This window comes from Gemmata palustris (genome assembly GCF_017939745.1).
Lineage (GTDB): Bacteria > Planctomycetota > Planctomycetia > Gemmatales > Gemmataceae > Gemmata > Gemmata palustris.
Genome location: NZ_JAGKQQ010000002.1, coordinates 862,682 through 905,837, shown reverse-complemented (window position 1 = coordinate 905,837; position 43,156 = coordinate 862,682). Strand labels below are relative to the sequence as shown.

At 65.4% G+C, this 43,156-nt stretch carries 34 protein-coding genes (1 of these 34 only partly in view); 23 read left to right on the top strand and 11 right to left on the bottom strand.

Annotated features, from left to right (window positions below):
• The first annotated feature begins 49 nt into the window (after positions 1-49).
• Both J8F10_RS41055 and J8F10_RS38130 read left to right on the top strand, forming a co-directional pair.
• A complete protein-coding gene (locus J8F10_RS41055; protein WP_390891159.1) occupies positions 50-274 on the top strand; it encodes an IS3 family transposase in 225 nt (74 codons plus the stop codon).
• A 347-nt stretch (positions 275-621) separates the two neighbouring features.
• Positions 622-972, top strand: a complete 351-nt coding sequence (locus J8F10_RS38130; protein ID WP_210663715.1) for a DUF3467 domain-containing protein — start codon at positions 622-624, stop codon at positions 970-972.
• 276 nt (positions 973-1,248) lie between these two features.
• Here J8F10_RS38130 and J8F10_RS38125 read toward each other — a convergent pair whose 3' ends face one another.
• Positions 1,249-3,060: an alkaline phosphatase family protein gene (locus J8F10_RS38125; RefSeq protein WP_210663713.1), complete on the bottom strand. Its 1,812-nt coding sequence runs from the start codon at positions 3,058-3,060 to the stop codon at positions 1,249-1,251.
• A 225-nt stretch (positions 3,061-3,285) separates the two neighbouring features.
• The gene (locus J8F10_RS38120; protein ID WP_210663711.1) at positions 3,286-5,304 is read right to left on the bottom strand and encodes a prolyl oligopeptidase family serine peptidase; all 2,019 of its coding nucleotides are present in this window, start codon (positions 5,302-5,304) and stop codon (positions 3,286-3,288) included.
• 266 nt (positions 5,305-5,570) lie between these two features.
• Between J8F10_RS38120 and efp the strand changes: the two genes are divergently transcribed.
• From efp to J8F10_RS38100, 4 genes are all read left to right on the top strand, one after another.
• On the top strand, positions 5,571-6,146 hold the full coding sequence (gene efp / locus J8F10_RS38115; protein WP_210663709.1) for an elongation factor P: 576 nt from the start codon (positions 5,571-5,573) through the stop codon (positions 6,144-6,146).
• A gap of 162 nt (positions 6,147-6,308) precedes the next feature.
• Positions 6,309-7,142, top strand: a complete 834-nt coding sequence (locus J8F10_RS38110) for a phytanoyl-CoA dioxygenase family protein (protein WP_210663707.1) — start codon at positions 6,309-6,311, stop codon at positions 7,140-7,142.
• A gap of 1 nt (position 7,143) precedes the next feature.
• On the top strand, positions 7,144-7,473 hold the full coding sequence (locus tag J8F10_RS38105; protein WP_210663705.1) for a hypothetical protein: 330 nt from the start codon (positions 7,144-7,146) through the stop codon (positions 7,471-7,473).
• A gap of 55 nt (positions 7,474-7,528) precedes the next feature.
• Positions 7,529-8,086 (top strand): GNAT family N-acetyltransferase, encoded by a 558-nt coding sequence (locus J8F10_RS38100; RefSeq protein WP_210663703.1) that lies wholly within the window; start codon positions 7,529-7,531, stop codon positions 8,084-8,086.
• Positions 8,087-8,093: 7 nt separating this feature from the next.
• Here J8F10_RS38100 and J8F10_RS38095 read toward each other — a convergent pair whose 3' ends face one another.
• The gene (locus J8F10_RS38095) at positions 8,094-8,558 is read right to left on the bottom strand and encodes a DUF1003 domain-containing protein (RefSeq protein WP_210663700.1); all 465 of its coding nucleotides are present in this window, start codon (positions 8,556-8,558) and stop codon (positions 8,094-8,096) included.
• Between the two features lie 162 nt (positions 8,559-8,720).
• Between J8F10_RS38095 and J8F10_RS38090 the strand changes: the two genes are divergently transcribed.
• The 3 genes from J8F10_RS38090 to J8F10_RS38080 all read left to right on the top strand — a co-directional run bounded on the left by J8F10_RS38090 (position 8,721) and on the right by J8F10_RS38080 (position 13,782).
• The gene (locus tag J8F10_RS38090; protein ID WP_210663698.1) at positions 8,721-9,140 is read left to right on the top strand and encodes an arsenate reductase ArsC; all 420 of its coding nucleotides are present in this window, start codon (positions 8,721-8,723) and stop codon (positions 9,138-9,140) included.
• Between the two features lie 44 nt (positions 9,141-9,184).
• Positions 9,185-10,108 (top strand): ribokinase, encoded by a 924-nt coding sequence (rbsK, locus tag J8F10_RS38085; RefSeq protein ID WP_210663696.1) that lies wholly within the window; start codon positions 9,185-9,187, stop codon positions 10,106-10,108.
• An 86-nt stretch (positions 10,109-10,194) separates the two neighbouring features.
• A complete protein-coding gene (locus J8F10_RS38080) occupies positions 10,195-13,782 on the top strand; it encodes a sigma-70 family RNA polymerase sigma factor (protein ID WP_210663694.1) in 3,588 nt (1,195 codons plus the stop codon).
• Between the two features lie 101 nt (positions 13,783-13,883).
• Here J8F10_RS38080 and J8F10_RS38075 read toward each other — a convergent pair whose 3' ends face one another.
• The 3 genes from J8F10_RS38075 to J8F10_RS38065 all read right to left on the bottom strand — a co-directional run bounded on the left by J8F10_RS38075 (position 13,884) and on the right by J8F10_RS38065 (position 17,862).
• Entirely contained in the window at positions 13,884-14,198 is a 315-nt protein-coding gene (locus J8F10_RS38075) for a hypothetical protein (protein WP_210663692.1), read from the bottom strand.
• Between the two features lie 380 nt (positions 14,199-14,578).
• Entirely contained in the window at positions 14,579-15,997 is a 1,419-nt protein-coding gene (locus J8F10_RS38070; protein WP_210663689.1) for a Gfo/Idh/MocA family protein, read from the bottom strand.
• Between the two features lie 173 nt (positions 15,998-16,170).
• The gene (locus tag J8F10_RS38065) at positions 16,171-17,862 is read right to left on the bottom strand and encodes an RNA polymerase sigma factor (protein ID WP_210663687.1); all 1,692 of its coding nucleotides are present in this window, start codon (positions 17,860-17,862) and stop codon (positions 16,171-16,173) included.
• 297 nt (positions 17,863-18,159) lie between these two features.
• Here J8F10_RS38065 and J8F10_RS38060 point away from each other — a divergent pair, with 297 nt between their 5' ends.
• Together J8F10_RS38060 and J8F10_RS38055 are read left to right on the top strand one after the other, a co-directional pair.
• Entirely contained in the window at positions 18,160-18,816 is a 657-nt protein-coding gene (locus J8F10_RS38060; protein WP_210663685.1) for a MarC family protein, read from the top strand.
• A gap of 327 nt (positions 18,817-19,143) precedes the next feature.
• The gene (locus J8F10_RS38055; protein ID WP_210663683.1) at positions 19,144-21,744 is read left to right on the top strand and encodes a VIT and vWA domain-containing protein; all 2,601 of its coding nucleotides are present in this window, start codon (positions 19,144-19,146) and stop codon (positions 21,742-21,744) included.
• Positions 21,745-22,037: 293 nt separating this feature from the next.
• Here J8F10_RS38055 and J8F10_RS38050 read toward each other — a convergent pair whose 3' ends face one another.
• Positions 22,038-22,592: a 3'-5' exonuclease gene (locus J8F10_RS38050; protein WP_210663681.1), complete on the bottom strand. Its 555-nt coding sequence runs from the start codon at positions 22,590-22,592 to the stop codon at positions 22,038-22,040.
• 201 nt (positions 22,593-22,793) lie between these two features.
• Between J8F10_RS38050 and J8F10_RS38045 the strand changes: the two genes are divergently transcribed.
• Together J8F10_RS38045 and J8F10_RS38040 are read left to right on the top strand one after the other, a co-directional pair.
• Positions 22,794-24,314, top strand: a complete 1,521-nt coding sequence (locus J8F10_RS38045) for a hypothetical protein (protein ID WP_210663679.1) — start codon at positions 22,794-22,796, stop codon at positions 24,312-24,314.
• A gap of 140 nt (positions 24,315-24,454) precedes the next feature.
• Positions 24,455-24,958 (top strand): cupin domain-containing protein, encoded by a 504-nt coding sequence (locus J8F10_RS38040; protein WP_210663677.1) that lies wholly within the window; start codon positions 24,455-24,457, stop codon positions 24,956-24,958.
• 11 nt (positions 24,959-24,969) lie between these two features.
• On the opposite strand, the gene J8F10_RS38035 is transcribed toward J8F10_RS38040, so the two are convergent.
• Positions 24,970-26,355 carry a c-type cytochrome gene (locus J8F10_RS38035; RefSeq protein WP_210663674.1) on the bottom strand — a complete coding sequence of 462 codons (1,386 nt, stop codon included), beginning with the start codon at positions 26,353-26,355 and terminating at the stop codon, positions 24,970-24,972.
• 240 nt (positions 26,356-26,595) lie between these two features.
• On the opposite strand from J8F10_RS38035, the gene J8F10_RS38030 reads away from it, so the two are divergent.
• The 7 genes from J8F10_RS38030 (at position 26,596) to J8F10_RS38000 (ending at position 35,011) form a co-directional block, all read left to right on the top strand.
• Positions 26,596-27,009 carry a hypothetical protein gene (locus J8F10_RS38030; RefSeq protein ID WP_210663673.1) on the top strand — a complete coding sequence of 138 codons (414 nt, stop codon included), beginning with the start codon at positions 26,596-26,598 and terminating at the stop codon, positions 27,007-27,009.
• 236 nt (positions 27,010-27,245) lie between these two features.
• Positions 27,246-28,175, top strand: coding sequence for an NAD-dependent epimerase/dehydratase family protein (locus tag J8F10_RS38025; RefSeq protein ID WP_210663671.1), 930 nt, complete (start codon positions 27,246-27,248; stop codon positions 28,173-28,175).
• A 180-nt stretch (positions 28,176-28,355) separates the two neighbouring features.
• Positions 28,356-29,699, top strand: a complete 1,344-nt coding sequence (locus J8F10_RS38020; protein WP_210663669.1) for a phenylacetate--CoA ligase family protein — start codon at positions 28,356-28,358, stop codon at positions 29,697-29,699.
• Complete coding sequence (locus tag J8F10_RS38015; RefSeq protein WP_261363269.1) at positions 29,696-30,805, top strand: glycosyltransferase family 2 protein; 1,110 nt, start codon at positions 29,696-29,698, stop codon at positions 30,803-30,805. Before J8F10_RS38020 ends, J8F10_RS38015 begins: the two co-directional genes overlap by 4 nt.
• Before the next feature lie 348 nt (positions 30,806-31,153).
• A complete protein-coding gene (locus tag J8F10_RS38010; protein WP_210663665.1) occupies positions 31,154-31,615 on the top strand; it encodes a hypothetical protein in 462 nt (153 codons plus the stop codon).
• Positions 31,616-31,688: 73 nt separating this feature from the next.
• The gene (locus tag J8F10_RS38005; protein ID WP_210663663.1) at positions 31,689-32,735 is read left to right on the top strand and encodes a DUF1559 family PulG-like putative transporter; all 1,047 of its coding nucleotides are present in this window, start codon (positions 31,689-31,691) and stop codon (positions 32,733-32,735) included.
• A gap of 335 nt (positions 32,736-33,070) precedes the next feature.
• Positions 33,071-35,011 carry a hypothetical protein gene (locus J8F10_RS38000; protein ID WP_210663661.1) on the top strand — a complete coding sequence of 647 codons (1,941 nt, stop codon included), beginning with the start codon at positions 33,071-33,073 and terminating at the stop codon, positions 35,009-35,011.
• A gap of 124 nt (positions 35,012-35,135) precedes the next feature.
• On the opposite strand, the gene J8F10_RS37995 is transcribed toward J8F10_RS38000, so the two are convergent.
• Together J8F10_RS37995 and J8F10_RS37990 are read right to left on the bottom strand one after the other, a co-directional pair.
• Positions 35,136-37,517 (bottom strand): DUF255 domain-containing protein, encoded by a 2,382-nt coding sequence (locus tag J8F10_RS37995; RefSeq protein ID WP_210663659.1) that lies wholly within the window; start codon positions 37,515-37,517, stop codon positions 35,136-35,138.
• Between the two features lie 116 nt (positions 37,518-37,633).
• On the bottom strand, positions 37,634-38,002 hold the full coding sequence (locus J8F10_RS37990) for a gamma-glutamylcyclotransferase family protein (RefSeq protein ID WP_210663657.1): 369 nt from the start codon (positions 38,000-38,002) through the stop codon (positions 37,634-37,636).
• Positions 38,003-38,268: 266 nt separating this feature from the next.
• Between J8F10_RS37990 and J8F10_RS37985 the strand changes: the two genes are divergently transcribed.
• From J8F10_RS37985 to J8F10_RS37975, 3 genes are all read left to right on the top strand, one after another.
• Positions 38,269-38,748 carry a chemotaxis protein CheW gene (locus J8F10_RS37985; RefSeq protein WP_210663655.1) on the top strand — a complete coding sequence of 160 codons (480 nt, stop codon included), beginning with the start codon at positions 38,269-38,271 and terminating at the stop codon, positions 38,746-38,748.
• 271 nt (positions 38,749-39,019) lie between these two features.
• Complete coding sequence (locus J8F10_RS37980; protein ID WP_210663653.1) at positions 39,020-41,056, top strand: methyl-accepting chemotaxis protein; 2,037 nt, start codon at positions 39,020-39,022, stop codon at positions 41,054-41,056.
• 328 nt (positions 41,057-41,384) lie between these two features.
• Positions 41,385-42,812 (top strand): N,N-dimethylformamidase beta subunit family domain-containing protein, encoded by a 1,428-nt coding sequence (locus J8F10_RS37975; protein ID WP_210663651.1) that lies wholly within the window; start codon positions 41,385-41,387, stop codon positions 42,810-42,812.
• Positions 42,813-42,864: 52 nt separating this feature from the next.
• On the opposite strand, the gene J8F10_RS37970 is transcribed toward J8F10_RS37975, so the two are convergent.
• Positions 42,865-43,156, bottom strand: partial view of a flagellar hook-basal body protein gene (locus J8F10_RS37970; protein ID WP_210663649.1) — the final stretch only. Its footprint extends 491 nt past the window's final position; the window shows 292 of its 783 coding nt (coding positions 492-783); its start codon lies beyond the right edge, outside the window; the stop codon is at positions 42,865-42,867.

The window sequence follows — 43,156 nt, the reverse complement described above, 5'->3', positions numbered from 1 at the left end:
CGCGGCATCGAGAACTTAGGAGCCGGTCCACGACGAGGATCATCCGCACGTGCGCGGGTGGGCGAGCATCTTTGACTACGCCGAGGCGCTCTACAACAACAACCGACACTTATCGCTGGGGTTCTTATCCCCGGTCGAGTACGAACGGGCGCACGAACAGACCCACCGTTTACTTCGGTTCCATTTTTCTTGGGGAAGATCAGTTCCAGCGAGACATCATCGGCAACCCGTTTCGCGCTACTGTGCGCTCCCGCTTGGCACACTTCCACAGTAGTCGCGCTGGCGATGTGCGAGTCTCGCGAGTTCGGCGCAATGCCGATCCGCGCCGACGCGCTTTAGGACGCCGGGTGCGACGACACGGACCCCTCGACCACTGCCGTGGTGCCGGTCCGCACGTGCGCGGAGGGGCGGAAAGACGTGGGGCTGCGAACGCTAATCGCCTGTCACATTCCGCGCTCGTCAGGTATCAATCCACTCGCGCGCCGAATTATCGCGCCCCCGATTATCGCGGCGTTTTTCGTCGGTATACACGAGTGGTCGGTTTGTCCTATACTGTGCCAATCCGCGATTGCACGTGACGGCGGCGCGGAGCGCACACCAACCTCTCGAGGAGTCGCCAAAATGTCCGAGGAAGTGAAGCCGGCACCCGCACAAAACGCGCAGCAGCAACAGGTGCAGATCCCGGTGGACGTGACGAACCGGGAAACGGTGTACGCGAACTTCGTTCAGGCCCACTTGAACGCGGACGAGGTGTACCTGGAACTGGGCACGTTCTCCCAGGTGGTGACGCCGGCCGGTCCCGACCCGATCACGCTGACCCACCGGGTCATCATGAACTTCGTGACCGCGAAGCGCCTGGCCGACTTGCTGAAGCGGGCAGTGGCCCAGCACGAGCAGATGTTCGGCGTGGTCGAACTCGACCCGAACCGCCGGCTCCGCGTGCCACAGCAACAGCGCCCGAACGGGATGTGATTCGAGCGCTCGTGAACGTGAAAAGGCCGCGGCCCGGGCTCACTGAGTCCGGGCCGCCGCCTTTTCACGTTGCAGAATGTAGTCCGCCCGCTCGCGAGTGGGGCTTGGCCTGGAACCGTGTGGTAGGTGCCCCGACTTGTGGAGCCAACCGCTCGCGGAGCGAGCGGACTACACTTCTATGCGCGTTGCTTGGCTGTGCGATTGGCGTCTTGGCTCGTGGAGTCAACCGCTCGTGGACCACACTTCTGCGAGCGGATTGCACTCCCGGCCCCATCATCACTTCTTCGCCGGGAGCGCTTCGGGGGGCAGTACGGCCGCGTGCTTCGGGGCGGGAACGCCCAGCGCCCACGCGAGCGTCGGCGCGACTGATAGCGACGACACCTTCTCCGCGCGCTTGCCGAGTGGGGGAACGCCCGCCCCGTACACCAGGAACGGGATGTGTGCGTCGTAGGGGTGCGGGCTGCCGTGGCCCGTTCCGGTCGTGTACTTCGAGATCTGTACACCGGCCTTGGGAATGATGATGACGTCGCCGCACCGGTCCGGGTGGTACGCGAGCACAACGGGCTTCTTGAACGGTTGCTCCGGCGGGAACTTCCCGTCTTCGAGCTCCTTGCGCGTGAACGCCGTCTCAACGTACCCGCGCCCGGCTGCGAAGTCGCGTGCGCGCTCGGCGACGTCCTCGATCTTCAGTTTCCGGGCTTCGATGGTCTTGTAATTCAAGTAGAGCCACGGCCACACGTCGTCGTCGAAGACCTCGAGCCACTTCGTCTTGACGTCGGACTTGCCGTACATCTCGGTGAGTGCCGATTCGAGCCCGGCGGCCAACTCCTCGGTCGTCGCGCGCTGCGCGGCCGGGTACTTGGCCTTCGTGGACGGGAGTTCCGGGAGCGGGCACACGCCGTGGTCGGCCGTGACGACCACCGTGTACTTCCCTTTACCAACTTCTGCGTCGAGGAAGGCGAGGAACTCGCCGACGAGTTTGTCGGCCCGCAGCGTCACGTCCATCACCTCCTGCGAGTCCGGGCCGTACTGGTGCCCGATGATGTCGTTCGAGGAGAAACTGACGCACAGCAGATCGGGCACCGCCCCGCGCCCGAGTTTCTCCGCGGTGACGGCCTTTTTCACCAGGCCGAACAGCATCTCGTTGCCGGCGGGCGAGCACTCCAGGGCGGAGTAGTAGGGCTTCGCGGGCGCTGAGAGCTTGCCCTTAAACGGGTGCGGGAACGTGAGCCCCTGGCCGTTGTAGCCGGCCCCCTCACCCAGAGCGTCGTCCGGGCCGCTGAACTTCGCGTAGTCGAGATCGGGCCGCAGCCGGTCCCACTTCTGCTCGAACCACGCATCGGCGGGCTTCGCGGCATTGAACTCGGTGACCCACGGGTGCGGGGCGTCGCGGTAGAACGCGCCGGTGTGGAACTGGCCGTCGCGCGTGTCGAAGCAGTACGCGCCGGTCGGCTTCTGACCGCCCATCAGCACCGCGGTGCGGTCCTTGATGGAGAGCGAGAACACGCGCCCCTTGCCCTTCGTGGTCTCGTTGAGCGAGTCGGCCACCGTTTGTGCGAGCAGGCGCTCGGGCGAGTAGCCGGTGGCCGCCCCGCGCCCGGGCTTGCCCAGGTTCTCGGGCACCGGCGGAACGAGGCCGTACACGCGCTTCGGCTGGCAGCAGTACATTTGCGTGCCGGTTTTACGATCGAACCACTCGTTCTCGATGATCCCGTGAACGCTCGGCGGCGCGCCCGTCGAGAGCGAGGCGTGCCCGGGGCCGGTGGACGTGCAGGAGTAGGGGATGTGGCACTCACTGAACCACATCCCGTCCTTTTTGATGCGCTCGAATCCGCCGGGGCCGTAGAGCTCGGCCCAGCGCGAGATGTAGTCGCCGCGCATCTGGTCGAACACGACGAGCACGACGAGTTTGGGGCGCTCGGTCGCGGCCCCGGGATCGCCGCCGGGCTGCGTGCCGGGATCGACCGGTGCGGGTTCGGGGCGCGCTTGGCGCTTGGGTTCGGGCGGGCGCAGCAGGAAGTACCCGCCGACCCCCGCGACGGTCGCGAACACGAGCAAAGCACCAAGAATGACCGAGATACGCGGCATGTGAACTCCGGGCGAAAGCGAAGAACCTATCCCCGTCACTCGAAGAGAAGGGGAGAACGCCATCGGCTGTTTTAAGCCCCTCTCCGTTTAGGGGAGGGGTTGGGGAGGGGTTAGATGAAGAACCTAACCCCCCACCCCCCTTCCCTAAAAAGGAAGGGGGAGAAGATCGAGACAGTGACGGTTCGTGCGTTTGCCCCCGGTCCTTCTCTTCGACGGGCTAAGCGGTTACTTCCCGTCGTTTTCGAGCAGTTCCCACTTCTCGCCGAAGAACCCGGCGCGTGCGACCTTACCCGGGTAGCGCGAGTTCGGCGGGGTGGTGACGTCGATCACCGCGTAGTCCGGGAGCTTCGACACCTGGCGGGCGTTGTTGAGGTAGTCGTACTCGCGGAACGTGAACCCGCTGTTGAGGACGACGTACTTCTTCGGGTTCAGTGGGTTCGGGTAGATCAGCACCGGGACGTGGGTGCCGGCGTCGTAAGTGTCCTTGCCGACCACCACGCCCTTATCGGTCCACTTGATGGGCAACTTGTCCGCGATCTTCGCGAGCACCGCGTTGCTCGACGGGTCGCCCCACAGGACGAGGTTGCTGTTCGCGATGTCGGCGTCCTTGATCTCGGTGTCGCTCTTCACCGGCGCGTCGCCGCGGAACTGCTTCTGCCAGTGCTCGACCGCGTGCTTCATTTCCTTCGCCGCCCACGCGCCGACCTTTTCGTTCGCTGCTTTCCCGGTGGGCTTGACCATCACGAACGAGTCCATGAATGCGTCGTCGATCGGCCCCTGGAGGCCGGAGACTTTCTTCAACTCGTCGGGCAGGTTGCCCGGCACGGCCCAGCGCCCGACGACTTTGACGAACTGTTTGACCCGCGGCTTGTCGGTCAGGATGCCTTTTTCGGTCAGGATCGTTTTGCCGTCGATCTTCACCACGATGTCGCGCTCGTGGGTCGTGATGTTGAACGCGGTGACGCCGCTCGTGGTCAGCTCGTAGGTACCTTCCGCGGTCTTGCCCGTTACGTTGGCTTCGGACCAGTGCTTTTCCAATCCGGTGATTTCGACCCACCCACACTGGTTGTACCGGAGGGTGTATGTGGTGAACTTGATCTCCTTCGGCACAGCGGGTTTGCCCTTTTCCACGAACGCATCGATCTGCTTGTTGACCTCGGCCTTGGCGCCTTTTTCGTAGCTGTGGCCGGTCTTCGGGCCGATGACGTGCGTGAGTTCCAGGCCCACCTTCTTCATCTCCCGCGCCATCACGTCGGCCGCTTGCTTCTGCGAGTCGACTTCGCCGCTGTACGCAACCGTCGGCAGGTTGAAGATGTTCACCGCGGTATCGGTGGCGTTGTACATGTGCCACAGCTTCTGCTCGTACCACGTCGGTTCGAGCTTCTCCTGCTGGAACACTTTGAGGAACTCCGGCGTTTCGCTGAAGCCCGCGCCGGGCGCGTTCGCGGCCCATAGCGTCGGGTAGTGAACCGCGTACTGCCAGCACGCGGCCCCGCCCATGCTGAACCCGCGCGCCACCAGCCGCGAATCGTCGATGCGGTAGTGCTTTTTGGCGTGTTCCAGGCACTCGAAAGTATCGATCTCCCCCGCAAACTTGTTCGCGTTGCTGAAGCGCCCGAACGGGTGAAGGATGAGGGCACCGGGGGCCGGGATGATGCCGCCCGTGCCGGGCGAACCGGCCATGAACCCCGCTTCGACGACGTTCTCGAACCGGCCGTGCCACCAGAAATCGAGCCGGTGCTTGGTCTTCGCGGTGAAGTCGTAGTCCTTCGGGACGATGAGCCAGTACGGTTGCGCGCTCCCATCGATCTTCGATGTGTACGCGCGGAGCACGCTCCCGGTCTGCGTCGCCCACGGCGCCTGGCCGCTCTTGAGTTGTTTCGCGCGCTCGAGGCCCGCCGCGAGCGCCTTCTTCACGTTCGTTGCCGGCTTCGCGCCCTTGCCGTCGTAAATCTCCTTGTACTCGAGCGCCCACCGCACCGCCTTCTCGTACACCTGCACGTCCGGCAGCAGGTCGTGCTTCCCGATGTCCTTGATGAGCTGCTGGAGTTCGGCCAGTCCCTTTTTGATCTCGTCCGCGTCGGCATCGGGGATGGCGTTCCCGACCGGCGGGACCGGCCGCACGCTGTCGGCGATGTTGTCTTTGGGGCCATCGGCACGGGACGCGCTCGCCGGCAGCATGGCGAGGCTAACGGTGGCCGCTGCGAACAGGGCAGCGGTGAGGGCGCGTGGCAGCGCGAACATGGGAGCACCTCCGGGGTGTCGGTTGGTTACGGCAGTGTAAGCCGGCGGGTGTGCGGAGTCAGCCCCTGAAAGGTCCGCGTTCGGCGTTTCGCTCCCGGCGCGTTCAGCGCGCGAGCGGCCGGGGGCATTTCGCCGTCACGAAACACCGGACCCGGGGCCGGCGCTCCCCTTCTCCGCCCGGCGCGAGTCTGCTAGAACGACGGTTGAGCGTTTCACACACCGGGACCGTCCATAAGGAAGTGGAGTCCCTTAACTGGAGGTTTCCAGTGGCGTCTACGAAGATGATCGACATCCGGCGGGGCATGGTGCTGAACATGGGCGGCACCCTCTTTTACTGCCTGGACCGCGACCTGAACACGCCCGGGAACTGGCGCGCGATTCTGTACCTCAAGCTCAAGAACATGACCACGGGGTCGATCACCGACGAGCGCGTCCACCCGGACGACAAGGTCGACGTGGTGTACCTCGACACCAAGGACTACTCGTACTCCTACAAGGACGGCGAGGACTTCGTGTTCGTCGACAAGGAGACGTTCGAGCCGGTCACGCTGTCGGGCGACATGGTCGGCGACATGATGAAGTACCTGCGCGAGAACGACGACGTGAAGATCACGTTCTACGACAGCAAGGCGCTGTCGATGGAACTGCCGCAGACGGTGACGCTGAAGGTGATCGAGACGGAGCCGGGCATCAAGGGCGCGACCGCCGCCGCGCAGACGAAAGCGGCCACGCTGGAAACGGGCCTGGTGATCCAGGTGCCGTCGTTCATCACGCAGGGCGAGCTGATCGAGGTGCAGACCGAAGACGGCAAGTACCTCCGCCGCTCGAAGGAAGGCAAGTAGCACACCGCGGTCGGTCGGGTGGGTCGAGCCGGCTCTACGGCGACGGCCCACCACCCCACATCTGCACCCGCACACACCACTTCACATCGTGTGACGGTACCCACGAGACGCGACGCGCGCGGGAGAGTAAAATCCCCGCATCTCTCCTCACCGAGCCGCGCGATGAACTCACCGAACACGTTTCAGACGATTCCCGGGCAGGACGATTTACAGCAGGTCGAGCGCGATTTGTCGTTCCACCCGTGTACCAACACGAACCCCAAAGTTCTCACGCGCGAACAGATCGACCACTTCAACCGTGCCGGCTACATCCTGCCACTGCGCATCTTCACCGAAAGCGAAGTCGCGGAGCTGCGAACGTACTTCGATAACCTGCTCGCGAAGTACGTGTCGGAAGGCAAGGACAGTTACTCGATCAGCTCGGCGCACCTGCGCCACGGGCGGGTGTGGGACGTGCTCACGAACCCGCGGATCGTCGCGATCGTGTCGGACCTGCTCGGTGAGAGTGTGGTCGCGTGGGGCTCGCACTTCTTCTGCAAAATGCCCCGGGACGGCAAAACGGTGAGCTGGCACCAGGACGCGAGCTACTGGCCGCTCACGCCGAGCAAAGCCGTCACGGTGTGGCTCGCCATTGACGACGCGGACCGCGGGAACGCCTGCATGAAGTACATCTCGGGAACACAGGGATTGGGCCACCTCACGTACCAGTTGAGCGAAACGGACGAGAGCAACATTCTGAACCAGACCGTGCCCGAAGTGGAGAAGTACGGCGCCCCGGTGTTCGTGGAACTGAAGGCCGGCGAAGCCTCGCTCCACTCCGACCTGTTGCTCCACGGGTCCGACGCGAACACCAGCGACCGCCGGCGCTGCGGGCTGACGCTCCGGTACACGCCCGGCGACGTTCACGCGCACATGGGGTGGCACGAGAAGGGCGTGGTCGTTCGCGGTGAAACTCCGGCGCACTGGAACAACCGCGCCCGGCCGAACGAGGAGTAACGTGGACGGTCCCGCACTCCCGGACGAATCGAACGTGTTTGGTTCGCTGCACACGTCCCGGTCGCCGGAGTTCGTGGCGCGGGCGTTCGCGCGTTCCGGGTGGGACGTGCGGAAGTGCTCGTGGACCGATTACGAGATCACGTGCGAGTTCGCGGAACTGGTGATCGAACGGTCTGCGGTGGAACCGGAGTACGTGCTGATTCATGGCTCCGTCGCGGACGTTCGTGCTAATTTACCGCGCGTCACCGAACCACTCGCCGCGGCGGGCATCCCTTACTCTTTGGAGTGCTACAACGCGGAACGCGATCTGATTCACCACGCTCGTGGATGAAACTAATGGAGCGCCATCGATGGAGATTAGGGCACCAGTTCTTACGGGGCGATGGGTGCGCCTGGAACCGCTCGCGGAGGAGCACCGCGCGGGCCTGCGTGCCGCGGCCGTCGACGACCGGATCTGGGAGCACATGACCGTGTGCGGCAGCGGGGCGGGGTTCGATGGGGTGTTTGACGACGCCCTCGCCCTGCGCGACGCCGGCAAGCGCGTGCCGTTCGCCGTGCGGTTACTTTCCACCGGCGACCTCGTCGGCTGTACGAGCTACCTGGACCCGGTTCCGCAACACAAGCGAGTCGAGATCGGGTGGACGTGGTACCGCCCCGATCAGTGGGCCAGCGCGGTGAACCCGGAGTGCAAGTTCCTCCTCCTCGCACACGCATTCGACACACTCGGACTAAACCGCGTGCAGCTCCTTACCGACCTCCGGAACACGCGCTCGCAGGCCGCGATCGCCAAGCTTGGTGCCACGCGCGAGGGCGTGTTGCGCGCGCACATGATTACACACGGCGGGCGCGTCCGCGACAGCGTGCTGTTTTCGATCACCGCGCCCGACTGGTCGCGCGTGAAGGACGGGTTACTCGCGCGCCTCGCCGCGTTCGAGAAGGGGTAGTCGGGCGCTATTTTTCGGGCTTCGCGAGCTGCCCCCGCAACTCGCGCACTTCTTGCTGTAATTGGCGCAGGAGCACGCTCTGGGCTTCCAGGTGCTCCAGCACCACGCGGATCTCTTCCTCGGCCTTCAGGTTGATCTCGTAATCGTTCTGGGCGCGCACGCGGTCCATCGTGGCGACGCGGTTCTGGCTCATCATAATCATCGGCGCGGTGTACGCGGCCTGGAGCGAGAGGAACAAGTTCATCAGGATGAACGGGTACGGGTCCCAGTGCTCCAGCCACGCGACCACGTTCAGTGCCCCCCAGACTAGAAGGAGCGCCGACTGGGTGCCGATGAACCACCACGACCCGACCACACCGGCCACGCGGTCGGCGGCCCACTCGCCCCACGTGAGGCCATCGGTGACGACCTCGTTCACGTTGCGCACGGGCGGGTGGTCGTGCTCGTAGGGCTCGGGGAATTGCGGCTGCATGATTGGCGCGTGGGGTTAGTGTTCGTGGGGCGCAGACACTTTACCGAAGGCGGTCGGCGCAATGAAGGGCAAGCCCGTGCCCTGCTTGATGTGCTACAGCGGTCCTACAATCTGCGCATTCTCGCCGTGAGGAACGGCCCGGTGCCGGAACGGAGCCCGCTCGTGAGTGACCGCAAGATTCGCGTGCTGTTCGTGTGCGTGGAGAACAGCAACCGCAGCCAGATGGCACAGGCGTTCGCCGTGATGTACGGCGGAGATGCGGTCGAGGCGCTGTCCGCGGGGAGCCGGCCGAGTGGCAAGGTGAACCCGAAGGCGGTCGCGGCGATGGCCGAGTTCGGGTACGACCTGACCGCGCACGCCTCGAAGGGGTTGGGCGACTTCAACGGCACCGAGATCGATGCGGCCGTGACGATGGGGTGCGGCGATGCGTGCCCGCTCGTGAAGGCGAAATACCGGTACGACTGGCAGATCCCCGACCCGCGCGAGATGCCGCCCGAAGAGTTCCGCAAGGTCCGTGACCTCATCGGTGGAAAAGTGCGTGCGCTGTTGGGGGAGTTGGGTGTAGACTCGCGCATAGTGTAACCACTCCCGGCCCCAACCGCGGGCGCCCCGCGCGGATTTTCGCCATGTCCCCTCCCAAGATTTGTGTTGTCGGTTCCGCGAACCTGGACCTGAACACGTACACGAACCGGCTCCCCGTCCCGGGAGAAACGCTCCACGCCCACCGGTTCACGATGGGGTACGGGGGCAAGGGCGCGAATCAGGCGGTGATGGCCGCGCGCCTCGGGGCGGACGTCGCACTCGTCGCGCGCGTCGGGAACGATCTGTTCGGCCGCGACATGCTCGCGCACCTCCGCACCGAGAGCATCGGTACCCGACACGTCACGTCAACAGACGGCGTTCCCACCGGTACGGCCGTCATCACGATCGACGACGCGGGGCGCAACACGATCGCGGTGACGCCCGGAGCCAACGGGCTGCTCGCCCCGGCCGATGTGGACGCGGCCCGCGGCGCGATCGAATCGGCTCGCGTGCTCGTGTGCCAGCAGGAAGTTCCGACCGAGGCGAACTCGGCCGCGATGCGAATTGCGGCCGAGTTCGGCGTGCCGGTCGTGTTCAACCCCGCTCCGGCGAGCACGGTGATACCCGCTGAAGTGTACCGGCTCTCGACGGTGTTCTGTCCCAACGAACACGAGGCCGCGGTTCTCACGGGCAAGCCCGTCGGGACGCGGGAAGAAGCCGAGATCGCGGCACGGGAACTGATGGCTCGCGGCGCACAAAACGTCATTGTGACACTCGGTGCCCGCGGGTGCGTGGTCGTGACGGCCCGTGATGTCACCGCGCTCCCGGCGCCGGCGGTCGAGGCGGTGGACACCACCGGTGCGGGTGACGCCTTCATCGGCAGCCTCGCGTTCTTCCTGGCGCGGGGCGATGATTTGGTGACCGCTGCTCAACGCGCGAACCGGATCGCGGCGCTCAGCGTGCAATCCCCGGGAACGCAAACGAGTTTCCCGCGTGCAGTCGATTTGCCCACCGATCTTATGGAATGACGATTCGCCGAACCGCGCGTTCTTGCGCCACATTGGGGGCGGCGGGGCATTATCCTGGGAATCGTTCGCTGATCCCGGGGGGATACATGTCTCAAATTGAGTTCCGGCAGGCCGCTGTGCGACTGCTGCGTGCGGACTTGCAACCGCCTCAACTCACCGACGCGGAACTTCTTGCGCGGTTCGCGGCCACACGCGACGAGTGTGCGTTCGCGGAGTTGGTCGCGCGACACGGTGCGCTGGTTCGTGGCACCGTGCGCCGATGCTTGCGCGACCCGCACACTGTGGAAGATGTGTGCCAGGCGACGTTCCTCGTTCTCGCGGGGAAGGCCGCGACGGTTCAATGGGGGCGCACTGTTGGGCCGTGGTTGCACGCGACCGCGGTGCGGCTCGCCCGTAAAGCGCTCCGGCGCACGCACGCGACCGCGGTGCGGCTCGCCCGTAAAGCGCTCCGGCGCACGCACGCGACCGGGGGCGCGGTACCCGAGGGAATCACTTCGCGGGCGAATGATCCCGTGACCGCGGTCGCGTGGGACGAAGTGTGCCGCACGCTCGATGACGAGTTGGCCGCACTGCCCGACGCACTGCGCGGGCCGCTCGTGCTCTGTTACCTCCAGGGGCGGACCCGCGACGAAGCGGCCCACGCGCTCGGGTGCTCGCTCGCGATGTTGAAACGCCGACTGGAGCGCGGGCGGAACTTGCTCCGCGACCGGCTCGCGCGGCGCGGGATCTCGCTTCCCGCAGTGGGTTTCGGGTTGCTCGCGTGTGACCTCGCGAGCACCGCGGCGACCATCGACGCGGTGACCCGGGCCGCGGTCACGTTTGCCACACACGGAACCGCCCCGCCCGCGATCGCGGTGCTACTCGGAGCATCACGCGGGCTCCAATTCAAGACGGCCACATTTGTTGCGATCGCGGTCGGATTGGTCGTGTGCGGAGTCGCGCTCTCGGCGTTCAGAAATCCCGCGGCCGAGAGTGCCGATGTGCCCAGTGCTCCACCCGCGGTAGCACTCGGGGCAGATGATAAACTCCGCGCGGAGGGGCCGGGCGAAGCCCTTCCACCCGCAGCGCTGATGCGCCTCGGGAGCACTCGGTTGAGAGCGGGGGGCCGCGTCGAGCGGATGGCGTTCTCGCCGGACGGGGCGAAACTCGCGTCGTGGAGCGGCGATTCCCACACCAACGATTCATTGACCATCTGGGACGCGAGGTCGGGGCGGGTGCTGCGCCGGATCGATTTGCCCGGCGCGCGGGTCGATCAGCTCGTGTGGCTCGCTGACGGGCGCGGAATCGCGCTGATTCGTGGCAGTTATGACGACCCGGTTCCGTTGATTTGGGAGTTCACTGACGAAAAGGCCGAGAAGCCAAAACTCGCGACGCGGGAAACTAGGGTTGGTTTTGCGGCCGTCCCCGCGAACCAGCCCCCGAAGGACAACGAGCACGACTCTTGTTACACCATCACCCCGGACGGGAAGACCGTAGCAATCGGCCGCGCCGGGGAACTCGATCGTGACCGCGAAGTTCGGCTCTGTGAGTTGAAAACCGGCGTGAAGGTGGACGCGCTCAAGCCCCTCCGGGCGGCCGCTACGCACCCCGGACCGTGCGGTGAACTGTACTTCACCCCGGACGCGAAGACGCTCGTTGTCTTCACGCGCCCCAAGCACCTCGGCAACAACAAGTTCGAGGCCGAGGTGCTGGTGTCTGTTTGGGACGTTGTCACTGGCGATTCCAAATCGCAGTTCAAAGCTCCGCGCCCGGCAGCTAACGGCAACCAGTCTGCTGTTGCCCTGTCGAATACCACGCTCGCCATCGGTTCGAAGGACGGCAGTTCCAGTTTGTGGGCGCTGCCCACAGGTAAGGGGCAGAAGCTCGCGACCGAGCACAAAGGGCGATGGCGCCTCGGCGTTTTCTCTGCGGCATTTACTTCCGATGGTAAGACGCTCGTTACTGGAGGAGAGGATGAAGCTGCGAAGGTCTGGGACGTCGGAACGGGCAAGCTCTTGCGCACCCTTGCCGGGAACCACACCTGGGTCGAAGTGCTGTCTGTGGCACCGGGCGGCAAGACCCTCGCGTCCGCGGGGCAGAACGGGCTGATCCGATTGTGGGACGTCGCGACCGGGGCTGATGCGTGCCCACAGGCCGGGCACAAAGACGCCGTTTCCGGTGTCGCCTTTGGCCCGGACGGGAAGACCGCGATCACCGGCAGTTGGGACAACACGCTCCGTTGGTGGGACACCACGACGGGGGCGGACCGGCGCTCGATTTCCGTTCGTGGAGGTGTTTGGGGATTTTCTCTCAGCCCGGACGGGAAGACCGTACTGGTTTCGACCGACGACGGAAAGCTCCGAACGTGGGACACCGCGACCGGGCTGGAGAGCACGCCCACGAACCTGCCCGGTGACGTGAAATTCGGTCCGCTTTCCTTCACGCCCGACGGAAAGTACCTGGTCACTTCGTCCGGGCCGAAAGTCACAATCTGGGAGTGGCCCGGGATGAATCTCGCGCGAACGATCGAGCTCCCAAAGCCAAAGGAGATCGTTCCCGAAGACCCGAAGGTTCGTCGCGAGAGTGAGTGCCAAGTTGCTTCCGTTTCGCCCGACGGGAAGTGGCTCGTAACCGTCTCCGCGTGCCACTGGTTGCGGGGACCGGAACGAGGTGACGCCGCTTCGGACGGGGTGGTTGATTTGTGGGACTTCGCCACCGGTAAACGAATTCGTCGGCTGGTGGTGTCTCAGGGCGTGTACCGCTCGGGAGGGTTCACGGCCGACGGTCTGTTCCTGCTGACCGGTGCCGGAGGAACGATTCAGCTCGCGGACGGGCGCGACGGGGAATCGTTCACGGGCGAAATTAACCTGATTGACCCGATCGCCGGGCGCTGGGTACGGGGATTCGACGGCCCGCCGGTACCGAAGACGGTGTCGTTTCGGTACGTGGGTGGCTCGGTGTTCGCGCCGGACGGTCGAACACTCTACGTTTCTTACAACACGGGCGAGATCGTCGCGTTCGAGGTCGCGACGGGCCACCCGCGGCGCACGCTGACCGGGCACCAGGGTTACGTCCCGGTTCTGACTGTCCGCGCGGACGGGTACCAGCTACTTTCGGGCGGTAGGGATGGTATCGCGATGGTGTGGGGCGCAACACTGGCTGGTGCCGCTCCCAAACGCCCCCAACCCCTCGCTGAAGCCGGCGCGGAGAAGCTCTGGGACGTTGCGGGGCGGTCCGATGCGGGCGCGGCGTTCACCGCGCTGTGTGAACTCGCCGCGTCACCCGAGCGCGCGATGGACGTTCTCCGCAAGCACGTGAAGCCCGCGCCCGCGGCCCCGAGTGACGCGGTTCTGGATCGCATTTTCACCGACCTCGGCAGCGAAGAATTCGCCACGCGCGAGAGCGGGGTAAAGGAACTGGCCGAGTACGGCGAATTGGCCGTGCCGGGTGTGCGAAAGCGACTCGAGGGCAAGCCGACGGCGGCGGCCCGGTCGCGTGCGCTCGCGTTCCTCAAAGAGTTCGAGAAGGGGACACTCTCCGCACCCCGCCTCCGTCAAATTCGGGCGGTGGAGTTACTGGAGGGACTGGGTACGCCCGCGGCGCGGAAGTTCCTGACCGAACTCGCTGCGGGGGCGCCCGGCGCGCCTCTCACGCGCGATGCCGCGGCCGCACTGACCCGGCTCGGCAAGCCGTAGTCGCCCAGACGTGTGATTGGGTCGGGGAAGAACACCACGAGCCGGGGCGTCACGCGGACGCCCCGGCTCGTGGTGTATTGAGGGGACGCGGTCCCCGTTCGTTACCGCGCCTTGCGCTCTTTGGGCGCGGGGGCGGTCGGTACGGGGGCCTTCGGCCTCATTTGGTACTCGTACTCGCCGTACTCGGCGGCAAACTTGCCTTTTTCGGTGAGCGCGTAGGTCGCGTCGAACGGGGCGGTCGCGTCCCCGGTCAGGCGCTCGAGGAGGCCGTCTTCGACCAGTTCGGTCAGGAACGAGCCGTCCTTGGTTTTCCGGTTCGGGACCAGGCGCAGGGTGCGCCCGACGGGCGGTTTCTTGCTCCGCTTGACGGTCCGGAGCACTTGCCAATCGAAGTGAGACGTGGGTCGGACGGGCACGGGACGTTCTCCAAGCGAGTCGGATGAGGAAGAAAAGAAAGCGCGGCAGCTCGGGTGGGGACGACTGGCGAATTTATCCGGACGCGATATGAATAGCAAGTATTCGCTTGTCCATAATTCTTACCTGTCGCGGCGGGGCACGTTTCCAAACTCGCTCGTGAGTCCCGCGGGGCGATCAATGCGGGACGCGCCGGTGTTGCCGAAGGGCGAGCGGAAAATTTCGATCTCCTCTTCCGTCTACTCTAGTTCGCTTTGTTCCTCGTGTTGTGGAAATCTAGGACCAAAGAGGCTCCCGGCGGGCGGATTGTGCCGTTTGTGCCGCGCTCGCCGGGGATCGCGATTTGCCGGTTCGGATGGGCGCCGCGGGCGCCCGCTCCCGATCAGCCCCGGGTCAGGAAGTCCCAGCCCTTGCGGTACTCCTTGCTGACGAACTTCGTGGCCGCGTCCGAGTTCGTGAACCGCAGCTTGGCCGCGTCCCACTCGAGCTTCGTGCCCGCGAACCGGACCGCGATGTTGCCCAGCAGCATCGTTTCCGTGAGCTGGGCCGCGTAGTCGAAGTTCGAGGACGCCAGCGCCGGCTTGCCGGCCCGGATCGCGTCCGCCCACTCCTTCTTCATCTGCAGGTCCTCGCCCTTTTCGACCCCCTCCGGGGTCGTCTCCGGCTTCGTGATCTGCAGCCCCTCGAAGTCCTTCTCCGGGGTGAGCCGGAACCGCGCCCCGTAGTCGTTCGGGCTGAACAGCACGCCCTTGTCGCCGACCAGGATCGACCCGCTGTCGGAGAGCTTCTCGCCCTTCTTCAAGAGCTTCGCGAGTAACTCCTCGGGCGGGAGCACGAGCTTCCCGTCGCGCTTGCCCTCGTACCAGTGGAGGGTGCAGGCCGGGGCGCCCCCGCGGGCCGCGAACAGGTACTGGATGTGTGCCCACGCCGGGTACGTTTCGGGGTTGATCTCGCCCGCCTCGGCGGTCACGGCGGTGGGGGCGCCGAGGTTCAGGGCGCGGAACGCCATGTTCGTGGTGTGGCACGCCATGTCGCCCAGCGCGCCGGTGCCGAAGTCCCAGTACCCGCGCCAGTCGTGCGGGTGGTACGCGGGGCGCGGGGAGAAGGCCATCGAGTAGGGGCGCATCGGGGCCGGCCCGATCCACTCCTCCCAGTGAACGTGCTTGGGCAGCGGCGCCTCTTTCGGCCGGGCGACGATGTCCGGGGACTGCTTCCAGTAGTGCGCCGGGCGGTTCGTCCAGACGTGGGCCTCGCGGATCGCGCCGAGGGTGCCGGCGTGGACCAGTTCCACGGCCCGGCGCAGCCCGTTGAGCGCGGACCCCTGGTTGCCCATCTGGGTACACACCTTCTGCTTCGCGGCGACCTCGCGCATCAGGCGCGCCTCGAAGACCGTGTGCGTGAGCGGCTTCTGGCAGTACACGTGCTTGCCGGCCCGCATCGCGAGCACCGCGGCCGGGGCGTGGGAGTGGTCCGCGGTCGAAACGGTGACGGCGTCAATGTCCTTGGCCATTTCCTCGATCAGCTTGCGGTAGTCGAAGTACTTCTTCGCGCTCGGCCACATCGCGGCGCGGCTGTTCAGGCGCTCGTCGTCGATGTCGCAGAGCGCGACGACTTCCATGAACTTGCCGGCCTGTTCGATGTCGCCCGACCCCTTACCGCCGACGCCGATCCCGGCGACGCGGAGCTTCTCGTTGGCGCCGAACGCGCGCCGGACGGAGTACGTGGGACCGGTGAACAGGTAGCCGAGGGTGCCGGCGGTTCCGATCTGAAGCGCGCGGCGACGAGTTACTTTTGGGGGCACGTTGCGGACTCCATTAACAGGCAGGGAAAGGGCGGGCGCCACTGAGGGTAGCCGCCCGGCGGGGAGGTGTCCACAGTGCGGTTCCGCGTTCGTGGGGGAAGTGCGGGCACCCAACGAAACGACCCGCGGCACCGGGCCGCGGGTCGAGTCGGGATCGGTGGGCCCTGATCGAGTTACTTGGGCGGGTTAGCCGGGACGGGAGCGGGGAGGGGAACCGCAGGGGCCGCGGGCAGAGCGACGCCCGGTAAGATCCGCACGGGGGCCGGGGCGACCATGACGCCGCCCGCACCGGCGCGCACGACCGCGGTGCTCGTACCCATCCACGGGCGGTTGATCGTGTACTTGATCGGCTCGCCCGTCAGTTTCTTCCACGATTCCTTCTGCTCGTCGGTCAGGATCGCCAGAGCCCGCTTCATCCCTTCGGCCCGCCCTTCCTTGGCGATCGAATCGACGTCGAACGAGGAGACCGCGACAAAGTTCCCGAGCCCGACCTGGACCGGCTTCTGGAACGCCTGCTGGATCTCGTCCGCGGTCTGTTGGACGTTCGCGGCGAACTGTTCCTTCTGCTTCGGGGTCAGGTCGAGCGCCTTCGCGACGGGGGCGGAGGTGAACGCCTCGTGCCCGCGGGACTGGAGGTCGATCTCGCGGAGCCGGGCGCGCTGGGCGACCGTGAGCATCTTCGTGACGGCTTCCGCCGTGGCCTTGCGCATCTCCTTTTCGCCGGCCTCTTGTGCGTCCTTGAACATCTGGTTGATGGCCTCACCGTTCACGTTCCCGCCGTTCGCGTTCACCTTGATTTGCATCATCGCTTCCTGGGTCTTCTTGCGCGACGTCAGGGTTCCGGCTTCGACTGTGTCCATGACGCGGTCGAGTTGGTCGATGTCGCACTTGATGTCCTTGAGCACCTTGCGGTTCAGGAGCAACTGGCCGTCCACGTCGGCGAGGGCCTCGTTGAGCGCCTTTTCGTCGAGCGCGGGCGCGGCGGGCGCCTTGGGAACCGGGGCCGCCGCGTGGGTCGGGTCCGCGACCAGGCCGGTCAGCGCGAACGTGGCGCCGAGGGTGACGATGGCGGCGACGGTGACCGTTTGCAGTTTTTTCAGGAACATGCTCTTCAATACTCCTGTCGCGAGTTGGGCAACATTGGGGGACACGGCGGCGGCTGACATCGGGGCCAGTGCGACCGGCACGGTCGCGCGGACCAGGGCCTCGGCGAGGGCGCCCTGGCGTTCGGTCAGGATGACGGCGAGGGCGGCGGTGGAGAGCGCGACGCCGCGGCGCTTCAGGCGCTCGGCGAGCATGCGCCGGCCGCGCGTGAGGCGCGAGGACAGGGTGCCTTCGGAGCACCCGAGCGTGACCGCGACCGCGGAGCGCAAGCGCCCCTCCAGGTCGCACAGGATGATCGGGAGCCGGTAGCGGTCCGGGAGCGCGGCGAGCTCCTGATCGAGGAGTGGTTCGGCATCGGCGCGGGTCGTTTCGGGCGTCATGTCTTCGGCGCTCCGTGCGGGAACCCGCTTCTCGACTTCGGCGCGCCGGGCGGCGCGGTGCCGCGCCTTCAGCGCGGTTTTTTGGGCCACCCCGTGCAACCACGCCGCGAGGCGGTTCCGCGGCGACACCGAAGTGGCCTTGTACGCGAGCACCAGGAACGTGGCTTGGAAGGCGTCTTCCGCGTCGTGGGTGTTTCGCAGCACCCGGCGGCACACGGCGAGCACCATCGGCCCGTGCCGGCGCACGAGCACTTCAAACGCGGCGGCGTCGCGCGCGGTGACGAACCGGTCGAGGAGGTCGGCGTCGCTCGTGGCGCTTTGCACCGCGAGCGCGGTCGTCCGCAACCGGGGGATCACACCGGCCAGCGATCCGAGTGCCATTCGCGCTCCTTGGCGGAGGTGGGTTCGGGAGACCGGACCGCCCGGTTCCGCCGCGTTTACCAATGTCTTTCCGCGCCGCGGCGAAAACCGTGCATGAAAACTGTAACAGTCGCGTTCCGGGACCGAAACAGCGATCGGCCCCGGTTCGCCCGGAGCCGCGTGTGCGAATAGAACGGTGAGAGTCTTTTGAGCGGCGCAAGTGATATTGAGCCACACGGGAAACCGTGTCGGTAATCGCCCCGACGTGCCCGGGGCACGAGTGCCTGATTTTCGCGCTACGGGAAGGACGAAGTGCCTATGGCCGCGGCGGCTGTTCTGCTGTTCCTCGTCATGGACCCGCTCGGGAACATTCCGTTTTTCCTCGCCGCGCTCAAGCACGTGGACCCGGCGCGCCAGAGTCGCGTGATCTTCCGTGAATTGGTGATCGCGTTCCTGGTCATGGTCGGGTTTCTCTTCACCGGTCAGTTCCTGATCGCCGCGATGCGAATCTCCGAACCGGCGCTGTCTATTTCTGGCGGCGTGATCCTGTTCCTGATCGCGATCAAGATGGTGTTCCCAACCCCGGCCAACAGCCTGCACGAAGAAGTGGACGGCGAGCCGTTCATTGTGCCGCTGGCGATCCCCTATGTTGCGGGACCATCGGTGCTCGCGGTCGAACTGCTCCTAATGAGCCGCGAACCGAACCGGTGGGCGGAGTGGCTCGGCGCGGTTACGATCGCGTGGTTCGGGGTGGCGGTGATTGTGTTCCTCGGCGCGCGGTTGCGGTCGTACCTGGGCCAAAAGGGGCTGACCGCACTGGAGCGCCTCATGGGGATGGTGCTGGTCGCGATCGCGGTTCAGATGTTCCTGACTGGGATCGAACGGTTCATCGTGCAGATGCAACCCGCCCCGGCCGCGCTGCGTTCGGTTCCCGCCGATGCGCTCGCCCCGGGCTTCCGGGAGCGGGCTTCCTGACCGTCACCTCCACATCTTAATGCGCGCTGAACGGCACTGCGAACCCGCCTACGGGTGCCGCGTGTCGGTGTATCATGGTCGTGGCGCGAAGCGGTTCGTCCGCGAGTTGAGGTCGGGATTCGCCGTCCCCCTCGGCTCAGTCGCGCGCTCTTGTGAGGCCATTGCTGTCCTCACCGGCCGGCTTACACCGGCCGTTCGCCTCAACCATCGGCAATCCGCCAATTTTTCAAATGGAGTAACGAGAACGCGAATTCGAGAAAGTCCCGTCTTTGTTGGATCGAGCCACGCAGTTTTCTCCCATTCACTTCACACACGAGCGAGGCTGAAATGCTGAATTCACAGACTTTCTACAATTCGCGCCCGGACGGTTTCGGTGTTCTCGAAGTCGCCAGTGATCCATCGGCGCCAGACGCGCCGCGGAAGTTCGTTCCGCTGATGCGCACCGCGTTGACCGGGACCGTAACCGGGCCGCTTGCGACCCTCACGCTCGCGCAAAATTTTGCGCTACCGGATCAATCGACCGATATCCTCGAAGCACTGTACCGCTTCCCGTTGCCGGGCGACGCGGCCGTGACCGGCGTTCGCGTGCGGTTCGGCGACGTCGAGATTCGCACCACGCTGAAAGCGCGCGAAGCCGCCGAAACGGACTACAAGGAAGCCAAGCGTGCGGGGCGCCAGGCGGCCCTCGTCACGCGGGAATCACCGGACGTGTTCACGCTCGCGGTGGCCGGCATCCGGGCCGGTCAGGACATCGTCGTTCAGACCGATTACGTGCAGGTCGCGAAGGTCGAGGGGGCGGGGTGGGCGCTGCGCGTGCCGTTGACCACCGCGCCGCGATACGTTCGCGCGGACGAGGCCGACTCGCGCCACGCGGACGGGCAACCGCTCGCTGTGTTGCGCGACCCGGGCCACCGGTTCGCACTCGATCTCACAGTTCGCGAAGCCGAGCGCATTGCCAGCCCCACGCACGCACTTGCGGTGGAGGGAGACCGCGTTCGGTTACGGGAAGGGGAAGCGCTTCCGGACCGCGACTGCGTCATTTCGTGGGGCGCGAAGACAGAAGACGCGCAACCCGCATTGCGGACGTGGGTTCACGCCGATCCCGCGACCGAGAAAGCGTACTTCCTGGCGCTGTGCGCGCCGCCGAAGTTCGCGAGCGCGAAGAAGATCCCGCGCGAGGTGGTGCTGCTCGTGGACCACTCCGGTTCGATGAGGGGAGCGAAGTGGGAGGCCGCGGACTGGGCTGTTGAGCGCTTCCTGGCGGGGATGAGTGAGCACGATTCGTTCGCACTGGGGCTGTTTCACGATACCACCAAGTGGTTCGCTGAGCGCCCGCGCAAAGCGACCCCGGACGTGGTGCGCGAGGCGGTCGCATTTTTGAAGACGAATCACGATAGCGGTGGAACCGAACTCGGTGTCGCGCTGGAACAGGCGCTCGACCGCGCGCGGGTCGCGGACACGCCTTCGCGTCACGTACTCATTCTCACCGATGCAGAAGTGAGTGATGCGGGCCGCGTGCTACGTCTGGCGGACCTTGAATCGGAGAAACCCAACCGGCGCCGAGTGAGCGTGTTGTGCATCGACGCGGCGCCGAACGCCGCGCTCGCGTCCGAACTGGCTGAGCGAGGGGGTGGGGTGTCGCGCTTCCTGACGAGCAGCCCGGACGAAGACGACGTGACGACCGCACTCGACGAAGTGCTCGCGGACTGGTCCGCTCCTGTGCTCACCGGCCTCACGCTCGAAGTGAACCGCGTGCGCGCGGAGGCGACCGGGCGCACGGTCGCGCTCGTCGTTCCTGGACCTGCCAGTGCAGTCGATATCGGCGACCTTCCTGCCGGGCGCCCGGTGTGGGTCGTCGGCCGGGTGCCGTTGGACGGTGATCCGCTGTCGTTCCGATTGCGAACGGGCGCGGAAGTCGCTGCCGAAGTTCGCGCCGATGCCGGCCGTGCGACGTCGGGTCTGAAGGCGCTCTTCGGTGCGGACCGCGTGCGCCGGCTCGAATACGTGATGACCGGCGGGACGAGCGGCGACAAACTCCGTGCGGAGCTCGCGCGCCTCAGTTATGACGCCGCGGATGTGGGCGAAGAGAAGGTCTTTGCGGAAAACGCCCGCGACACGGCCACGAAGTACGTGCGCGAATTGCTCGTGCGCGAGTCGCTCGCGGCTGGGGTGCCGAGTTCGGAGACGGCGTTCGTCGCGGTGCGCACGGAAGCGGGGCAGCCTGTCACGGGAACGGTCGCGGTGGCGAACGGACTCCCGGCAGGGTGGTCGGAGCCCCGGTTCGGCAGTGCGGGCGGGGCGGCGTTTTTCTCGGCACTGATGGCCTCACCTTCTTCAGTAGCATCTGTGGATTCGATGCTAATGGACTTTGACGGCAGTGATGACCTCGACAACGATGACGATGGAAACACGACAACGGATTTCGATCCGTTGGAGCGGCAGCGCGGGATCAACGTCCCGATTCCGCCTGCAGCGCCCAAATTCCTTTATCGCAAAGCAGCTCCGCCCCCGCCGTCGGTGAAGGTTCCCGCTCCACAAGTTCCGCGCCCGGGGAAGGCGCCTCCGCTATCGCGCGACATCCGCGTCAACGTGAAGGCGGGGCAACACGTGCCGGCCGACGGCGTAGTGCTGTACGATTCCGCGACCGGGGGCGAAGGGCAACTGACGTTCCTCGCGGTCACGTTTGGCGACAAGGCGCTAACAGCCGATCAACTCGACCCGGAGCTGACGTTGTTGCTCTTCGTTGGCGATCTTGCGAGTCCACGAGCGCGGGTGAAACTGGTCGACGTGCTGCGCCAGGGCGGGCGTCGACCGCTGAACGTGCGCCGCGCTGCGAACCAGCCGGTTCGCCTCGCGCTGGAAGACCCCGCCGGTGCGTGGACGTCCGGCGTGCCCGCGCTGGAGATCGTGCTGGGGTGGAAGGATTAGTGTCGGTCTGAGTGTAGTCCGCTCGCTCCGCGAGCGGTGTTTGGATTTCCTGTTAGTGAGCCTGCGCTTTGCTGTGTTGAAATCATGGTGTGAGCGAACGGCGCGGCGTAAGCCCGCCGGTGGTTTTTAGGCACTACCGGCGGGCTTACGCCGTGCCGTTCGCTAGGTTTCAACACAACAACTGCGCTTCTGAGTGTAGTCCGCTCGCTCCGCGAGCGGTGCGTGGGCTTCCTGATAACGGATTTGCCTGTAGTCCGTGGTTGCCGACCGCTCGCGGAGCGAGCGGACTACACTCAAGAAGGATCGGTGGCGCTTCCGTGGACAGCAGCCGCGATCACGATCCGGGCACACGCTTCCGCGTCGGAACCGGCGTTGTGGTGGATGAGGCCGATCCCGAGGCGCCGACACACGGCGGGCAGGTTCGCGGGCTTGAGTGCCCACTTCCGGCGCGCGAGCTGAACCGTGCAGACGAAGGGAAGGGGAGGGGCAACCAACTCGGCCGCGGCACAGCACGCGGACAGCACGCGCCGGTCGAACGGTGCGTTGTGCGCGGCAAGAAAGGTCGCCCCTTCGAGCACCGGTGCGATCTTCGCCCACACGTCTTTGAAGACTGGCGCGCTTTTGACCATCGGCCAAGTGATGCCGTGAACGTAGGTGAAGAGAATCCGCTCGCGCGGCGGGCGGATCAGCACGGCCTCGCGGTGAACGATCTTCGAGTTTTCCACCCGAACCACCCCCACCGCGCAGGCGCTATCGGGACCGTTGTCCGCGGTCTCGAAGTCGATCGCGACGAACGGGCCGTCGAGCGGCAAAGGGGGAGCGGTCGGCTTTTTGCGGCGCGGGGGCATGGGTTCGTCCTGTGCCATTGCCGTTAGTATACGCCCTTTCCTCGCGATCGCCTCCAGAGCGAAGCCCGATTCCACCCGCGCTCGCGCCTCAGATCCGCCGCACTTGAGCTTGTCCCGCTCCCCGCGGCTGCGTATAGAGTGCCGTCCCCGCGGCGGGCGCGAATCGCCCGGTCTGCCGCCTCACGGCAAGGATGCCGCCTGATGCTTCGTTCCGTGCTCGTACTCGCCCTCGCGGGCGCTGCTTTCGCTGCGCGCTTCACGTCCGCTGCCGATTCACAACCGGACCCGGTCGAGAAGCAGATCGCGGTGCAAAAGGCGATGGCCGATGCCCGCAAGTACCTTGATGTGAGTATGCCCGCGGAAGCGGTCGCGGCGCTGGAAAAGGAAATCTCCAACGCGGACGGCAACAAGGCGTTCCTCACGCTGCTCCGCGAATCCTATCTCGCCGAACTCTACCGGCTCGAGAAAGCACCGGCCGCGGAACCGGAACGCATCGCACAAACGCGCCGCAAGCTCACGCTGCTCGGCGGCGAAGTGAAGCCGGCTCCGGTACCAGTGACTCCCGCGCCGCCCGCAGTGCCGATGGTCCCCACAACATTGCCGGAACCGAACCTCGGCTCGTCGGTGGTCGCACCCGTTGTGGAACCGGTAGCGGCGCCCACAATCGCACCGGCGAGCGATTTCGCCGCGGACGCGGTAGCTGCGTTCAAGAAGGGCCGCTACGCGGACGCGGATCGGCTTTTCGCTTCGACCGGCGCGGCCAAGCTGACCGCGGAGCAGAAGGCGGCGTGGGCGTACTGCCGCATCAAACTCTCGGCGGACCGCGTGAACGCGCCCGCGTGTGACGCCACGACCGCTGCCGGCGCGGTGCAGGACGTGACCGAAGCACTTCAACTGGTTCCGCTGAACGCAGAACTTCAGAAAGTCGGCCAGCAGTTGTTGAAGGCGGCCCAAGCTAAAGCCGGTAGCGCGAAGGCTGTTGCCCCCGTCGTTGCGAACGGCGACGTGGTGGAGACGGCGAGCTTCCGCGTGCATCACGGCGGTGACCGTACCCTCGGCGAGTCGGTGGCGACCGCAGCAGAAGCCGGGCGTAAGCAGATTTTCGAGCGGTGGTCCGGTCCCCCCGGTGGGGCGTGGCAGCCGAAGTGCGACATCGTGATTCACGCGACCGCCGAGGCCTACGCGAAGGCCACGGGCAAGCCCGCCGCGATGACGGGGCACGCCAGCGTCAGTCTCACCAACAAGCGCGCGACGGCTCGCCGAATCGACCTTCGCGCGGACGACCCCGTGCTCGTCCCGAACGCACTGCCCCGGGAGCTGACGCACGTGGTCCTCGCGGACCTGTTCGCGGACAAGCCGCCGCCGAAGTGGGCCGAAGAGGGGATGGCGATTCTGGCCGGTTCGCCGGAAGAGATCAGCCGGTACACGCGGACGCTCCCGCGCTGTGCCCGTGAAGGTGAATTGCGGGCCCTCACCACGCTCTTCGACCTGAACGACTTCCCCGCGGAGAAGATCACCGGCTACTACTGCCAGAGTGTGAGCGTGACGGAGCACCTGATTAAGCTGAAGGGCGAGCAGAACTTCAAAATCTTCCTGAGCGACACCCAGCGATACGGTACCGCACAAGCCCTGAAGCGACAGTACAACATCGAAAGCCCGCAAGCGCTCGAAGCGGCCTGGAAGGGCGCGAATCTGGAATCGGCTCGCGGACAGGCACCGTGAGCCGGAGAGAAGGAAAAAGAGCCACAGATAACGCGGATCGCGCGGATCAAAACCGAAGAACGTGTTGAAACATCAATACCCTGTCTTCTGCCTTGATCCGTGTAATCCGCGTTATCTGTGGCTCTTTTTGGGGCGTACCTATGACCGCGGACGATGTGATTCGCCTGTTGCAGCTTCAACCGCACCCGGTCGAGGGCGGGTTCTTCCGCGAAACGTACCGCTCCCCCGCGACGCTCCCGGCGTCCGCGTTGCCCGCGCACAACGCGGACCGCAGCGTGTCCACCGCGATCTACTATCTGCTCAAGCCGGGGCACGTCTCCGAACTGCACGTGCTCCCGGGCGATGAGGTGTTCCACTTCTATCTCGGGGCGCCGGTGCGCATGCTGCAGTTGTGGCCCGACGGCAGCGGACGCGAGGTGGTTCTCGGTGCCGACATCGCGGTGGGGCAAGTTCCGCAAGCGGTGGTGCCCGGCGGTGTGTGGCAGGGCACGCACCTGATAGGCGACAGCGGTTTCGCGCTACTCGGCTGCACCGTCGCGCCCGGCTTCGACTACGCGGACTACCAGAGCGCGTCGCGGGCCGAACTCACCGCGAAGTGGCCCGCGTTCACGGACGCGATTCAGAAGCTCACGCCGCGCGGTTAGCGCACCCTTTGCTACAAGGTCTTCAGGTACTCGATCACCTGGGCGCGTTGTTCGGCCGTGAGGTCGTCGCCGTAGATGTGGCCGGCGCTGCTACGACCCGGTTTCGACGTGTCGTAAATCTTGCGCGCCTCGTGCGGTGAAAGTTTCTCGCTCGGCGGGTCGCGCAGTTCGGTCACCTTCCAACCCACTTTCACCTTGTCGTAAGCGGCTTCGTCCGTTTTGAAGCTCCGCGTGTAGCGCTTCGGGCGCGCCTTAGAACTCAGCACGCCATCGAGGGTGGGCACGCTGCCGTTGTGGAAGTACGGGGCCGTGGCCCAGATGCCATCGAGTGGCGGGGCCTGGTAGCCCGCGGTTGCGCGCAGTGGGAGCCCGCCCACGAACCAGCCGTTCTTCTCCTTCCCGAACCACGACGCGGAGTATTCCTTACCGTAGGCCACATCGATACCTTTGTGTCGGGTCGGGTCGGTGCCGATCTCATCGAGCGGGATCACCTTGTTGGGGTACGTCCACTTCTCGCCGTAAGTACCGTGGCACGCCGCGCAGTTCTGGTTGAAGAGCACTTTCCCCTTCGCCGCTTTCGGTTCGTCGACCGGGTACGGGTACTTCGGCGGTTCGAGGTTGATGAGATACTGCTGAATGTCGCGGAAGGCCGGTTCGTGCTTCTCGAAGTCCTTCGGCATCGTGAGCGGGTGCATCATGAACTGCATGAGCGTGCGCACGGAACGCGAGTCGGTCGCGCCCGTGTGGTAGATGGTTTTCTTCTTCTTCATGAGCCACCAGGCCGGCACGTCCTCGCACAGATCGTCCCGCAGTCCGAGTTCCTTTCGCGGCGTGCGCATTGTCAGGTCCGGGTTGCGGAACCCGAGCAAGTACACGCCGAACCCACCCGCTTCACTGGTGCCGCGGACGTTCGAGAACGTGAACGGCAGGTTCCCGCTGAGCCCATCGACCTTCGCCAGATCCTCGAAGAGCGTCTGCACGTCGAGGGAGGTGTTCCCGAGGCCGACGGTGCTCTTACCATCAATCGAACCCGCGTGGCACAACATGCAGTCGATCCCGACGCCGGTGCTCAGCACGCGGCTCGCTTTGCGCAGGCCCATCGGCAGTCCGTCGTTCGGGTAGGGGGCGGTGTGCAACCCGTAGCGCTCGAGGACGGCCGCGGTGTAATTCGCGGGCTTTTCGGTGACGCCCCACTGCTTCCACGCATTCGGGATGGCGTTCTGCGTCCAGAACGCGGGGATGAACGCGGTCTGCGTGAGCGCCTTATAGCCTTTCTCGGCTTGGCTAATCTGCTCAGTGGAACCCGAGCTTTTGCCCGCGACCGGAAGCTCCTTCTCGGTTGCGAACGTGGGACCACAAGTGACGAGTAGCGCGAGTGTGGCGAACAATCGTGTCATCGGACCGTCCTCTTGGGGCGCCAATTATTCGCCATCATACCCGCTGTGGATTCCTTCTCCAATGAAACCGCGATCGCGCTCGAACACCAAACCGGGTACTTGAGGGAAATTCGCGAAAGTAGTTCCCCTCGGCGCAAGAGGTCGGCGTAACCGCGTACCGGAAGTGTAAGCGGTGTGGAAAGTGACGCAACGCGAGACACGAAAGAACAACCAGAACCTCACCTTGTGACGAGCCCAATCATGATTCGCTCGAGCCTAATTGCCCTGGCCGCCCCGGTCGCAATTGTCGCCACGATGTTCAGCCCCGGCGCGGCCGAAGCCGCCAACCGGTTCGCCGTGACCGGTATCGAGAACAAGAGCACGCACACGATCACGTACAGCTACAAGTGGGGCAACGACCCCTGGCACACTGCCACCCTGAAGCCGGGCGAGAACCGGCTCCACTGGTGGACCTACGACAAGGCCAACGAGAACCACTCCCCGGACTTCCACGTCCGCTTCGACTCCGAGTTCGACCCGAAGCAGAAGCCGTTCTTCATCGCGTACAAACTCAAGCGGAGCGCGGCCCCGGCTCACGACTGGGAAGACGCCCACAAGTACGTGTTCAAGAACGACGGGAACAAGTTCTTCGTGGACCTCTACGAGAAGAAGTAACGGCCCGATTACATGGCGAACGGCCGGTGTCAGTCGGCCGGTGAGGGCTACCCCGTTTGCACATCTGCGAAGTACGGCCACTCTGCTCATGCTGCTTGCACCGGCCGTTCGCCCAAAAGAACCCCAGCCACGGCTGGGGTTCTTTCGTTTTCCGAGTTTCGGGCGTTGCCCCGTTCCCGCGGTCGGCCTTGCGACGGGCTTTCTCGATCTGTTAGAGTCGCACGCGGGGGATTCACATGCGTTGCATTGTTACTGGCGCGGCCGGGTTCATCGGCTCGCATTTGTGCGAGCGCCTGCTCGCGGACGGCCACGCGGTCACCGGGATCGACTGCTTTACCGACTACTACCCGCGCGCCATTAAAGAGCGGAACCTCGCGAGTTTCCGCGCGCACCCGCAGTTCACGTTGCGCGAACTCGATCTCTCGCAGGGCGTTCCCGCGGACGTCGCGGCCGGGGCCGAGTGGGTGTTTCATCTCGCGGCGATGGCGGGCCTGACCCGCAGTTGGCTCGACTTCGACAGCTACAACAAACACAACCTGACCGCGACCCATCGCTTGCTGGAAGCGCTCAAGGGCTCGCCGACGCTGAAGCGCATCATCTACGCGAGCACGTCGTCGGTGTACGGCAAGTACGCGAGCGGCGACGAGGCGCTTCCCACGCGCCCGGGTTCGCCCTACGGCATCACGAAGCTCGCGTCGGAGCAGTTGTGCCGCGTGTACGGCGACGAGTTCGGCGTACCGGCCGTGGTGCTGCGGTACTTCAGCGTGTACGGCCCGCGCCAGCGCCCGGAGATGGGCTACCACCTGTTCATCAACGCGATCCTGCAGGGCAAGCCGATCAAACTCACGGGCGACGGGCTCCAGGTCCGCGGGAACACGTACATTTCGGACTGCGTGGAAGCCACGATCCGCGCGACGCAGGCGATGCCGGGCGAGGTCTTCAACCTCGGCGGCGGCGAACTGGTGACGGTCCTCGAAGTGTTCAAGAAGCTCGAACGCATCATCGGGAAGCCCGCGATCATCGAGCGCCACCCGCCGCGCCCGGGCGACCAACTGGCAACCGGTGCGGACGTGACCAAGCTCTTTCGCCACCTCGGATGGAAGCCGACAACGAGCATTGATGAGGGCTTGGCCAAGCAGGTGGAGTGGCAGAAAACTTTGAATTAGCCGCGGATCAACGCTGATAACACGGATCAAGATAGAAGACCTTTTGACAGGATTACCGAAGCAACAAGATCCAAGAGATTGAATCCTGTCGATCCTGTTCATCCTGTCTGATTTTCTTCTCTGATCCGTGTTTTCTGCGTTGATCCGTGGCTACTCTTTGTCTTTTTCGAGAGGGCACGGATGCTCGACACCTTGAACCGACACCTGATACACCCGTTCATGGCATGGCGGGAGGGGCGCCCGCACTTGCGGCACCTCGACACGCTTCAGAAGACACAGTTCGACGCGCCAGAGGTCATTCGCGCGCGACAGTTGGAAGCACTTCAGGCGCAACTCAAACACGCCTGGGACACGGTGCCGTATTACCGCGCTTCGTGGACCCAGGCGGGCGTTCACCCGGCGGACGTGCGCGAGCTGGCGGACCTCGAAGCGTTCCCGATCGTCACAAAGGCCGATATCCGCCGGCACAACCGGGCACTGGTGTCGTCGGCGTTCGATATCACGAAGCTCCGGGAGAAGCGCACGAGCGGGTCCACCGGTGTGCCGCTCACGATCTACTGCGACGAGCCCGCGATGCAGTGGAAGGCCGCGTGTACCATCCGCTCGGACGAGTGGAGCGGCTACCGCTTGGGGCAGCGCGTCGCGAAGGTGTGGGGGAACCCGGAGTACCGGCAATTCGGGCTGAAGGGGCGGCTGCGTAACTACTTCCTCGATCGCGCCGTGTACCTCGACACCCTCGACTTGAACGACCAGCGGATCGCCGAGTTCACAAAGGCCATTTGCCGGCACCGCCCGGGGCTGATCTTCGGGCACGCGCACTCGCTGTACCTGCTCGCGTGCGCGCTGAAGAAGGCGCGCGTGTTCGACGTGCGGCCTAATGGCATCATCTCCACCGCGATGATTCTTCACGACTGGCAGCGGGCCGTCATCGAAGAGGTGCTCGGCTGCAGGGTCACGAACCGCTACGGGTGCGAGGAAGTGAGCCTCATCGCGAGCGAGTGCGAGGAGCACAACGGGCTGCACATCAACGCCGATTCGGTTTACGCGGAAGTGCCGAGCGACGGCAAGTTGCTCGTGACCGACCTGAGCAACCGGGGGATGCCGCTCATCCGCTATCAGGTCGGCGACGTCGTGGTGCCCTCGACCCGTGCGTGCAAGTGCGGGCGCGGGCTGCCGATGATCGAGCGCGTCGAGGGGCGCGACGCGGACTACGTGCTCACCCCGGCCGGGCACCTCATCTCCGGCATCTCGCTCACCGAGAACTTCGCGGTACTCATCCCGGGTACGGCCCAGGTCCAGATCGTGCAGGAGTCGATCACGCAGTTGCGCATCCGGCTCGTCGCGGACGATGCGTTCAACACGTCGAGCCGCCAGAAGATCGCGGACCTGGTGCGCGACACGTTCGGCGACACGGTGACGCACGACGTGGAACTCGTGGACGCGATCCCGCAGGAGCCGAGCGGGAAGTACCGGTTCTGCATCTCGAAGGTCGCCCGCGACCACATGGAAGCGATGAGCGCATGAGCGAGGAACCTAACCCCCTAACCCCCTTCCCTAAGAAGGAAGGGGGAACAGAACCAAAGTCAGAAGAGCTTGAACCGGCTTCGGTTTTAAGCCCCTCTCCGTGCTCCGGCCCGCGAGAAGCTCTGCTGACAGGGCCGGAGAGCAAGGGGGGAGAGGTTGGGGAGGGGTTACAGGCACAACCCACCGTCTCCATCGTGATGGCCGCGAAGAACTACGCCCGGTTCCTTCCGGAAGCGGTCGATTCGGTGCTCGCGCAGACCTGCGCCGATTGGGAATTGCTGATTATCGACGACGGGTCTTCCGATGACACGCCGGAGGTAGTGCGGCCGTACCTCGCGGACCGGCGCGTGCGCTACTTCCGGTCCGACACGCTCGGGCAGCCGCGCGCGAAGAACCTCGGCATTGCCCTGAGTCGCGGGCGGTTCGTGGCGTTCCTCGACGCCGACGATGCGTGGGAGTCGACCAAACTCGAAAAACAACTCGCGGTGTTTGCTGCTAAGCCCGAAGTTGGTGTGGTGTACAGCAAACGGGTGTTGATGGACGAGCGGGGCAGGGTACTCCCCGTGAACGTTGGGGGCGCGTTCCCACGCGGGTTCGTTCTGCCTCACATGTTCACGCAGAACTTCGTGTGCTTCTCGTCCGTAGTGGTGAAGCGTGAAGTGTTTGCGCACGTCGGCCGGTTCGATCCCCTGTGGGATCTCTCCATCGACTACGACCTCTGGTTGCGCGTCGCGACGTTCTACCCGTTCGATTTCGTGGACGAAGAACTGGTCCGGTACCGCACCGGCCACGGGAACCTGTCGAAGAAGTTGCGCGACCGCGTAGACACCGCGATGTCCATCATGCACCGCGCCGAGTCGCGGTACGGCGTCGCGGACCACGTCTCGGCACCCGTGATCGCCGACGGGTACGCTTCGACGTGTCAGACGCTCAGCTACGTGATGCGCCCGAGCGACCCGGTCGAATCGCTGCGGTGGTCCGCTCGCGCGCTGAGGTGGCCCGCACGACGAATCGTTTCACTGAAGGGACTGGTGGCCGGGACGCTCGCCGCGCTCCGCGGAGCGCGCGTTCCGGGCTCGCCGGAGAACGCAACCGCGAACTTGTAGGGTGGATCAAAGTTCTGCGCCGGTACACCGTCTTTTGCTCGGGTCACAAGCGAGTGTGGTGGCCTGCGCAAAGCCCTATCCCCACTCTACAAACCACATCTGATCTTCTACTCACCTATAGGTTCGGGCGCTGCGGCGGGTCGGTCGAGCGCTACAGATTTCACATCTTCATCCAATCTACACGTGGCTTGCGCAGCACACGCTGACGCGCACAATCTGTGCTATGCACATTCAAATTCTGATTCAATTTTCGCTCGCTCTTCATCTTCCCGGCCCGCTCCCCTGATACCGTAGTGTTCGCGGAAATATCTGCGCAGCGCTTCGTCGTTCCGACGGGGGATCTGTTCCATGTCCTGTCTCTATTATCGCTCGCTGGCCGGGGCCGTCTTCGCGGTGTGTTTGATCGTGCTGGCGGGTTGTTCGTCCCGGTCGAACAAGGTTCCCATCACGGGTTCGTTGACAGTTGATGGGGAGCCGGGTTCGCTGGCCACGCTCACGTTCTGGCCCGGTGATCCCAACGGCGAGGGCGCGGGAACGGTGTTCACGGACGATAAGGGCAACTTCGTGAGCGGGGATCAAAAGGCGGGCACCGGCTTCGTGCCCGGCGAGTACAAGGTCACCGTGTCCCGGTTCCTCGACCGCCACGGCAAGCCCGCCCAGGTGAGCGGGAAGAAGTCCGAAGCGTCGATGGAAACGCCCGCCAAAGAGTCCATCCCTGCGGCCTACCGCGACCGCAACAACACCCCGCTCTCGATCCAGGTCACTCACGAGTCCGCGACGTTCTCGCTCGAAGTTAAGGCGAAGAAGTAGTTCCGCGCTCCCGACCGCCCCGCCGACCGCTGCCACCGCCTCGCACTCGTACCTACCCCAATTTGGTGAGCCAATGTCAACATCGCGTCGCGCCGGTTTCACGCTGATTGAACTGTTGGTTGTGATCGCGATTATCGCGGTCCTGATCGGGCTCTTGCTCCCGGCCGTGCAAAAGGTCCGCGAGGCCGCGGCCCGCATGAAGTGTACGAACAACCTGAAGCAGATCGGACTGGCCTTCCACAACATCCACACGACCGAAGAGCGGTTCCCGCCCGGCGCGCTGGACAACGGCGCGATGTGGTCGGCGTGGCTCATGCCGTACCTCGAACAGACGGCCATCTACAACGCGATCTGGGTGGTCCCCGAGAGCGGCCACAACGACGACGGGCTCGTCGGGCCGTCGGGCTCGAACGGGAACTGGGCCGTCGGCGGCGGGTCCGGCGCGGCGCTCGCGAACGCCTCGATCACCGGCGCGAGCATCAACGAGCGCAACATCGCGGCGTGCGAGCTGCTGATCCCCGGGCTCCGGTGCCCGTCGTCCACGATCCCCGAGCACTCGTTCAGCCCGAGCTACGAGAACTGGTTCGTCGCCAAGCGGACGCCGATCAGTTACGCAGTGTGCGGGTCCGGCACGCGGACGCAGCTCTACGTCCACACCGACGTTCAGAACCTCGACGGCGCGTTCCAGAGCATCCGCCGGACGACCTGGGGCGGGCGCCTGCGGATGCGGGACTTCACCGACGGCCTCTCGAACACGGTCTTCGTGGGCGAAGAGGAGTACGCACTCAAGGCCTCGTACACCGACGCGGAACTGGACCTCCAGGGCGCCGCGCGCCGCAAGGCGCTCTGGCAGTTCGGCTCCGACAGCATCGACTGCGACTACGGGTTCAACGAGGCGTTCGGCTCGACCGGCGTGAAGCTCAACTACCCGAAGAAAACCATCTCGGACCCGACCGCCGACCTGGAAGCCTACATCGCCAGCTTCGGGAGCCGCCACACCGGTGGGGCCAACTTCATGCTGGGCGACGGGTCCGTCCGCTTCATCCGCGACGGCATCGACCCGGTCACGTACAGCGGGCTCGGTACTCGCGCCGGCGGGGAAGTTCTCGGCGACTACTAGCGTTCGCGTGCCTCGACTTGATATTTTTATGTAGCAATCATCAGTCAATTAATTGCAAACGTGCGGCGCGCCAGCGTTTTTGGGTTGTGCCCTCTCCCCTTGCGGGAGAGGGTGGTGAGGCTTTGCGAACCGGGTGAGGGGTGGTTCCAGGGTGTGGAAGCAACCCCTCACCCCGCCGCGAAGCGCGACGGCCCTCTCCCGCAAGGGGAGAGGGCACAACCCAAAAACGCTGGCGCGCCGCACGTTTGCAATTCGCTGACAGAGGCCGGCTACAGAAGACTACTCACCTCCCGAACCGCGCGGCACGCCCCGTGCGCTCATCGAACCGGTGCCCCATGCGTCGCCTCGCGAACCGGAAGCTCATCCTCCCCGTCCTCGGACTGCTCGTAATTGGCGGAAGCGCGTGGTACTTCTTGCTGTTCGCAAAGGGCACCCGGTACGCGCTGCCTGAAGCCGCCGACTTGCGCCCGTTCGTCCGAATCATGCCACCGGTCCCGATCGTCTTCACGTCCCGGTCCGAGCCGGCGAGCTTCCAGGCCGTAGCCCCCGAAGCCGAGGGCTTCACGTACCCGGGAACGATCCCGTGGACCGCTCAAGAAGGGCGCCTGCGGGTACTCGACACGAACGGCAAAGTGTACGAACTGACGTGGGGCCGCGTGCTCCCCGATGGCGGCACGCTGATCGACGTGATGAGCCCGTCCGTCACGCTCGACGGAACGCGCATTCTGTTTGCCGGACGAAAGGCCGCTCCCGACGCGGGACGTTGGCGGATCTACCAAGTCAACGCGGACGGCCGCGACCTCGTGCAACTGACCGGCGGGCCGGACGATTCCGGGTGCGTTACCGCGCCGCCGATGCGGTTCGCGCTGGATGGGACGCGAATCCCGGACGCCGAGCGCCGGCGCCTCGACTTCGACGACGTGGACCCGACCGATCTCGGCCCGGCCGGGATCGCGTTCGCGTCGAGTCGCGTGCCCGATTTGGGGCGCGACCACACCCGGCGGGCGACCCAAATCTGGGTGATGCCGGTCGGCGGAACCCCGGTCGCGCGGTCCGCGAACCGCAACAACGATCGGTGGCCCGTCCTCGTCTCCCAGGACATGATTGTGTTCAGCTTGTGGAGCCGGAATCGAGAAGCCGTGACCGCGGACCTCTCGGACGTGCGCCCGGTATCCGTCGGTGGCACGTTCGCGACGCGGCCCCCGGACCACTGGATGGCCGCGCGCGTGACGCCCAACGGGGCGGATTTCGGCTACGCGGTCAAAAGCCCGGAACCAGTCTGGCGCCCGCGCCCGCTCTTTAACGGGCGCATCACGTTCATGACGGACGGCCCGGCGGGGCGCCTGCGCATCGCTCAGGCGGATTGGGGGCACCTGCGTTCGGCCCCGAGTTCGCTTTCCGCGGGCGCGGAAATGCCGGGCGGAATCGGTGGCGAACTCTCGTTCGGCCCCACACGCGACGCAGACGGGCACGAATTGTCCGCGGGGTGCCCGTCCCCGTGTCCCGGCGGGCAGGTGCTCTTCGCCGCGTCCCCGGTCGAAGCCGCCCCCAGCGCCTTCGGCCTCTACGCCACTTCGGACGACTGGACCGGCACGCCCTCCGCTCCACGACTTCTATTCGACGACCCCGTACTTGTGGACGCCGAACCGGTCGCGGTTTACGCACGGACACTGACTCCCGAACCGGTCGTTCGCGCGGAGCCGGCCGCGACCGGGTTCGCCCGCCCCGCGAAGCTCAAACTTGTCAGCGGGCGGGAGCACACCGGCCCGAGCGGGTATGTTGAGAACGCCTCGGTCCTCGACGCCATGTATCTCGATGCGCCGGACGCCCCGGACCCGATTCGCTCGCCGATTCCGGACCCGCGTGTACCCAACAAATCGTCGGGCTACCAGACGCCGGCCGTCCTCCCGCCCCCGGATGTCCGGTCGGTCGCGTTTTACGCCTCCTACCGGGATCGGTTCGACGACCCGACGCGCCCTCGAATCGCTGGCGCGTGGGAGAAATTGATGGTCGCGCCGCTCAACGAGGAGGGGAAGTTGTACACCTGGGTTCCGGCCGATCCCTCGACCCCGACCGTCGTGGTCGGGCTGAACTCGGATGGGAAAGTCGCCAAATGGACGGCGCCGACGAAGCGCGCGGGCGGGCGCGCCCCCACGTTCTACGCCGTCGCCGGCGACCATTACAGCGGCATCCGCGCGAACGGTTACCACTACTGCACCGGGTGTCACACTGGGCACACGTTCGCGGCTGCCGACGTCCGCGAACGGCAGAAGTAGGGCCGGCGGTTGCCCCACATAACCACGACCCACCGCCCTTGCGGGCGGGGTTCACGGCTGCTTGGCGAATCCCGCCCGCAAGGGCGGTGGGTCGTGACGGGCAGCATGTGCTAACCGGCACCACTCATTTCAGTTTCAGTTCGCTGGGAGGAAGGCAAAGCCCTTCCTTACACGCGCTCAATTTCACCCGAACCTCGACCTCCCCCTCACTTGCGGGGAACGTTCCCCGAATCGTCGCCGTGCCCTCGTACACGGAGTATTTCGAGCCGGTCGAATCGGTGAGTTCCTTTCCCTTCGGGTACTCCACTTTGGCCTCGACCTTCTTTCCACCAACGTACACGATCACTTCGGTCTGAGATTCGATCTGCATCTCCGAGCCGACCGGGTTGGCGTACAGGTGCCACGGCGCCTCGACGGTTAGCGCGAGCGTGAACGTTCGCTTCCCGTCTTTCGGCGCGTCGAGCGTGAGCTTGGATGTCACGACGTCGGCCGACTCCTTCGGCTTCTTCGGTTTCGGGGCGTCCTTCGGTGCGGGCTTATCGGGTTCGCCCGCCGCGTCGAGCAACTCGTCGAGCGTGCGGAGCATGAGTGGCATGCTCGTGGGGTTGGTGCTCAGCGCCAGCGAGAACGACTTGACCGTGCGAATCCCGCGATCGCGGTAGCTGTCGTCCTTCAGCTTCGCGCCGAGCCGGAGGAGGTTGCGGGCCATCTGCGAGTTGCCCGACGGCTGCACGCCGTCGTAACTGTCCTTCGACCGCGCGAAGAGCTTCTCGCTGTCGGTCGCAGTGAAGAAGAACCCGCCGCCAATCGAATCGCCGTAGTGCTTCACCGCGAGGTCGGTGAGTTCCTTCGCGGCGTCGAGCCACTTCTTGTCGCCGGTCGCGTCGTGCAGGTTCAGCAAGCCGTGAATCAGATAGGCGTAGTCATCAATGAACGCCGCGCCCTTCGCGGTCGGCTTCTCGCCCGGCGGGGCGGCGAAGATGCGGAACAGGCGCCCGTCCTTACCGCGCATCTTGGAGAGAACGAAATCCGCCGCGTCCGCCGCCGCTTGCGTGTACGCCTTGTCTTTGAAGACCTCTCCGGCCCTCGCGTACCCGGCAATCATCTGCCCGTTCCAGGCCGCGATGACCTTCGTATCGAGGAACGGCCGTTCGCGCTTCGCCCGCACATCGAACAACTTCTTCTTCAGCGGTTCGAGTTTGGCGAGTAGCTCCGCCTCTGTCAGTTTCTGTTCTTTCGCGATCTCGGCGAGCGCCTTCGGCAACCGCAAGATGTGAAACTTCTCCTCGAAGTTCGGGCTCGTGACACCGTACACGGCCTTGAACAACGCGGTATCGGCCTCGGTACCGAGCACCTTCTTGATCTCGTCCGCGGTCCAGACGTAGAACTCGCCCTCTTTCTCGTTGCTGTCCGCATCAATCGCGGAGTAAAAGCCCTTCTCCGGTGCCGTCATTTCGCGCCGGATGAACCCGAGCGTCTCGGCCACCGCGCGCTTGTACTCCGGGCGCGGGTCGAGCGCGTGGGCCTCGCTGTACAGTTCGACCAACTGCCCGTTGTCGTACAGCATCTTCTCGAAGTGCGGCACGGTCCACGTGCGCTCGGTGCTGTAGCGGTGGAACCCGCCGCCGAGGTGATCGTAGATGCCGCCCTCGAGCACCTTCGCGAGCGTGTTACCGGTCAGCTTCGCGAGCCGCTCGTTTCCGGGCTTCTTGCTCTGGGCGAGCAGGAACCCCCACACGGGCGGGCGCGGGAACTTCGTACCGCGGTAGTCGCGCTTCTTGTTCCCGGTGCCGCCGTGCTCCGGGTCGATGTCGAACGCATCCACCCCGCCGGTCACCAGTTCGCGTTTGATCGGCACGAGTGCGATCGCGCGGCTGTTCGCGTCGAGCATTTCGATCGTGCGCTTCGCGATGCGGTCCGCCTGGGCCTCCAGGTCGGCGCGGTCCTTATCGAACTCGATGACCTTGCCGAGTACCGTCTTGAACCCGGGGATCGTGTCCTCACCGACCTTCTTGTCTTCGGGCGGGAAATAGGTCGCGCCGAAGATCGGCTTGCCTTCGGGCGTGAGGAACATGCTGAGCGGCCACCCGCCCTGCTGGTCCGTGGCTTGCAGGGCAGTCATGTAGATCTCGTCGACGTCCGGGCGCTCCTCGCGGTCCACTTTGATGCACACGAAGTTCGCGTTGAGCAGCTTCGCGATTTCGGCATTGGAGAACGATTCGCGCTCCATCACGTGGCACCAGTGGCACGCGCTGTAGCCGATCGAGAGGAAGATCAGCTTCTTTTCTTTCTTCGCGCGCTCGAACGCCTCCGGCCCCCACGGGTACCACTCGACCGGGTTGTGCGCGTGCTGGAGCAGGTACGGGCTGCTCTCCTTCGCGAGCTTGTTCGGCTTGCCCTTTTCCTTATCCTTCGGTTTCTCTTTGGGTTGTGCGGGGGCTTCCGAGGCGGAGAAAACGAGAGCGCCCGCGGCGCACAACAGAAAGGCGAACAGGCGGGATCGCATGACTCGAGTCTCCGAGTAGGACGCTTCGACAGGATTAACAGGATAGACGGGATGAATACAAGAAGCCCGTCTTCAATCCCGCTTATCTCGTTAATCCTGTCAAAAACTCTTGGCCCTCACGCGCCCGCGAGTGGCCAGCGGGCGCCGGTGCGTGCGCCTTCGGGTGGTGGGGTGTTCATGTAATACGCCCACGCGGTTTCGTGGCCGGCGACCTCAATGTGCTCGCGCACGAACAAGTTCGGCACGTCCTCGAACTCGTCCAGCTCCGCGAGGCACCGCGCGCCGACCGCGAACAGTTCCCCGTGGACCGCGAGACCGTTGACCGCGTCGCGAATCAGCCCGGGGTACGGTCCGAGATCGACGACCCGGTACCGCGGCGCGGTCGCCACTTCCGCGATGAACTCCTGGGCCGCGAGCCGGTGGTGGTTCCGCTCGCCGCGCTTCAGCGTGCCGTACACGAAGAGAACGGTTTTTGCCGCGTTCACGATCGCACACTCGCCTTGTTTTCGTTTGCTACCACCGGACGACGATCGGTCGGAGCGGAGACACGGGAGCGGCGGTGGGTGCCGGGAGAGGCCGCTCGGATCGTTGCTCTTCAGGTGGCTCGCAAAAATTTTCCGTAGCGCTTCGATAAGAATAATCGGGTAGTGTGCCCCCGACCACGGGACCGGCGCGCCGATCGGTCGGGCGGCCCGATTCGCGCACCGCCCTCCGCTCTCTCGTGAGTTTTGTGTCCTTGCTGGGGGCTCCCATGAGCACAGCGAACACGAGCGACCTGGCCGGCTCCCCCGACGCGCGCCAGTTTCTGACGTTCCGGTTGCAGGACGAGGAGTACGGCCTCGAGATCCTGCGGGTCCAGGAGATCAAAGGGTACTCGAAGATCACCCCGCTCCCCAACACGCCGCGGGAAGTGAAGGGCGTCATGAACCTGCGCGGGACCGTGGTCCCGGTGCTGGACCTGCGCGCCCGGTTCGGGCTGCGCGAGACCGAATACACGCCGTTCACCGTCATCATCGTGGTCACCGTGGGCACCAAGATCGTCGGGTTGGTCGTGGACGCGGTCTCCGACGTGCTCAACGTGGACCCCAAAGAAGTGGTGCCGACCCCGGACCTGGGTGCGGGCGTGGACACCTCGTTTCTCACCGGCATTGCGCGCTCCGGCGAGCGCCTCGTGTCACTGCTCAACATCGACCGGCTCGTCGGTAGCACCGGATCGGCGCTCACCGTGTAGACGCTCTGGTGCAAGGCGATGAGCGGCCCGCGCACGGCGGGCCAGACGGCCGTCTCGTCGGCCCCGCGCCGGAATCACAAAAAACAAATCGCTTCAAAATTCAACGCCGGAACAAATAGTTCATTGCATACTTGCGTGAATATCCGGATCGTATCCCTGCTCGCTACCCGTCGACTCGTCGGCCGCGCCACCGGTCCGGCCCAACTGTGCTCGCGAAGCGTTCTCATTCATTCCCACCGCCGTTGCGCGGCTCTCCTCGGTGTGCCCTACCATGAACTGGTTTCGCAATCAGACGGTGATGACCAAGTTGCTCCTCGGGTTCGCCCTCGTGTGCGCGATCGTTGCGGGGAGCGGCGTGCTCGGGTACCGCGGGCTGTCGAACTCCCGGGAGAGCATGCGCGTCCTGTACGAGGACTACACGGTCGCGGGCACCGACCTGGCCAAGGCGTCCGTCAACCTGGCCCGGTTCCGGAACAGCATGATTATGGCCGCGAACGCGAAAGACGCCCAAACCGTTGATCGGATCGTGGACTCACAGAAGACCATTCGCGAACAGGTCACGACCGGTCTGGACGCATACGCGGCGACCGATCTGCGCGTGTCCCGGGGCGGGCGCGACGAGCGCAAGGACCTGGACAAGGTCCGGGCGGCCGTGAAGGACTATTTCGACGCCGCCGCCCGCAGCATGCAGGCCATTCAAGATCTGCAGCGCGCGCCCGAGGGCCCGGACCGGGACGCGACGCGAAAGAACGTGACGGAGCTGATGACCCAGGCCGGCCCCAAGTTCGATGCCGCCACGGTCACGATCGACGAACTCGTCAAGACCGTCACCGCGGTGGCCAAGGACGTCAACGAGGACGGGAGCGCGACCGCGTCCGCGGCCCAGCAGACGCTCGTCGGCGGGACGCTCGCAACGGTGGTTCTGAGCATGTTGATCGGGGTGACCATCGGTCACTCGATCACCCGCCCGCTCGGGCGCACCGTCGCGGTCCTCGAGGGCGTTACCAAGGGGGACCTGAGCCAGCGGGCCGACGCGGATTCCCAGGACGAAATCGGGCGCATGGGCGCGGCCCTGAACGTGGCCATCGGCTCGCTCGTGGCCGCCAAGGAAGCCGAGCGGGTTCAGGTCGAAAACGACCGGCAGCGCGCCGCGCGCGAGGCCGCGGTCGAGCGGGAGCGCACCGAGCGCGAGGCCGCGGCCACGCGCGCCCAGGCCGAACTGGAGCGCGCCCAGGCCGCCGAGCTCCAAGAGAAGATGGAAACCGTCGTCACCACGGTCAGCGCGATGGCCGCGGGGGACTTCACCCAGCAGGTGCCCGACATGGGCACCGACGCGATCGGGCACATGGCGTCCGCCCTGAATAAAGCGATCGTCTCGGTTCGGACCGCTCTGGAGGGCGTGCGCGAAGTGTCCGTGCAACTCGCCGATGCCTCGAGCCAACTGTCCGCGGCCAGCGACGAGATTTCGACGGGCGCTCAGGAGCAGGCCTCGAGTCTCGAAGAAACGGCCAGTACGCTCGAAGAGATCACGGCGACGGTCAAGCAGAACTCGGACAGCGCACAACAGGCGCGCCAACTCGCCAGCAGCTCGAAGGAAGTGGCCGAGAAGGGCGGGGCCGTGGTGGGCAACGCGGTCGACGCGATGGGCGAGATCAACCACTCGTCCAAGAAGATCGCGGACATCATCACGACGATCGACGAGATCGCGTTCCAAACGAACTTGCTCGCCCTGAACGCGGCGGTGGAAGCGGCCCGTGCGGGCGAGCAGGGGCGCGGGTTCGCGGTCGTCGCCTCGGAAGTGCGCAACCTGGCCCAGCGAAGTGCGACCGCGGCGAAGGAGATCAAGTCCTTGATCGAGGACTCGGTCAAGAAGGTCGATGCCGGGACCGACCTCGTGAACCGGTCCGGGGCCACGCTCGGCGAGATCGTGACGTCGGTGAAGCGGGTAACGGACATCATCACCGAGATCGCGGCCGCCAGCAAGGAGCAGTCCACGGGCATCGATCAGGTCAACAAGGCCGTGTCCCAGATGGACACCGTCACCCAGCGCAACGCCTCACAGACCGAAGAAATGTCCGCCACCGCCCAGACCCTCACCGACCAGGCGGACCAGCTCCGCGACCTCGTCGCGCGGTTCAAACTCAGTGACGACGGGCGCGTGGCCCCGCGTCCCGCACACAAGGCCGCTCGCAGCAAGGCCCCGGCCACCAAGCCGCGGCCCGCGGTGGCCAAGGCCCTGAAGAACGGTCACTCCAAGACCCACGAACTCGACCGACTCGGCGGCAACGACGGGTTCACCGAGTTCTAACGTCTGCAGATACCAACAGCGTGAGCGGTCGGGGCGCTACCCGGCCGCTCACTTCGTTTGTACCGAGTGTGAGTAACGCGCCCGTGGTGCCCGCGACGCGCCGGCCACCGATCACCGCACGGTCGCGTCGAGTCACCACATCCTCGTTCTCGATGCCGCGGCGCGCGGGTCCGGCTTCCTCCAGAGCGGCAGCGGCGCGGACCCGACGGTCGTGGCGGAGATCGTGTACCTCGGCAAGTGAGCACTGCGCCCGGAATCGCTTTGCTCCCGGGCCGCGCCGGTTGGTACACTCGCGTAACTCTTCCCGCTGCTCACCGGAACCGGCACGATGAACGAACCCGTCTCCCGCCGCGCGGCACTCCGAACCGGGACCGCGGTCGCGCTCGGTGGCGCGCTGCCGCTCGAGTCCGCGGCCCGCGCCGCGCAACCGCCGAAGCGCCCGCTCGTCGAGGCCTACGCGATGCCCCAGAGCTACGTCGCGGGCGAGGACGTGAAGGTGCGGCTCTCGTGCCTCGGCGATTCGTACTGGTACAAGGTCTACCGCCACGGGGCGACGAAAGAGGAAGTCGCCGGCGGGCTCGTCGAGAACCCGCAAGCGCACGACGTTCCCAAAGACGCCTCTTCCCACGGGTGCCGCTGGCCGGTCGGCCTGACCGTGCGCACCGCGGACTGGAAAACCGGGTACTACTCCGTGGCGTTCGGGAGCACGAAGGGGCCGGCGGTCGATCTCGCGAGCGCGTTCTTCGTGTTGCGCCCGAAGCGCCCGGGGCGCGACGCGGACGTCCTCATTCAGCTCGCGACCAACACCTACAACGCGTACACGAACTGGAACGGCTACAGCCTCTACGCCTACCACGGCAAGCACAAGGTCCAGGGCCGGCGCGTGTCGTTCGATCGCCCCCAGCACTCTCAGTTCCCGCAATGGGAAGAGCCGTTCGTGAAGTGGGCCGAGAGAGCCGGGTACGCGCTCGACTACTGCACGAACCTCGACCTGGAGTTCCACCCCGAGCTGCTCAAGAAGTACAAACTCGTACTCAGCGTGGGGCACGACGAATACTGGTCCGCGCCGATGCGCGACACCCTGGAGGCGTACATCGGCGCCGGCGGGAACGTCGCGTTCTTCAGTGGGAACACGTGCTGTTGGCAGGTACGAACCGAGGAAGAGGGGCGCGCGCTCGCGTGCTGGAAGCAGTCCTTCGGCGACGACCCCGTCTACAAATCGGGCGACCACAAGGCGCTCACGTCGCTCTGGAGCCACTATCTCGTCAATCGCCCGGAGAACCAGCTCACGGGCGTCGGATTTCTTTGGGGCGGGTACCACCGCAGCCACGGGCAGTTCATGGACGGCAGCGGTGCGTTCACCGCCCACCGGCCCGACCACTGGCTCTTCGCGGGCACCACTCTCAAGAAGGGCGACACGTTCGGCGCGAAGCTACCCGAGTACAAGGTCGTGGGCTACGAGTGCGACGGGTGCGAACTCGTTTGGAAGGACGGGCTGCCGTTCCCCACCTGTGCCGACGGCACGCCGAAGAACTTCGAGGTGCTCGCGACCGCGCCGGCGCGCTGGCACCCGGACGACTGCGAGTGGTACGAAAAGTGGCCGAAGGGCCGCGCGGGGAACGCGGTCATCGGCACCTACACGCGCGGCGGAACCGTCATGACCGTGGGCACCACCGACTGGAGTTCGGGTCTACGCGGGAACGATGCGAACATCGTGCGCATTACGAAGAACGTGCTGGACAAGCTGGGGAAATGAGCGGTGTGGCAGCGGACCAATCGCGGTCCGGCTGCCGCAGTGACGCGCGTCACTACCGGATGAGGTCCGTGGTGGCCTGGAGCACCTGGTTCTCGATCTGGAGCGATTGCGTGTTGAACTGGAACGCTTGCTGCGCGATGACCAGGTTGACCAGTTCGGACGTGACGTCCACGTTCGACAGTTCCAGCGACCCCGTGCTCACCGTGCCCAGTCCGTTCGCGTTCGGCGCGTCGGTCACCCCGGTCCCGGACGCCGGGGTCGCGGTGAACACGTTGTCGCCGAACCGCGACAGCCCGCCCGGGTTCACGAACCGCGTGAGCGTGAGCTGGCCGACGACCTGAGCG

Excerpts from the sequence above, each read along its gene's own strand:
- J8F10_RS38015 (WP_261363269.1), top strand. The coding sequence starts at position 29,696 with ATGAGCGAGGAACCTAACCCCCTAACCCCCTTCCCTAAGAAGGAAGGG.
- J8F10_RS38020 (WP_210663669.1), top strand. The coding sequence starts at position 28,356 with ATGCTCGACACCTTGAACCGACACCTGATACACCCGTTCATGGCATGG.
- J8F10_RS38065 (WP_210663687.1), bottom strand. The coding sequence starts at position 17,862 with ATGGCACTCGGATCGCTGGCCGGTGTGATCCCCCGGTTGCGGACGACC.
- J8F10_RS38060 (WP_210663685.1), top strand. The coding sequence starts at position 18,160 with ATGGCCGCGGCGGCTGTTCTGCTGTTCCTCGTCATGGACCCGCTCGGG.
- J8F10_RS38130 (WP_210663715.1), top strand. The coding sequence starts at position 622 with ATGTCCGAGGAAGTGAAGCCGGCACCCGCACAAAACGCGCAGCAGCAA.
- J8F10_RS38095 (WP_210663700.1), bottom strand. The coding sequence starts at position 8,558 with ATGCAGCCGCAATTCCCCGAGCCCTACGAGCACGACCACCCGCCCGTG.
- J8F10_RS38050 (WP_210663681.1), bottom strand. The coding sequence starts at position 22,592 with ATGCCCCCGCGCCGCAAAAAGCCGACCGCTCCCCCTTTGCCGCTCGAC.
- J8F10_RS37975 (WP_210663651.1), top strand. The coding sequence starts at position 41,385 with ATGAACGAACCCGTCTCCCGCCGCGCGGCACTCCGAACCGGGACCGCG.
- J8F10_RS38030 (WP_210663673.1), top strand. The coding sequence starts at position 26,596 with ATGATTCGCTCGAGCCTAATTGCCCTGGCCGCCCCGGTCGCAATTGTC.
- J8F10_RS38125 (WP_210663713.1), bottom strand. The coding sequence starts at position 3,060 with ATGCCGCGTATCTCGGTCATTCTTGGTGCTTTGCTCGTGTTCGCGACC.
- J8F10_RS37980 (WP_210663653.1), top strand. The coding sequence starts at position 39,020 with ATGAACTGGTTTCGCAATCAGACGGTGATGACCAAGTTGCTCCTCGGG.
- J8F10_RS38025 (WP_210663671.1), top strand. The coding sequence starts at position 27,246 with ATGCGTTGCATTGTTACTGGCGCGGCCGGGTTCATCGGCTCGCATTTG.
- J8F10_RS38005 (WP_210663663.1), top strand. The coding sequence starts at position 31,689 with ATGTCAACATCGCGTCGCGCCGGTTTCACGCTGATTGAACTGTTGGTT.
- J8F10_RS38000 (WP_210663661.1), top strand. The coding sequence starts at position 33,071 with ATGCGTCGCCTCGCGAACCGGAAGCTCATCCTCCCCGTCCTCGGACTG.
- J8F10_RS38120 (WP_210663711.1), bottom strand. The coding sequence starts at position 5,304 with ATGTTCGCGCTGCCACGCGCCCTCACCGCTGCCCTGTTCGCAGCGGCC.
- J8F10_RS37995 (WP_210663659.1), bottom strand. The coding sequence starts at position 37,517 with ATGCGATCCCGCCTGTTCGCCTTTCTGTTGTGCGCCGCGGGCGCTCTC.
- J8F10_RS38080 (WP_210663694.1), top strand. The coding sequence starts at position 10,195 with ATGTCTCAAATTGAGTTCCGGCAGGCCGCTGTGCGACTGCTGCGTGCG.
- rbsK (WP_210663696.1), top strand. The coding sequence starts at position 9,185 with ATGTCCCCTCCCAAGATTTGTGTTGTCGGTTCCGCGAACCTGGACCTG.
- J8F10_RS38035 (WP_210663674.1), bottom strand. The coding sequence starts at position 26,355 with ATGACACGATTGTTCGCCACACTCGCGCTACTCGTCACTTGTGGTCCC.
- J8F10_RS38045 (WP_210663679.1), top strand. The coding sequence starts at position 22,794 with ATGCTTCGTTCCGTGCTCGTACTCGCCCTCGCGGGCGCTGCTTTCGCT.
- J8F10_RS38110 (WP_210663707.1), top strand. The coding sequence starts at position 6,309 with ATGAACTCACCGAACACGTTTCAGACGATTCCCGGGCAGGACGATTTA.
- J8F10_RS38040 (WP_210663677.1), top strand. The coding sequence starts at position 24,455 with ATGACCGCGGACGATGTGATTCGCCTGTTGCAGCTTCAACCGCACCCG.
- J8F10_RS38010 (WP_210663665.1), top strand. The coding sequence starts at position 31,154 with ATGTCCTGTCTCTATTATCGCTCGCTGGCCGGGGCCGTCTTCGCGGTG.
- J8F10_RS37985 (WP_210663655.1), top strand. The coding sequence starts at position 38,269 with ATGAGCACAGCGAACACGAGCGACCTGGCCGGCTCCCCCGACGCGCGC.
- J8F10_RS38055 (WP_210663683.1), top strand. The coding sequence starts at position 19,144 with ATGCTGAATTCACAGACTTTCTACAATTCGCGCCCGGACGGTTTCGGT.